The sequence below is a fragment of the Prevotella veroralis DSM 19559 = JCM 6290 genome, assembly GCF_000377625.1.
Lineage (GTDB): Bacteria > Bacteroidota > Bacteroidia > Bacteroidales > Bacteroidaceae > Prevotella > Prevotella veroralis.
On sequence record NZ_KB898326.1, the window covers coordinates 1 to 57671 of the forward strand.

The following is a 57671-nucleotide window of genomic DNA, read 5'->3' on the forward strand; positions in this document are numbered from 1 at the left end:
CTTATAACCAAATTGAAAAGTAACATGAAAGGATGTTTAATGAGTGTTTCAGACAGACTTTTACTCAGAAAAAGAGCCATTATAGAAACGGTGAATGATGAACTTAAGAACATTGCACAAGTAGAGCACTCCAGACATAGATGCTTTGACAATTTCATCGTCAACTTATTAGGAGCCATTGCCGCCTATTGTCTGTTTCCAAAGAAGCCTTGTATTAATAATGTACAAAGGACTATGGACACACAGCTTGCATTGTTCTGAATTCGTCGAACTCACGTTATTTACTCCCCTCTCCATTCGAAGAGGGGGCGGGGGAGAGGCTTTTCTTAACACGGAATACACGGATGGCACGAAGCCTGAAGGCGACACAGAGTTCCTTACGGAACATGGGAATCCACAGAAGCTGACGCCCTTGTCTAATTCAAAATTCATAATTCACAATTCAAAATTATGATTAGTTCTGTTTGAAATAAGGGTTTGCTGTAATGCTCGTGTAATATAGTTTCAGTGTATCGAGGCTATACCTTGTTAGCTGAAATCGCAGAACTAAAAACAAAGAAACGCCTTCTTCGCTTTGAAGAGGGCGTTTCTTCGTATTGAAGAGAGGCTCTCCTTACATCAAGGAAACGCCTCCTTTGTCTTAAGGAAATCTTTTTCTAACCAGCTTCCATTAGGCACTCCTCCCCTTGGGGGAGGCTGGGTGGGGTTATTCCATTCGGAGAGGGGGCGGGGGTGAGGCTGGTTGTTGACGGGGGTGAGGCTTTTCCTCTTTATAACTTTACCCTCGCTATCAACTCTTCTGGCGTTACAAGCGTTTGTTCACCAGTAGTCATATTCTTCAAAGTAACCTTTCCCTCTTTCATTTCCGACTCTCCAGCAAGAGCCACGAAGCCGATGTTCTTTGCATTCGCATAACTCATCTGCTTCTTCATCTTTGCTTTATCGGGGAACATCTCAGTGCGAATACCCGCACGACGAGCGGCTGCTACGATTGGAAGACAGTATGCTGTCTCCTGCTCACCGAAGTTGATAAAGAGTAATTGAGTGCCTTGTACACTCTCTTTTGGATAAAGGTCTAAGGTGTTCAAAACGTCATATATGCGGTCAGCACCAAAGCTGATACCAACGCCAGAGAGCCCTGGCATACCGAAGATTCCCGTGAGATTGTCATATCGACCACCACCAGTAATAGAGCCAATCTGCACATCTAACGCCTTAACCTCAAATATGGCGCCAGTGTAATAATTAAGTCCTCGTGCCAAGGTAAGGTCGAGTTGTATCTCATTCTTTAGTCCGGACGTCTTCAACATATCAAGGATAAAGCGTGTTTCCTCAACTCCCTTTAGTCCAGTCTCACTCTCCTTCAAGGCTTCCGCAATCACTGCTAACTTCTCTTCATTGGTTCCTTCTAACTTAATGATAGGTTGCAACTTAGCAATAGCATCCTCTGATATACCATCCGCACGCAACTCTTCGTTTACATTCTCAAGTCCTATCTTATCGAGCTTATCAATGGCAACAGTGATATCAACAATCTTATCCTTCTCACCAATCACCTCGGCAATACCCGTGAGAATCTTTCTATTGTTGATCTTTATCTGTACTCTCACCCCTAACTTGGTGAAGACTGTGTCCACAATCTGCATTAGTTCCACCTCATTTAATAGTGAGTCAGAACCTACAACATCGGCATCACACTGGTAAAACTCACGATAACGACCCTTTTGTGGGCGGTCGGCACGCCATACCGGTTGTATTTGATAACGCTTGAAAGGTAACTGTAATTCTTCACGATGCATGACTACATAGCGTGCGAAGGGGACAGTAAGATCGTAACGAAGTCCCTTCTCGCATAGTTTCGTTTGCATCTTCAACGTGTTACGCCCCTTTAATTCATCGTTACTAACCGACTTCAGATAGTCACCAGAGTTCAACACCTTGAAGAGGAGTTTGTCTCCTTCATCGCCATACTTGCCCATTAAGGTGTGTAAAGTCTCCATGGCAGGTGTCTCAATCTGCTGAAATCCATACAAAGCATAGACACTTTTGATAGTATCGAATATGTAGTTACGTTTTGCCATCTCCTCTGGTCCGAAGTCACGGGTGCCCTTTGGGATGGAAGGTTTATTTGCCATTGTCTGTTATTGTTATTCTTCTTAATATAAAAAAGGAGTTAAGAGCGTCAAAAGAGATAGAGAAGTGAAAGAAACGATATTGTCAGTAATAGAGGAGAGAACCATCTAATGACCTTATATCCTTGTTCTTTTACTTCCCTAACAACCTTATTCTCTTAACTATTCAAAATTCTTTTGTTCCTATATTGATTATAAAACGATTGTCTGCTCGCGGTCAGGACCGATAGAGATAATACCGATTTTTGTCTCAAGATACTCCTCCAAGAAAGCAACATAATCGCGGAACTCCTGTGGAAACTCTGCTGCTGAGCGACATTGAGTCATATCCTTCTTCCAGCCACGGAACTCCTTATAGACAGGCTTAACATCGTCTATCTCGTATGGGAAATTCTGTGTTTGTGTACCGTCAGGAAGCTCGTATGCAACACAAGCCTTGATGGTTTCGAAGGTATCAAGTACGTCACTCTTCATCATAATAAGCTCTGTCACACCATCAACCATTACTGAGTAACGAAGCTGAACAAGGTCTATCCAACCGCAACGACGCTCTCTTCCAGTTACAGCACCATACTCATGACCAAGGTCACGGATCTTCTTTCCAGTCTCATCAAACAACTCAGTAGGGAATGGACCAGCACCAACTCGAGTGCAGTAAGCCTTCATAATGCCATAGACATTACCTATCTTATTAGGTCCAATACCTAATCCCGTGCAAGCTCCGGCACATATAGTATTGGATGAAGTAACAAATGGATAAGAACCGAAGTCGACGTCAAGCATCGTTCCTTGAGCACCTTCGCAAAGAATGTTCTTACCGTCACGCAATAGGTGATTGATTACATGTTCTGAGTCGATGAACTCAAACTCTTTCATGTACTCAATACCTTCCATCCACAGCTTCTCGGTCTCTTCAAAACCCTCAAAGTCAGTCCAGCCCAATGCTGCCAACATCTTCATGTGACGTTCCTTGTGCTCCGTATATTTGCGCTCAAAGTCACATAAGATATCACCAACACGCAATCCATTACGGCTAACCTTATCTGTGTAGGTAGGACCAATACCTTTTCCAGTTGTGCCAACCTTATCCTTTCCCTTTGCAGCCTCGTATGCTCTATCAAGGATGCGATGGGTAGGCATGATGAGATGAGCCTTCTTTGAGATGCGCAAGCGTTGCTTAAGTGGGTGCCCACTAAGCTCTAAGTCCTTTGCTTCTCCCATAAAGAGATCTGGAGCCAATACCACTCCATTGCCAATGATGTTGACCTTTCCTCCCTGGAAGATACCCGATGGAATGGAACGCAAAACATACTTCTCTCCCTCGAATTCAAGCGTATGTCCAGCATTAGGACCACCCTGAAAACGGGCTATAACATCATAATGTGGTGTGAGCACATCTACGACCTTTCCCTTACCTTCATCACCCCATTGGAGACCCAACAGGACATCAACTTTACCTGTGTTCATTTGCTTTTATGTGAGTTTTTACCTTGCTTTTGGGTTAAGAACTTGCTCTTCTGACGTGACAGAACAGCCTGGCAACGAGAGCATATACCATATATATATAAGGAGAAACCATCTCTGCGGAACCGATGAAACTTAGTGTTCTTAATCGCCTCAGTGATCTCTGGAGATTCAACTTCAGTCACTGTTCCACAGACAGTACATATCTGGTGGATATGATCTTCATTATCGTAACAAGCCTCATACTTGGTTTGTCCGATGAAACGATGTCGAACAACAAGGCGCAATTCTATGAACAGGCGCATTGTATTGTACAGTGTTGCACGGGATACACGAAAGTTCCTTGCCTCAAGTTCTGTACCCAACTCTTCTAAAGAGAAATGCCCTTTCATGTCATACACCGCATCAAGAATGGCATACCGCTCTGATGTCTTGCGATGATTATTCGCTTCGAGGTACTCATCCAGAATATCTCGAACTCTTTTCTTGACTATGTCTTTAGTCACAACTAACTGATTAAATTCGCACAAAGTTAGTATTTTTTAATGATATAACTATTATGTGGTAATAAAAAAAAGTTAAAGGGTTGCGGAATGACTATAACTCTTATGAGCACTGATATATGGTGAGTTCCTCCACGATGAGGCTTATCTATGACAGTGCCTATTATGGTTTAATATAGTTGATGGTTATTGTCTAAGCTTATTGGAATGTAAGATGGGCAGACGATAGTATTCCTTCTAAACCACTCAAAACCCTATTTTATTTTTAATTTTAGTTGCTGTCATTTTTAACATTTGCGTTAGGATGTTGGTAATCAGCGTGTTATTTGTTGTAAATGAGTGACAGAAGTGACAGCAAAATTATTTTCTGTCTTTCGTTCCTGACCTTTATCTCTTCTCTTTCTTCGCTCCTTATGTCTACTTCTGAAGAGTAGAATCCTATTCAGAACGTACTGATACTTTTTAAGTAAGATTGCTTGTTTTGTTCACCAATGATACCATTATACAACTACTTTTACTACCCTCCATATTAATAATGTAGTGTTTGAGAAAGCCGTGATAGATACGTCAGTATCGTAGTTGAGATTTTCTTCCATTTGAAAGAGGTGTTCCCTTGATGTGAAGAGAGCTTCTCCTTAATTTGAAGAAGGCGTTCCTTCGATGTGACGAAACGCCCTCTTTGCAATCACGAAACGCCTTCTTTAGATGAAGAGGATACAACATAGTAGGGACAGACGCCCTCGTCTGTCCGCCAAATCACGGCAAATAAAAGCCTCCCCAAGCCCCTCCAAAGGAGGGGATGTTGCCTAACGGGATGCCATATAAGGGTAAATGAGCAGACAGACGAGGACGTCTGTCCCTACTTTGAAGCCTCACCCCCCCTTCCCCTCTCCGAATGGAGAGGGGCGTGAATACTCCCATTTACATGTACGCCAATACCTGACAGATACAGAGGTAATAGTATTTTAAAATGAAAGAAACGCCTTCTTTCAATCGAAGAGGGCGTTTCCTTGCCATGAAAAGGGCGTCTCTTCACATCGAAGAAACGCCCTCTTTGTTTGCAAACAATGCTATCTACTCCCCTCTCCATTCGGAGAGGGGCGGGGGTGAGGCTCCTTCTTTCCCCTTGAGAGAGGCTGGGAGGAGTGTCCAGACGAAAGGCGTCTGTCCCTACTATGGTACCAACTGCAATATTTGATGTGTATGTTTTCCTGTAAAATACTTTGTTTTTCGGTTTCTTTTTTATACTTTTGACGACAGAAAAAGACTTACAAGATAAATGAGACAAATCATCAATCATTTCACTGACGATGACCTTTATAAGCTGACAATGTGCTGCGCTGTCATCGATAACTTCCCTCGTGCACATGTTTGTTACCAGTTTGTTGATCGTGATGACACGGTTTATCCCGATGGATTTGCACGTGAAGTGGAACATCAGATAGAGCTTTTAGAGTCGGTTATCATCACTCAAGAGGAGATAAACTTCCTACGTCGTAAGTGCAATTACTTGCCTGAATGGTTCTTAACTTACCTACGTGGTTTCCGCTTCTCACGCGATTGGGTGAAGGTGTGGCAGACCTCGGAAGGGCACTTACACATAGAGTTTGAAGGCTTATGGGCAGACACTATCCTACTCGAAGTGAAGGTTCTTGCCATCGTATCAGAGCTTTTCTATATGTTTAATGAGCAAGCACAAAGTTTCGATTATCAGCTCCTCTACGATAAGACTTACCATAAGGCGGAACGCTTATTAGAGGCTGGTTGTGTCTTCTCCGACTTCGGTACGCGTCGTCGTGCCAGCTTGAAAGCAGAAGAGATAGCTGTCCGCGCGATGAAAGACTGTTATGAGAGTAAGGTGTGGAAGGGCAAGTTTGTGGGTACTAGCAATATACACCTTGCGATGAAGTATGACCTCATGCCAGTGGGTACAATGGCGCATGAATTCATCTGTGCAATAGGTGGTATGTTTGGTCCGCAGATGGCTAATTACATGGCAATGGAGGCTTGGCGCAAAACATACAGGGGTGCTCTTGGTACTTATTTGTACGATTCTTTCGGTTGGGACATCTTCTCTTACAACTTCTCGGAAGACTTTGCTAATCAGTTCAAGGGACTTCGCATTGATTCAGGCGACAATCATGAGCAGTTGGATAAGATTATTGCTAAGTATAAATCGTTCGGTATCGATGCCCGTGACAAACAGATTCTTTTCTCCAATGCACTCGATACTGATCGTGCGATAGAGTTACAAAGCTACGCCGAAGGAAAGGTAAAACCTGCATTCGGGATAGGCACTCACTTCACCAATGACTTCCCACATGTAAAGCCCATGAACATCGTTATTAAGCTCGTTGCTGTTAAGATAACTGAGTCGTGGCCATACTATAATGACACCTGCAAGATATCGGAGGATAAGGGCAAGCATACGGGTAAGCCTGAGGTAATCAAGCGTTTTATGGAGGCGATACATTATAAGGAGTGAGGTGTATTAGATGGTTATTTCCAATCAAAATAGTACACCAAAGTAGGGACAGACGCCCTCGTCTGTCCGCCCATTTACCCTTTTATAACACTCCGTTAGGCAACATCCCCTCCTTTGGAGGGGCTTGGGGAGGCTTTTATTTGTCGTGATTTGGCGGACAGACGAGGGCATCTGTCCCTACTTTGTGACATGTTTTTTAATCAAAGGAACGCCCCTTTCAAAATGGCGAAGGCGTTTTCTTGATACGAAGGAGGCGTTTCCTTACAATGAAGAAGGCGTTTCTTCGTATTGAAGAAACGCCCCCTTTGTTTACTAATAATAGTATCTTCCTATTCAGCAGACTCTTCTATGCGCTTCAAACCCTTCTGGTAATAAATGTAATAAAGTATTCCTGCGGTCGTTAAACCAAATGGGAAGGCATACCAAATACCCAGAAGTTGATAATTCATAACCACTCCGAAGAGGTAACCCAATGGCAATGACACGATGAAAAAGGCGATGAATGCAATCCAAATCAGCGGTTTCACAACAGCGATTCCACGCATGGCATTGGCGTAATTACTCTGCATTCCGTCGCCAAACTGGTAGATCATAAAGGGGACAATAGTCATGGATACCATCGAGATAACATCTGTATTGTCAGTAAATAAGCCTCCAATGCTATGGCGGAAGAGGAAGACTGGGATAGAGGTCGTCATCGCAAGAAGGAAAACAAGGTGTATGCCAGCTGTCGCCGTATGCCTAACTGCAGTGTAATCACGCTGTCCCATGAAGTTACTGATGCGTACCGCTACTGCTGCCGCAAGCCCATAATAAATCATATAACCCAGTTGGGAGATGGTCAACATGACCTGATGTGCAGCTAAGGCGGTTGTTCCGAACCATCCAACCATGATACTCGATAAGCTGAAAGCGGCGGTTTCCATACCCATTTGTAAGGCTAATGGCAATCCGAGAACAGTGATTTTTCTGAAGTCAGGGCGGTTCGTGTTGCCTTGACTCCAGCCCTTTCTGTATTCTTTGTACTTCTTACTAAAGAAGAAGATACCCACCATCACGATTGCCATCGCTATACGAGAAATCATCGTAGAAAGCCCTGCACCGATCAGACCTAACTCACTCATTCCAAGGTGACCATATATGAGAACCCAGTTACCGAATATATTCATAACGTTGCCACTGATCAGTATCCACATAGCCACTCGGGTGTCTGTAATGCCATCCGTAAACTGTCGGAAGGTGTTAAACCAACATACGAAAGGCAGTGAAACAAGCTGTATGATGAAGTAAGGACGTATAAGAGGAAGAAGCTCTTTGGGCTGTCCCAAATGTTCGAGATTAGCGTATAATAACCCCATGATAGCCGATAAGAACACCGCCATACAGGTGTTAGCTGCCACCGCACTCTTCATGAGTTCGCCAATACGGTGCGTCTTTTCCTGTCCGTAAAGCGTACCGACAAGAGCCGTGATAGCGTAAGTGAAGCCTACAGCAAAGATGATTACCAACGTAAACATATTGTTGACAAATGCCGCAGCAGCCAACTCCTTGGTGCTATGATGCCCAATCATCAGGGTGTCGGCGAAGTTAAGAATGAGGTTACCTAACTGTCCGATGATGATAGGTACACCTAAATAAGTAAGGTTGCGATAGTGTGTTTCGTATCTTGAAAACTGATATGACATACTGTTGTTTCCTGCTTTTATATGATTAATGGTGCAAAGGTACGAAATAAAAGCGTATTGTTATGCGCTTTTATAATAATCTTCTCTCTTCCAATGGAATACTGTAAGTTTTCCTCCCGTTGCTTTTCTTGGTTTGAATGAACCTTTTTATTTTTGTAACAAAACCTATCCTCTCGATACCAGATAGGCTGGGGTAGGTACGAAAAAGAGGAAACCTGTAGGCTTCCTCTTTGTTATTTCATTTGTAAATAAGGGTTTACAAGTCGAATTTATAGCCCAGTGTAATCTGGAATACACTGTTCTTTGCCTTGTTACCTTCGTACACCTTTGTTAGACCCCAGTTGTAACGAGCATCCAACTGGAAGTTGTTATACTCATAAGAAAGACCTACTGGGACAGAAAGGTCAAATGACTTTGCCTTGCCAGGAACGGGTATCTGACCTCCATGTGTTGCATCTACAGAAGCCTTATCACTAACCTTGAAGCCTGGTTGGAGGCCTAACTTCACTGCAAGACCCTTAACAACATAAACGTTAGCAGTTATTGGAACGTTGATGTAATCGAGCTTTTGTGTAATAGTAGCAAGTGGAGTCTTTGCCTTTGCACCTTGCATAGAGTAGAGCAAACCAGCACTAACTGAAACGATGTCGGTTGCTTGGTACTCACCTTCAGCACCTGCAACAAGACCTATGCGAGCGTCTGGTTTGTTGTCACCAGTTAGATTTGCAATGTTCAAACCAACCTTTGGCTGGATGTTAAAAGAACCTACTGCGTGTTGTGCGAATGTAGCTACTGATGATAACATCAGGGCTGCTACTAACATAATCTTTTTCATAATCGTTATGAATTAATTGTAAGTAAAATTGTTATCTATACTTTGTTACTTTCTTATTAATTACTTGGTCTATTGGTTCTAACCGAACTTCTCTCTTTAAAAATACTACCTACTAATAGTGAGAGCAAAGTTATGTTTTATAAAGAAAACGGCAAATTATTTCCAATTAATAAGTGTTAAAGAAGGTATTTGGATAACATTTATCATAAAAAAGGCGAGTATTGGAGATCAATCAACCAGCACTCACCTTATTATATATATACTTTGAAACTTGTTTATAACGGATAGTTACAATGCTTTATGCGTTCTTTACTTCACAAGTCAAGTCTTTGCCATCAGCAAACTCCTTCACACTGTTGAGTGTAGAAATGGCTATGTTGTGCAAAGCCTCCGCTGTGAAGAAAGCCTGATGAGAGGTTAGAACCACGTTAGGAACCATCAACAAGCGAGCCAATACATCGTCATCTATCATCTTATCACTTCTATCTTCATAGAAGTAGTCACGCTCTTCTTCATATACATCAAGCCCTGCGGAACCCACTTGCTTGCTACGAAGTCCCTCAATAAGATCCTCTGTGTGGATCAGTTTTCCACGCCCGGTATTGATAATCATAACGCCTTTCTTCATCTTAGTAATGCTATCCTTATTAATCAGGAACTTTGTGTCTGGCGTCAGTGGACAGTGCAGAGAAATAATGTCACTATGGGTATATAACTCGTCAAGACCAACCACTTTCACATCATACTGTTTAGCAAACTCGTGGTCAGGATACAAGTCGTAAGCCATCACATTCATACCGAAACCATGCAGGATCTTGATGAGTTCTTTTGCAATACGCCCCATTCCGATGATACCGGCAGTTTTTCCATACATGTCAAAGCCCAACAATCCGTGTAGAGTAAAGTTACCTTCACGGGTGCGATTAACGGCTCGGTAGATCTTACGATTTAGACTTAGCATGAGCGAAACAGCATACTCAGCCACTGCATGTGGTGAATAAGCAGGAACGCGCGTAACCCTTATTCGTCCCTCAGCTGCTTTAAGGTCAACGTTGTTAAAGCCTGCACATCGCAATGCAACTAACTTGACTCCATTGTGGACCAACTCTTCTATCACCTTTGCATCACACTCTGCATTCACAAAGATACAAACGACATCTGCACCCTTAGCAAGTGGTACTGTGCTAATACTCAGGCGTTCCTGATAATAGCGAATATCGAAGTTATAGTCCTTGTTAACTGCGTTGAACGACTCTATATCGTATGACTTTGCGTCAAAGAAAGCGATTCTTAATGCCATGTATCCTAAATATTATAATTGTTATGAGTGTTTGATAAAATTCTTATCAGTCTTTTCTCTTATTGAAACAATGCAAAGGTACGCATAAATTGTAATATTTGCAAGTGTTGGACTATAATTCATTTCATTAATAGATATGGGTCAAGTGGGCTGCTCCTTATCGTGCCTTACAGCCTACTTGACCTCCCTTTCGTTACATTGTACAATCTATTCCAACTCTTTTTTACTAAGCTTTGTTGCAAGAATAAAGTAGAATATAAGCGCAATGTAAGCAACAAGTGACAGAAGTTCAGATAGATGATTTTCCCACCAAGTAGCATATTGGAACTCAATACCGCCAAACTTCAGTAGGGCAGAGATAACTCCCATCAATGCTCCACCGGCAATAAAGCCTGAAGCTATTAGTGTTCCCCTCTCGCCTCTCGCCTTGTTGATCGTTTCTTCCTTAGAACGACTTGTGACATACCAGTTAATTGCTCCACCAACTAATAATGGAATATTCAATTCAAGTGGGATGAACATACCTAAAGCGAAGGCAAGAGCAGGAACTTTGCATCGGTCTAATACTAAAGCGATGACTGCACCAATAGCATAAAGAATCCAAGGCGCACCTTGACCGCTCATCAAAGGTTTGATAACTGCTGCCATAGCATTTGCTTGAGGAGCAGCTAATTTACCCGAAGTGAAGCCATAAGTCTTATTTAATACGATCATAACACCAGCTACCGTTGCGGCTGAAATGATGGTTCCGAGGAACTTCCATGTCTCTTGTTTCTTAGGAGTCGTTCCAAGCCAATAGCCAATCTTTAAGTCAGTAATAAACGATCCAGCCATTGATAACGCGGTACAAACAACTCCGCCCATAAGTAACGCTGCCAACATACCGGCATTCCCTTTCAATCCAACGGCAACCATGACCACAGATGCTAAGATAAGCGTCATAAGTGTCATACCAGATACAGGATTACTTCCGACAATTGCAATCGCATTAGCTGCAACTGTTGTGAAAAGGAAGGCAATGATTGTTACGAGAATAATACCCACAACAGCGTGGAGTAGGTTGAAATTCATTACTCCGAAATAGAAGAATAAGAAGGTAATAATAAGCGTTGCGATACTTCCAAAGGCTATAATCTTAAAGGAAATATCTCTTTGAGTGCGTAACACTTCTGCCTGATCGCCGCCTTTGCCCTTCATTTCCCGAGCGGCTAAGCCAACTGCACTCTTAATGATACCCCAAGACTTCACAATTCCAATGATTCCTGACATTGCGATACCGCCAATACCAATTGAGCGAGCGTATGCTTTGAAGATTGCTTCAGGTGCCATTTGCCCGACGGCAGTAGTGATTGTTGGATCCCATTGGTTCAAAACCGTGTCAGGGAATAGGAGAGCCATACCAGGAACTATAAGCCACCAAACAGCAAGTGAGCCTAAGCAGATGATGAAAGCATATTTAAGTCCGATGATATAACCCAGACCTAACACAGCTGCACCCGTATTTACCTTGAAAACCAGCTTAGCTTTATCGGCAATCGTCTCGCCGATTCCAATCATTCTACTTGTTACATTCTCATTCCAGAAACCAAAAGTTGCAACAATGAAATCGTATAAACCACCAACAAGTCCTGCAAGAAGTAATGGTTTTGCCTGGCTGCCTCCTTTCTCTCCACTAACAAGAACCTGTGTCGTAGCCGTTGCTTCAGGGAAAGGATACTTGCCATGTTGGTCCTTCACAAAGTACTTTCGGAAAGGAATTAGGAATAAAATGCCCAAGACGCCACCCAAAGCTGCTGCAATAAATATCTTGAGAAAGTCGGCTTGCAGGTCCAACATATAGATAGCTGGCATAACAAATATGCCACCCGCTACTACTGCTCCCGAACAAGCACCGATACTTTGGATGATAATGTTCTCTCCAAGTGCGTTTTTTCGCTTTGTGGCTGAGGACAATCCGATAGCAATAATAGCAATAGGGATAGCTGCTTCAAAGACCTGTCCAACCTTCAAACCCAGATAAGCTGCGGCTGCAGAAAACAAGACGGTCATAAGAATACCCCAAGTTATAGACCACGGACTCACCTCTCGATAGGTTCTTTTAGGCGACATGATCGGCTCATATTCCTCGTCAGCCCTTAATTCTCTGAAAGCATTTTCAGGGATTTCAATGTTTTGTTCTGTTTTATTTTCCATTGTTTAATAGTATTATTTGGTTGCAAAGATAAATAAAAATCGTTTATTCGATACCAAATAAAAGCAAAATATTAACTTTGCATTCGTGAAAGAAATAGAACCGATAGCATTTTTCCGCTCACCGCTTACGTCTAAGTTTGGTATTCCTCGACAAAGCGGGTTAGCCAATAACCTCGTAGGGCGCATTGTCTTTGAGAAGAAATATCAGAGGGAAGAGGCGTTACGAGGCTTAGAAGACTTCGATTACTTATGGTTAATATGGGGATTTTCAGCCAATCCTCCGTCAGATGAGATTAAATTTACCGTTCGCCCACCACGCTTAGGAGGCAATAAACGCTTAGGAGTTTTCGCAACCCGCTCACCTTTCCGCCCTAACGGACTCGGTTTATCTTCGGTTTTTATAAAGCAGATAACCGAAGGCGAGATAGAAGTCGTTGGCGCCGACCTGATGGATGGTACGCCAATCTATGATATCAAACCCTATATTCCCTACGTTGATAGTCATCCAGAGGCTAAAGGAGGATTCACTGACAAGAAGGAATGGCAGAAACTTTCGGTGGTTATTCCCGATGATATTGCAATTCTGTTTAAATCAGACGAGCTGGCAGCCTTGAAAGAAGTCTTGGCACAAGACCCCCGTCCGCAATATCAACACGATGCGGAGCGCATTTACGTTATGCCTTTCGCTGGGAAGGAAGTACATTTCCGCGTATTTGATGACCAATTAAAGGTCGTTCGTGTGAGTCATTAAGATAGGATATTTACATTCAAAAAGCTAAAAATATGCACTACAAACGTATCATCTTTTGTATAATTTCATTCCTTTTACCCTCAATGATGCTTCATGCTCAGATAACTTTCCAGTCTCTCCACGTGGAAAAAGGAATAATAAAAGGATATTACGAGCTATCCTCCTGCGGATTATGCTATGATCGCAAGGGGCATACGATATCAATAAATGGTAAAACCTACCCATTTTATATGCGGATCGAAGCTAACAGTACCATCCGTAAATGGGCGAATCCATTAGATTCGTTAGGATGGAAAGAGTTTATCAATATGGATTTTGCTTTGGATGCCCAAAGAGAAATCTATAAACGAGATTTGTATTTATCGCCGCTTGAGTATGGATATGATGGAACGCTCGTTGATTCTGCTGGTGCGCTCTATTATTTGAAGCGCAATCGCCGTAAGATTGTTGCCTGTTATTACTTTTCGGGTGATGTGATCCTCTATAAAATCAACCGATTTCGTACTAAAAAAGACGATGAAAAGCTCTCGTTTATTCTAAAAAAGATGCTATCCGAACGGGAATTTGTCATATTGAAAGAGGCAAATTCGGTAAGCCACTTATCGAAAAAGGATATTTCGTTAATGGGACTTGAACCTACTGCTATTTATTCTTTTTTCTATTGTTTGGACGAATAGAAGGGCACAAATCGTTGTAATGTATTAGTAGATTGGTTAGGAATATTCTTTACATTGCGTTTTTTCAATCTAGGGTTTTCTAAGTAAGAATATTGGTGTAAAATCGTTCAAATATCATGTTTTTCAGAAACGTATATACGTTTTTACCAAAATGTATATACGTTTTTGATGAAACGTACCTCCGTTTTTAGTAAAACGTACCTCCGTTTTGGGTGAAATGTACCTCCGTTTTTAGTAAAATGTACCTCCGTTTTGCCTAAAACGGAGGTACGTTTTGCCAAAAATGATAGTACTTTTTGATGGAAACAATTATCTGATTTTATAAGATCCTGTATATCAGTTGTTTACGAAGATGGTGCAAAACTCTCTCAAAATTCGCGTATTTGAGCGAGAATAGGGGATTGGTGAATAAAAACGCAGTTACAGCGTCGGAAATGACAATATTCTATTACAAAATTCTCGCTATATCAAATGCCCTTAAACCTATTATGATATTAGATATTTGAACCATGCAAATGGCTTGCGATGTTCTAAGTAATTGAGGTTATCCATATTCTTATATGCCTCTTTTTCAAATGATAAATTCATATAAGCGCGACCGGGAAGGGGCAAACGGATAAGCCATTCGAGCAAATACCATAGATAAAACGGGATAATGAGCATTTCAATCATCTGGTGGGTATGGATGCGTTCATGATTAATAAGCTCCTTGGTGAGAATTACTTCGGGATGAACGAAAAGAAACCCAAGAATATTGATGGCTTCATAATTCTTGGGTGGGAGATATTTGGTTCTAATAATTATCATTTATTCCATTTCGATTGACTCGACATGAGGCTTGGTTGGGGCTGGTGGAGGGGTTGGACTTGGAGAATTTGAAGGAGTTTCCGGCTCGTTGCTCCCCTCATTTGTTGAGCTTGAAGCCTCGCTATGACTGCGATTGTGGCGAGTGTGACTGCGTCCGCGGATACTATTATATACCTTTTCAGCCTGCTGTTCCTCCTGTTTGTCAGTAGAATCCGTCTTGGTTGTATCTACAGGCACGGTATCAAACTTAGCCTTATTGGTCTCGGCTAAATTAGAATCTGGCTCAATCGAAGTTTGGGTATATTCCGGATCATTCTTGTGCTGACCATAATAGATGAATCCAAATGCCACAAGAAATATAGTGCCTAAGATGATAAAGATAACCATTCCGCGCCCTAAGGTCGGTTCGTCGTCATAATCTTTACGCTGATTGTTCGCACTATTCTTAGGGTTATTCTGCTCTTTATCATGCTCTTCCGTATGATTCTCTGGACTTTTCATATCTATTGTACTTCTGATTTTGGCAACAAAGGTAAGCGAAAAGGTAGAGATTCCAAAACGATTTAGGTTTTTATTCATTTGTTCTTTTCTTTTTTGTACCTTTGCAATCGAATTTAATAGATATCATTCTGAAAATAGATATGAAGAAGTATTTAATAATCATTTGTTTCCTTACTTGTTGGCTGGGTGCATCTGCTCAAAATCTTCGTGAGGTTTGGATTAATATGCCCGATACAATCTCTCCTTATTTGAATAAGAATTTGCGGACAGAGTTAGTCGATGATGTGAAAATGGGCGTTGAGCCTGCAGTAAAGAATCTATTGGATGATACGACACGGATAGACCGAATAACGAAAGATTATATGCTTGTGAGGCTGAGCGATGCGAGCTCTATGGAGATAAAGTTATTAGATAATTCGACTATTGCGCTGATTCAGACTTGGAATGCTCCTGTCGCAGAGAGTAAATTGACCTTGTTTAATCAGCAATGGCAACCACGGGGGACGGTAATTCTTCCTCAAGAAACGATTGAAAAACCAGACACAATAACTGAAACTAAGTTTAACGATATAAAATCTTTAATGACTCCTTGCTTGAGAGAATTGCATTTTAATGCAGATGATAACTCTTTAATTGTAAGCTATGACTATCCGCTTCTGTCGATAGATGAGAGAAATAGAGTGAAAGCCTATCGCAAACCAGTGATTTTGCATTGGTCGGGAAAAGATTTTCGTTAGTAAAAATGATTGAAGATTTGGTGGTTTCTTAGAAAGTTACTACTTTTGTCGGCACAAAATTAATAGCTGAAGACATGAATTTGAAGGTACGTTTGGCCTTAATGAACTTCTTGGAGTTCGCAGTTTGGGGAGCCTATTTGACTTCTATGGGGCGTTATTTGGGGAATATTGGTATTGGTTCGGAAATAGGTTGGTTCTATTCTATGCAAGGTATAGTGTCAATATTCATGCCTGCCTTGATGGGAATTGTAGCAGACCGATGGGTTCCAGCTCAAAGACTATTAGGTTTTTGTCATTTACTTGCTGGAGTATTCATGTTTGCCACCGCTGGTTATGGTTTGAGCATCGGAGGAAATGCCAATTTTGCTACGATCTTTACCTTATATTCATTGTCGGTTGCTTTCTATATGCCTACGTTGGCATTAACAAATTCCGTTGCGTATAGTGCTTTAACCAATGCGGGAATGGATACAGTGAAGGACTTTCCTCCGATTCGTGTATTCGGAACGATTGGTTTTATCCTTACAATGTGGCTGGTTGATATTATGGGATTCCAAAGCAATCAGAACCAATTTATCACATCAGGCGTTGTAAGTATCATTCTTTTCTTCTATACATTTACATTACCTAATTGCGAAGTTAGTAAAGGGACGAAACAGAAGAGTTTTATTGATGCTTTCGGGTTGCGTGCCTTCTCTCTTTTTAAGCAAAAGAAGATGGCTATTTTCTTTATTTTCTCCATGCTATTGGGTGTAAGTCTTCAGATTACGAATAGTTTTGCTAATCCATTTTTATTTAGTTTTGGCGCTCAACCGGAGTTTGTCGATAGCTTTGGCGTGCAGCATGCTAATATATTGATAAGTCTTTCGCAGATTAGTGAAACCTGTTGCATACTACTTATTCCTTTCTTTATGCGTCATTATGGTATAAAGAATGTGATGTTAATCGCAATGTTTGCTTGGGTTCTCCGATTTGGATTATTCGGAGTTGGTAATCCAGGCTTCCCTGGAATCTTATTGTTCGTACTTTCAATGATTGTTTATGGTGTGGCTTTCGACTTCTTTAATATCTCGGGGTCATTATTCGTTGATAATAGTACCGAACCTTCTATCCGTTCTTCTGCACAAGGACTATTCATGTTGATGACAAATGGCGTTGGCGCAACGATAGGAACGCTGGCAGCTCAGGCGATTGTCAATGTCTATACTCATCCACAGGCAGTTGGTTCGGATACATTGACAGTCGGTGATTGGTCATCCTGTTGGTTCATCTTTGCTGGTTATGCCTTCGTCGTAGGTGTTTGCTTTGCATTGATATTCCGTCCGAAGAAAGCTAAATGAATTGAATACTATTAGATGGGTAAAGTTCAATTAATACATGTTGGTGTTTCTCAGATTGTAGGAGGTTCAGAGTTTGGGCTTTTAGTTCTTTCTGATATGTCGGAGACTCGGCAAATAGCTATCGTCTGTGATGAACACATGGAGTATGAATTTGGACTTAGAACAGATAAAAAGGTAAATACGGAGCGATTATTACCTGAAGTGCTTTGCAGTATCAACCCATCTATGACAAGTGAGCATTATGAGATTCTCTTTAATTCAGTTGTGAATGGGCAATATAAAGCCTTACTTGTAAATAAGGATGACTTGAGTCTTACCCCTATGCGTGCTTCTGATGCTATCCTTTTAGCTCATATTGCTAAATTGAATATCTTTATGGAAGAGAACTTATTTAAACGTCAAAGCGTTGTTTGTGGTTCTACTAAGAATAAATTGGCTGTACCTATTAATACTTTGACTTTGGATATGCTGCAAAAAGCATTGGACAAAGCAATCGAAGATGAAAATTATGAGTTGGCTTCTTTATTGAGGGATGAACTAAAGCATAGAAAGACAGAAACAGAATGACAAGCATTGCCCCTTGTTATGAGGGAAATATATAGATAATGAAAGAAGTTAGATATTTCTTTGTACCTAATGCTAATGTAGAGAAAGAACTTCCAACAGAGGAAGCTATTCATGCTTTGCGTGTTCTTCGATTGAAAGAAGGGGATGAAATCTTTCTGATGGATGGTGAAGGATCTTTCTATCAAGCAGAAGTTTCATTGGCTACATCGAAAAAGTGTTTCTATACTATCAAGCAAGTATTAAAGCAGGAACCTGCTTGGTGTGGGAAAATACATTTGGCTATTGCTCCAACTAAGGATATGGGGCGTATGGAGTGGATGGTAGAGAAAGCTACAGAAATAGGTTTTGATGAGATTACCTTCTTAAATTGCAAGTTCTCTGAACGTAAGGTCTTGCGTACTGATCGTATCGAAAAGATTGTTATATCAGCTGTTAAACAGAGTCATAAGGCTTGGAAACCTGTTGTAAATGATATGACTTCATTCTGTAAGTTTATAGATAATCATAAATGCAATGGGCAGAAATATATTTGTCATTGCTACTCTGAAATAGATAGAGATGATTTCTTCACTTTGATTGATACCTTCGCTCATAATGCTCAAGACATTAAGCCTTCTATTGGAAATGATATAACCGTATTAGTTGGTCCTGAAGGTGATTTCTCTATTGATGAGGTTCGCTATGCTATTGATCATGGTTTCAAGAGTGTTACTTTGGGTAACAGCCGGTTACGTACAGAGACAGCAGGGCTTAGTGCCGTAATGATGTCACAGCTTGCACGAAGAGTATGTACTGGAGGTATATAAGACATACGATTTTGGACAGACGTGTCCAATCAATTGGACAAACGTGTCCAAGAAGCTGGACAAACGTGTCCAATCAATTGGACAGATGTGTCCAAAAGGCTGGACAAACATGTCCAACATCGTTAATACGGAATATGATGATAGGATATACTTCTCTGTGAACAAGAGCTTAGAAACATTTTCACATTGCATCATGTAGGAGTCGAATATTTTATTTATATTTGCAACATACATTTAAATAACGTTATTATTTCATTTTAATCTCTTAGCTAATTATGCAGAAAAGATTACTCTTCTTGGTTACGTTGTTACTAGCAATGACAACTTCTGTCATGGCGCAGATAACGACATCAGGAATCAGTGGCAAGGTGACGTCTCAAGGTGAAGACGTGATTGGTGCAACCGTTACAGCTACCCACTTACCATCAGGGACTATTTACAGAGCTGTGACCAACATTGATGGTCGCTACACTATTCAGGGTATGCGTGTTGGTGGACCTTACAAGATTCAAGTGGCTTATATTGGTCAAAAGACTAAGACATTTGAAAATGTAACGCTTCGTCTTGGTGAGACGGAGGATTTCTCTTGTTCGCTTCAAGATGATTCTAAGGAACTTCAAGAAGTTGTTGTAACTGGTAATGCGGGCGTCAATGGGACGAAGACGGGAGCAGCACAGAGTATCTCGTCTAAGCAAATTGCAGACATGCCAAGTATTACTCATGGTATTGCTGATGTAGCTCGTCTTAATCCTCAGCTTACGACATCAAGTAATGGTGCCATGTCATTTGCAGGTGCTAGCAATCGTTATAATTCATTTATGATTGATGGTGCAATGAATAATGACGTGTTTGGTTTAGCTGCTGATGGTTCTAATGGTGGTCAGGCTGGAACACAACCTGTATCAATGGAAACAATTGAGCAGATTCAAGTAAACGTTGCTCCATTCGATGTTCGTCAGAGTGGTTTCACAGGTGGTTCTATCAATGCTATTACTAAGTCTGGTACTAACCAGTTCCATGGTAGTGTCTATGGTTTTGGTAACAACCAAAGTCTTATTGGTCATCATTATCCCTACTCTGATGGAACAGGTTATGCGCCCAAATATCAGAAACAGGAGCAGTATCAATGGGGTGTAACATTGGGTGGCCCTATTATCAAGAACAAGTTGTTCTTCTTTGTAAACTATGAGAATGCAAATAAGACTTATCCAAATCTTAATGGCTATCGTCAGGCAGGCTCACGTGTAAATCCAGATGAAGCTGATGATGTCCTTCAGAAGGTTAAGGATATGGCTCAACGTCAAGGTTTATCGTATGATGGTACCTTCGCAAACCCTGATATCTACACGAAGAGTAATAAATTAGGTGCAAAGATTGATTGGAATATCAATGACTTCAATAAGTTCTCTTTCCGTTGGAGTTATGTTGATGCTAAGCAGTTGAATGTTGTAAGTTCATCTTCTTCTCTTAATGATGATCATTATTACTTCCCATTTACTAGTAAGACAAACTCTTTCACAGCCGAGTTACAGAGCCGTATCTCTCCTACAATAAGTAATGAGGCACGTGTAAGCTATGTACGCGTTCGCGATAAGCGCAATGTTGCTTCTGCATTCCCAATGATCTCTTTGCAAGTAACTGGTGGATCAGTAAATATTGGTAACGAACGCTCTTCAATGGCTAACTCTCTTGACCAGGATATCTATACTGTAGAAGATAACTTGACTTGGTATAAGGGTAATCACACCTTTACTTTCGGTACTCATAATGAGTTCTATAAGTTTGCTAATCTCTTTATTCAGGATGCGTATGGTTCTTATAACTTCACCGATAAGGCGCATTTCGATAAGTATTATACAGACTTTATGGCTGGTACGATTGATCCAACTTATAACTACTTCCGTCAGTATCGTTATGGTGTAGCAAATGTTGATGTTACTGGTGACCCACGTTGGAAGACACCTTTCTCTGCTGGTCAGCTTGGCTTCTATGCACAAGATAAGTGGAATATAACTCCATCATTCCAGTTGACTTATGGCTTGCGTATGGAGATTCCTCTTTTCTTCAAGACTCCAACGGCTAATGAACCTTTCAATACTTATGCTGCACAGCATAATTGGGACGTTCGTACAAACCATAAACTTTCTAGTACTCCTTTGTGGAGTCCACGCGTTGGCTTCCGTTGGGATATTAATAAGGATCGTCAGTTTATTCTCCGTGGTGGATTAGGTATCTTCACAGGACGTATACCATACGTATGGATTAGTAACAACTTCGCAAAGACTGGTTTGCAGATGCAGACCTACTCTGTAAATACCCCTAAGGGACTGGAGCTTATTCTTAATCCTAATGGACAGGAAGCTAATGCTGCTCGATTGAGAGCTGCAGGTAGTCAGGAAGTGAATGTGTTTGAAGATAAGTTCAAGTTTGCCCAGACCCTGAAAGCTAACTTAGGTTTTGACTTCCATCTCCTTGGTATTGATTGGACAGCAGAAGCCATTTACTCAAAGACTTTGAACGATATCTATTATAAGAATCTTGCAGTTGATAAGACAGGACAAACATTTGCGCAGGTTACAGGTTACGAATGGGATAATCGTCCAATGTATGAGCGTACAACCAACGGCACTCCTTATTCTTATGTCTATGCACTCTACAACACAAGCAAGGGATACACAACGAGTCTTTCGTTAAAGGGTGAGAAGCACTTTAACTTCGGCCTCGACCTTATGGCAAGTTACACATGGACTCGTTCTATGAGTGTTAATAGCGGAACTTCATCTGTTGCTGGTAGTAACTGGATGTATAATGCAACTTATCGTGATGTTAATGATCCAGAGCTCAGTCTTAGTGCATATAACGTTCCTCATCGTCTTCAAGCAAGTGCTTATTATCATGTAAAGTATGGTGCAAGGAAGCAATGGGAATCAACAATTGGAGTGATTTATCAAGGTCGTAGTGGTTCCCCTTACGTAATCGAAGTTTATGGTGACATGAATGGCGATGGTGCAAATGGTAACGACCTGATGTGGATTCCTACAGATGCACAGATCGATCGAATGAAGTTTGCAAGTGGCGTAAAGGTTAATAATAGTAAGGATATCTACCCATTGATTACGAAGGTTCTTGGCTCTGGCTTCAATGGAACTCTCACAGAAGCACAGCAGCGTGCTTTGATGAAGCAGTGGATTGCTGATGATCCTTATATGAGTCGTCATCGCGGCGAGTATTTCAAGCGTTATGCTGATAACCTTGCTTTTGAGAATCACTTTGACGTACACCTCGCACAGAAGTATAGCTTTAAGGTTGCAGGTCAAACCAATTCTCTCGAGCTTAGCTTTGATATCATAAATGTTGGAAACCTCCTAAACAAGGATTGGGGACATACATACGGTGACGGATTCGGTCGTTACTTTAGTCCTTTCAATTATGAAGGTAATGGAGTATTCAAATTTGATGGTACACACGTTGCACGAAACTATGATACATATTATAGCCGTTGGCGTGGTCAGTTAGGCTTACGTTATACCTTCTAATAACGCATATATATAAAAAGAGCAGAGACCAAGTTTGAGTCTCTGCTTTTTTAATTATCTTTGCATCATAATTAAAACTCAAACATTATGATTATTGATTTCGATAAGATTGCTGAAGAGCATATAGAAGGTTTCAAAGGCGGGAAAGGGAAACTTGATATACGTGCGTTTGTTGATGATAAGGCTCGTATCATGTATTCAACATTGCGACCAGGTGCATGTAGTGGAAAGCATCAGCATGTTGGTACTTTTGAAGCGATGTTTGTTATTAGTGGTGAGTTGACTATACACTATGATGATTGTACGGAGGTTGCAAGGGTGGGGCAGTTACATTATTGTCCAGAGGGGCACTTCCATTGGTTTGAGAATTGTACAGACCATGATGTCGTATATCTTGCTATTGTACCAACATTGGGATAGTAATTGCCAGTAGGGTATATACAGAATTAGCGGTAGACATTACTGTCTGCCGCTAATTGTGTATTATTTCCAATGGTTTATTCTATCCTTATTATCTTTCCATTACACCTTCTATATAAAGACGAGTCATTTCATTTTTACCATTCGTGCGTACAGTAATGCTTTTCTTAAAGTGCCCTGCGAACTTTCCCGTACCATTATAGGTTACCTCAATGCTACCTTTCTGACCAGGAGCAATGGGACGTTTATCGTAACGTGGGATGGTGCAACCACAACTAGCAATTACTTGATTGATTACCAATGGAGCATTACCAACGTTTGTAAAAGTGAATGTAGTCTTGTGTACTGGATCATTCTCACTGAATGTACCAAAGTCGTAACTTACCTTATCGAATTTAATTTCTGCTTGATTCTGTGCAACTGCGAAAGTTACTCCCATAACAAGTAGCAGTGTTATTAATAAGAACTTTTTCATATCGTATAACTTTTTAGTTGTTTCGTATTATTATGATGCAAAAGTAATCAGAAAGTTTATAGTTACCATGGTGTTTTACAATAATTAAGGCGGAATTATTAAATATTAGTCATCAAATTAGCATTAGAACTGAAAGTTTTGTTTGCATTCTTATATTTTTATAAGGTAACTCCTGTTTCTCATTTAAAGTTAGTATCTTTGCATAACTTTATAGTTCAGAGGATAAATATAATCAACATAATCAATTATGTATAGAACGAATACTTGTGGAGAGCTGCGCCTTTCGGATGCAGGTAAGGAAGTAACCCTAGCTGGCTGGGTACAGCGCTCGCGTAAAATGGGAGGTATGACCTTTATTGACCTCCGTGATCGCTATGGTATTACTCAGTTGGTATTTAATGAAGCTGATGATGCTAGTCTGTGTGGTGAAGCCAACAAGTTGGGACGTGAATATTGTATTCAAGTAAAAGGTATTGTTAGCGAGCGACAGAGTAAGAATAACAAGATTCCTACAGGTGATATTGAGATAATAGCAAAGGAACTGAATGTTCTTAGTCCTTCTTTGACGCCTCCTTTCACCATTGAGGATAATACTGATGGCGGTGATGATTTGCGAATGAAGTATCGTTATCTTGATCTTCGTCGTGAAGCTGTACGTAAGAATCTTGAGTTACGTCATAGAATGACAATCCTTATCCGCAATTTCCTAGATTCACAGAAGTTTATGGAAGTGGAGACTCCTATCCTTATTGGTTCTACGCCAGAGGGTGCTCGTGACTTCGTTGTACCATCACGTATGAATCCCGGACAATTCTATGCTTTACCACAGAGTCCACAAACTTTGAAGCAATTATTGATGGTAGCAGGTTTCGATCGTTACTTCCAAATTGCAAAGTGTTTCCGTGATGAGGACTTGCGTGCCGATCGTCAGCCAGAGTTTACTCAGATTGATTGTGAGATGTCATTTGTAGATCAAGATGATGTTATCAATCTGTTTGAGGAAATGGCTCGTCATCTCTTCCGTGAGATTCGTGGTGTTGAACTTCCTAAGTTAGAACAGATGACATGGCATGAGGCTATGAAGCGTTTTGGTTCTGATAAACCAGACTTGCGCTTTGGTATGGAGTTCGTTGAATTGATAGATGAGTTGAAGGGTACTGGTTCATTCTCTGTATTCGATGAAGCTAATTATATTGGCGGTATTGTCGTTCCTGGATGTGCTGATTACAGCCGTAAACAGCTCAATGAACTTACAGATTTCGTTAAGCGTCCACAGGTTGGAGCACATGGTCTTGTATTTATCAAGTATAACACAGATGGAACAGTTAAGAGTTCTATTGATAAGTTCTACCCCCCCGAGCAATTACAGAAAGTAAAGGAAACAACGGGTGCCAAAGATGGTGATCTTGTTTTGATATTATCAGGTGATAATGCAAATAAGACACGTGTTCAGCTCTGTTCTCTACGTCTTGAGATGGGTGATCGTTTAGGTCTTCGTGATAAGAATGTATTTAAGTGTCTTTGGATTGTTGATTTCCCATTGTTTGAGTGGAGCGATGAAGAGCAACGACTTATGGCAACCCACCACCCATTTACAATGCCTAATCCTGATGATATTCCATTGCTGGACGAGCATCCAGAGCAAGTACGTGCTAAGGCTTACGACTTTGTTTGCAATGGAATTGAAGTTGGTGGTGGTTCACTCCGTATTCATGATACCCAATTACAAGAGAAGATGTTTGAGGTGCTTGGCTTTACCCCAGAACGTGCAGAAGCACAATTTGGTTTCTTGATGAATGCCTTTAAGTATGGAGCACCACCTCATGCAGGTCTTGCTTTCGGTCTTGATCGTTTCGTAAGTATCCTTGCTGGTCTTGATTCTATTCGTGATTGCATAGCATTCCCTAAGAACAATAGTGGGCGTGACGTAATGTTAGATGCACCGTCTATTATTGATCAGAAGCAATTAGATGAATTGGAACTGAAACTTGATGTCAAAGAATAGCTTAATCATTGATTTAAGTCAATAAAATAGCAATAAATGAAGTGATGTTCTCTAAGCCAACTTAGTTTATGTAAAAAGTATTTGATACTTCAAGAAATTTGATGTATTTTTGTAGGCAAATACTAATAAATTGTGATTTGGTCAATTTAATTGAGACTTTAATTTTATAAGATTATGACTGAAAAGAAAGAAGTTAAGGCTGCAACTAAGGCAGTAAAGAAAGCCACTACCAAGAAGTCTGCTACAAAGGCAACAGCCACTGTAGTTTCTATCAACGAGGTAAATGTTGGTTACAGAGCAGGTGATGTTTATAACACTCTTGCAGCAGAGGCAAAAGCTTTAAGCGTAGCAGAGATTGCAAAGGCAGCTAAGATCTCAACTGAAGAAGTTTATTTGGGAATTGGTTGGCTTTTAAAAGAAGGAAAAGTTAAGGATGAAGGGAATAAGGTTACACTAGCCTAATCCGACATATTAACAATAGAATAGAAAGGGAGCCGTATGAAAGTGTATTGACTCCCTTTTTTATATGCAATACGATAAAGAGATAATCCGAGTGCTTGTAGAAGCTGGTGACGAGGGACTTTCTGTTTGGAAAATCTCTCATCATGTTTATAATGCTTGTAACTCTCTATTTCATCCGATCGTACAGGAAGATGTCCGCAAGTATGTGCAAAGCTATCTTCTGAAGAATAGTAAATTACCAACTTCCTTAATCGAGAGAATCAGAAAAGGAACATACCGTCTCAATACAAGCAATAGCTTTTCACAGCAATTCATACTTCAATTTCGTGATGAGAAAGAGGATAATGTAGAGGAAAAGCCCCAGAAAGACCAAAGCCTTTCTCTGTTTTAAATGTTTTATATTGCTATACTTTGCGACAATAGTGTTTTTACATTTGAATAGATGCCTCCCTCGACTTGAGTAAAGCCTCCCCTTGATAGTAGATAAGCCCTCCCTCCATTTAAGGAATATTCTACCATCATCTACCAGATAAACAAGAAAAAGCCTTGATAAAGCTGGGCATTAAGTTTTTTATTTGTATATTTGCAATTATATTAATTTAAGCTGCAATCTATGGCACAATCAAATAATCATTTAGTTATTATGGCTGGCGGAGTTGGTAGTCGATTCTGGCCAATGAGTACAACGGAACATCCAAAACAGTTTATTGATGTATTGGGCGTAGGACGAACTCTATTACAATTGACTTATGATCGCTTTTCGGGTGTTGTCCCTTCTGATAATGTTTGGGTAGTAACCAATCAGAAGTATGTGGATTTAGTCCATGAACAATTGCCTGAAATGCCATTGAATCATATCCTAAGTGAGCCTTGTCGCCGTAACACAGCTCCCTGCATTGCGTATGTTAGTTGGCGTATTAAGAAGGAAAATCCCAAGGCAAACATCGTTGTTTCTCCAAGTGATCATGTTGTTATGGACAACACCGAGTTCCGAAGAGTGGTAACAAACTGTATGAAATTTACCGCGGAAACGGATGCTATAGTGACATTAGGAATGAAACCGACGCGCCCAGAAACTGGATATGGCTATATTCAGGCAGATCTTTCAACGGCTTCTGCACGTAATAAGGAGATATATCGTGTTGATCATTTCCGTGAGAAACCCGATTTAGAGACGGCAGAACGCTATATTCGGCAGAATAATTTCTTCTGGAATGCAGGTATTTTTATTTGGAGTGCATCTACAATCGTAAATGCTTTCCGCATCTATCAACCCAGCGTTGCGCGTATTTTTGAGCAGATAATGAATGTTCTTGGAACATCCGAGGAGCAACGAGTTATTGATGAGGTATATCCTGAATGCGAAAATATCTCTGTTGACTATGCAATTATGGAACGAGCAGAGGAGATTTTCGTCTGTCCTGCATCTTTTGGCTGGAGCGATCTTGGCACATGGGGCTCACTGATGGCACAAAGCCAGCGAGATTTATATGGAAATGCAATTATAGGTAATGAAATTCATCTCTTCGATAGTCGTAATTGTATTGTCCATACCACCGAAGAATGCAAGGTCGTTATTCAAGGCTTGGATGGTTATATCGTTGCGGAACAAGGGGGGAAATTGCTTATTTGTAAGCTCTCTGAAGAACAAAGGTTGAAGCAATTTACGGGAGAAGGGTAATCTCATTCCCCCTTTTGATAGCCATTGATTGTTTATATCCACATATTATCTTCACGTAATGTGTGGATATATTAGTATTTCAAAGTTCCTATGATGTTTCTTTCTAAGATAATATTTTCCATTTGTTGCGTTCATTTCCTCACTTCTTTCGCCCAAACGCCGAAGTTAGTAAGGATGAATCCCCAACATTATTTCCATCATAATCTGCCAAAGGGCAATTACAGTGGCTTGACTTCTTTAGGAAATGAAACTTATGCGGTGGTATCAGACAAGGCTCCTAAGAGTGGGTTCTTCGTGTTTCATATACAGATTGACCATCAGACGGGCGATATTCTGGACATAATTTCAGATGGTTTCCGCCCTTCTTCTGACGCAAATCAGGATGAAGAGGGGATTGCATTCTTTCCCAAAGACAGTACGATATTCATTTCCCGTGAGGGCGATAATGCCATTTTAGAGTATGCGATGGACGGACATCTGACGGGGAAAAGATTAAAAATCCCCGCTACTTTCAAAGATATTACCCATCAATATGGCTTTGAAGCATTGACTTATAACAAGCAAACGCACCTGTTCTGGACAACTTCTGAGAGTACTTTAAAGCAGGATGGTGTGCAAGCCAATGCTCAGAATCAGGTTAATAATCGCTTGCGGCTACAAAGTTTCGATGAAAATTTCATGCCTCAAGCGCAATTTGCTTACCTGATGGACAAACCAATCTCGCATAAGAGTGCTTCCAATTATGCGATGGGCGTACCAGCTTTGACCGCATTAGATGATGGAAAGCTATTAGTCTTAGAGCGCGAGTTCCTTGTAACATCGGGTAAATTAGGGTCGTTTGTGAGCAATAAGATCTATTGCGTCGATCCTCTTTCCGCCGATTCTATTCTGTCAAATGCCCCACTTCAAGCTGCTTCTCCCTATCTTCCAAAGACATTGATAGCAGAATGGAAGACCTCCTTAACGCTATTCCGACAAGATTTAGCGAACTATGAAGGGATGTGCCTCGGTCCAAAACTGTCTGACGGAAGCCAAGTCCTTATCCTTTGTGCCGATAGTCAGAATCAATATGGCGGAGTTTTGAGAGATTGGTTCCGCACGATTGTCATACGATGATAATGTATTGCATAAAAACAGAAAGCCACGGGCAAGTGCTCGTGGCTTTCGTCTTTCTGGATTGAATGGTTTTCAACCAACTTGAGGTCCTGACTCCTCATTCTCTTTCTTGTTCTCTTTTGGTTTTTTCTTGCCTTTCACCTTCTCCTGTGGAGCTACTCGGAAGAACTCAATACCCTTGAGTTGGCGGAACTCCTGTGTAGGAGTGAAGAGAATCTGCGTTCGAGAGATGCACTCCGAAGGCTTGAAATCTTCTTCTTTCAGCACAGATTTTGAGGTGAATGTGGGTCGGAACGTACCGATTGGTCCCCCGTCGACAATGTAACCTCTCGAACAAAGTTCGTTTAACACTTTGCGGAAACGATAGAATACAGCCGCAATGTCAGCTTGACCAACGGTTGAATCGTCCGCCATGCGATCACATAGTTCATCAAAAGTGATGTGATGTTTCTGACAAACAGGGTGAGCAATGAAGACATCTTTGCCTTTTAATTTACCCATGTTGACCGTTCTCTTGGTTAGTGAAAAATCCATAAGCTAAATGGTTTTTAAATGTGTTTTAAATAAATTAGAGTGGGGTATCTGCACACTTCACAGTACTTACACTCAGATTGTATGGCGCAAATATAATGAAAATATTTTATTAAAACAATAAATCGAAGCTATTTTTTTGATTGTTTTTATATCCTTATTTTCAATAAGCAATCTGACTTTTGTAAATATTGTATATTGCTTTCTAAAAAATCGTACCTCCGTTTTAGTAAAAACGTACCTCCGTTTTGATGAAAACGTACCTCCGTTTTTGGTAAAATGTACCTCCGTTTTTTTCGGATTTATTATTGGTTTTGTATCGCTCTGATAATCAATGATTTACGAAGGTGCGTAAAAGGGGCTAAAAACGGGTGATTTTCATGTGCAGAATGACAAAAAAAGAGAGTAGGAATTAAGCCTGCTATTCGCTAATAAGCCTAATTCCTACTCGGATATTGTTAGGTAAAATTAGTTTACTTTTTCCTCAATTCCTCCAAACTTGCTTTGAGAGCTGCAATCTTTTCTTCGGAATCGCTTTGCTTTTTGCGCTCACGTTCGATGACTGCCGCAGGGGCATGAGAAACAAAATTCTCGTTAGATAGTTTCTTCTTGATGCCAGCGAGGAAGCCTTCCAGATGGTTGAGTTCTTTCTCTTGCTTTTCGATTTCGGCTGCAACATCAATCAAATCGCCAACAGGTACGGCAAAACTGTCCGTTCCGACCATGAAGCCTGATGCGTCGCTGGGCTTCTCTGCCACCACTTCGATTGTCTTTAAGTTCGCCATCTTATGGATTACGCTGTTGTATGCCTCGTAGTTATTTTGCCCAATGGCATTGAGTTCGAGTTCAACCTTAGGTGCGATATTCTTCTGATTGCGCACCGTTCTGACACCACCGACGATTGCTTTCACCTGTTCTATGTCTTCGATTAACCGCTCTTCGTCCTTGGTTGGAGCTGGAAGTTTCAGTTCATCGCGCATAATGCTCTCGCTGTCTTTGCGGTCATAGATGTGCTGCCATAGCTCTTCGGTGATGAAAGGCATGAAGGGGTGGAGCATCTTTAATAAAGAATTGAAGAAACGGAGCGTTGCCTCGTAGGTCACTTTGTCGATAGGCTTGCCATATTCTGGCTTAATCATCTCAAGATACCAGCTTGAAAACTCGTCCCAGAAGAGGCGATAGACCGTCATCAATGCCTCGGAAATACGATAGCTCTTGAATTGTTCGTCCATCTCTTTGTTTACAGCTTTCAGTTTGGCATCGAACCATTCAACGGCGATTCGGCTTGCTTGTGGCTGTTCAATATCGGCAGTTTGCCAACCTTGTACGAGGCGGAAGGCATTCCAAATCTTGTTATTGAAGTTACGTCCTTGCTCACAGAGCGTCTCATCGAAGAGAATATCATTGCCGGCTGGGGCTGAAAGCATCATACCCATACGGACGCCATCGGCACCATATTTCTCAATAAGCATAATCGGGTCAGGCGAATTGCCAAGACTTTTGCTCATCTTCCGCCCGAGCTTATCGCGCACAATACCCGTGAAATAAACATGCTTGAATGGGAATTTACCACGATATTCATAGCCTGCCATGATCATTCGTGCCACCCAGAAGAAGATAATGTCTGGACCCGTCACGAGATCGCTCGTAGGGTAGTAGTAGTTTATTTCCTCATTATCGGGGTTGTTAATGCCATCAAACACAGAGATTGGCCATAACCAACTGGAGAACCATGTGTCCATGCAGTCGCTTTCCTGCTCTAAATCGGCTGCAGTTACGTTAGGATTCTTCTCTTTTGCGAGTTTCAATGCCTCGTCTGCGGTCTCTGCAACGACTGTTGCGTTCTTACCTTCTGCGTCCTTGAAATAGTAAGCAGGGATGCGATGACCCCACCAAAGTTGGCGACTGATACACCAGTCTTTGATGTTTTCAAGCCAGTGGCGATAGGTGTTTTTATATTTCTTTGGATAGAACTCTATCTCATCGTCCATCACTGGAGCGAGCGCAATGTCGGCAAAGTGCTGCATTTTGAGGAACCATTGTGTAGAGAGTTTCGGCTCGATGGGCACGTTGGTACGCTCGGAGAAGCCTACTTTATTGTCATAGTCTTCTACCTTTTCCATCAAATCAGCCGCCTCTAAGTCCTTAGATATCTGCTTGCGCACGTCCATTCTATCTTGACCTACATACAAACCAGCCGCCTCTGAGATGGTTCCGTTATCATTGAAGATGTCGATTGTCTCTAATCCATGCTTCAAACCGAGCGCATGGTCATTGACATCGTGTGCAGGAGTAACCTTCAAACAACCTGTTCCGAACTGAATATCTACGTATGAATCCTCAATAACCGGGATTACGCGGTTAACCAATGGTACGATGACATGCAAACCTTTAAGCCATGTGTTCTTCACATCTTCTGGATTAATGCACATAGCCGAATCGCCCATAATCGTTTCAGGGCGGGTTGTTGCAACCACAGCGTAGTAACCTTTCTCATCTTTGTGCATTACATTGCCCTCGTCTTTGCGCTCCACTTTAGCCTGATCGTCGGCAGCAACATAATATTTAAGGTGATAAAGTTTAGAGTGTTCATCCTTATAAATCACCTCCTCGTCCGATAGAGCAGTCTGTGCCTGTGGATCCCAATTGACCATTCGTACGCCACGATAGATATAACCTTTATTATATAAGTCGCAGAATACCTTAATAACACTCTTACTTCTGGTGTCGTCCATGGTGAAAGCAGTACGATCCCAATCGCAAGAGCAGCCCAAACGGCGCAACTGTTTCAAGATAATACCGCCATGCTCATGCGTCCAATCCCACGCATGCTCAAGGAATTGTTCACGGGTGAGGTCGGTCTTTTTGATACCTTCTTGCGCCAATTTGTTTACAACCTTTGCTTCGGTGGCAATACTTGCATGGTCAGTACCAGGAACCCAGCAAGCATTCTTACCCTCCATGCGCGCACGTCTTACAAGAATGTCCTGAATAGTGTTGTTGAGCATGTGTCCCATGTGGAGTACACCAGTAACATTTGGTGGCGGAATCACCACAGTATAAGGCTCACGCCCATCAGGTTTAGAACTAAATAGCTTATTGTCCAGCCAATACTGGTACCATTTTGATTCCACAACCTGTGGATCATACTTGCTTGCTAATTCCATTGTTTCGTATATTTTTTTATTCTTTATTATCATAAAATGCGGTGCAAAAGTACAAAAAATCCGCTTAAATAGTGTATCTTTGCAGCGATAATAGTACAGGTCAGCAAGTACTTTAACGTTTATCTTTAACTTTAAACATCAAGACATTGCATACAAAAGAAGAAAAATTAAAAGCCTTTGCACGTTTGTTGGATGTCCAGGAACGTCTTCGCAAGGAGTGCCCTTGGGATAGAAAACAAACCAATGAGAGTCTTCGTCCTAATACTATTGAAGAAACTTTCGAGTTAGCTGATGCACTTCTCAAGAACGATTCAAAGAATATCTGTAAGGAATTGGGCGATGTTATGGAGCACGTTGTGTTCTATTCAATGCTCGGTCAGGAGAAAGAAGAGTTTGATGTTGCTGATGTTTGCAATGCGCAATCAGATAAATTGATGTTCAGACATGATTTTATTGACTGGACAGGATGGGATGTTTCTCGCTCGGATATGGCTGTAAATGCTAATGGGCAGGTGGTTTACAAAGATGAATTGAAACAGCAATCAAGCGATAATCAGCAAGCAGCGCCTAATACAGCAACGCAAGTTGAATCTACTTGGGAACAGCGAAAACAGCGCGAAAGAGATGGAAATAAGTCTGTTCTCTCTGGTGTTCCAGAATCATTGCCAAGTCTTATAAAGGCTTATCGCATACAAGACAAGGCTCGTAATGTGGGTTTTGATTGGGAAGAAAAAGAGCAGGTATGGGACAAAGTCTATGAAGAGTTAGGCGAATTGAGGGCAGAACTGCAGAAAGAAGATAAAGAACGTTCAACCGAAGAGTTTGGCGACTTTATGTTCTCGCTTATCAATGCAGCCCGTCTCTATCATATTAACCCCGATAATGCACTCGAACATACGAATCAGAAGTTTATAAAACGATTTGATTACATCGAAAAGAAAGCGCGTGAGAAAGGTGTCTCTATAAAGGATTTGACGCTCGCGGAGATGGATCAATATTGGGAAGAAGCAAAGAAACTATAAGAACTAAAGATATTAAGCACATGAAAAGGAGTTTTTATTTAGTTATTTCATTGATTATCCTTGCTGCTGTTTACGCTTGTAAGGATAATAAGGCAAAGTCATCATTGGCTCAAGCAAGTAATAGTACCGATTCTTTGACGGTGGGCGATAGTACTGTTTATGGTACTATGGTTGATGGAGGTATGAATTCTTTAATCTTACTTACGGATAAAGGTGACACGGTTGAGTTCTTAGTAAATCCAGATGACACTGTCGATGTTGTGAAAGGTGGAAAGATTCACGGCGATCGCTTTGCTGTGATTGGGTATAAGGAATATGGTGATAACTTCATGCGTTCAGCCATTAACTTAACTTCTCTATTAGGAAATTGGGCAAGTCTTGATCGCAACTTCGAGATTAAAGAGGGCGGGACGGTTAGTTCCAGTCTTCAATCAGAGAAGAATCCTTGGACTTCATGGAAGATTTGGAATGGTAAGTTGATATTATCAAAAGATACCTTTGATGTTGATAACCTCGGTGCTGACTCACTATCATTAGAAAATCACAATGGTATTTTTGTCTTTACAAGAGGAAAGTAAGATTTAGCTGATAAAACATTATAATGCTCGTGTCGTGTAATAGCTCTTTGAATGAGATTTAGTTAAGCGATTCGAGCATTTTCATATTCGTTCGTATTGCTGTATGGAACCATTTACTATACGTATTTTAGGCTGTGGAAGTGCCTTACCTACATTGAGACATTATCCTTCTTCGCAGGTTGTTGAACTGAGAGAAAAGCAATTTATGATTGATTGTGGGGAAGGAACGCAGATACAATTACGTAGGTTGCACATCCATTTCTCTAGAATTATAGCTGTATTCATTAGTCATCTTCATGGCGATCATTGTTTTGGATTACCAGGAATGTTGTCTACATTTGGTATGACAGGGCGCACCGCACCTCTACATATCTATGCTCCTTCTTCTTTTGAGCCTATCCTTCAGCAAACACTCGACTTCTTTTGTCAGGGATTAGGGTTTGAGGTAATATTCCATAGCTTAGATACAACTCAACAGAAAGTAATTTATGAAGATCGTAGCCTGACAGTTGAAACGATTCCTTTGCAGCATAGAGTAGAATGTTGTGGATTCCTTTTTAGAGAGAAACAAACGCTCCCGCATATTCGTCGAGATATGATTGATTTCTATCATATCCCAATCAGTCAGATTAATAACATAAAGAATGGTGCCGATTGGATCACTCCAGATGGAGATATTATTCCGAACGACCGACTTACATCGCCTGCTACTCCTGCCCGTAGTTACGCTTATTGTTCCGATACGAGATATATCAAGTCACTTTCTAAGCAAGTTCAAGGGGTTAATACACTTTATCATGAAAGCACATATCTTGCGAAGGATGCCGATCGTGCTAAGCTCTATTGGCATAGTACGTCAGAACAAGCTGCGAAGGTAGCACATGATGCAAAGGTCGGTAAATTACTTTTAGGTCATTATTCCGCTCGATATAATAATGAGGAGTTACTATTAAAAGAATCTCAAGCTATCTTCCCGAATACTATCTTATCACAAGAGGGGATGGTCATTGATGTTTAAGACAAAGTTAACCTACAATTAAAACAGAGTGGCATTAAAATGACCATTGTGTAGTAACATAATCTTTAAGCAGAATGAAAGAAAGCTATAAAATATCTACTAAACCATGAAACAAGATAGGGCAGTATTATGGCTTGCCGAATAAAAAAGTCCCAGACGAATGGTCTGGGACTAAAGATTACCTGTCTCACGACAACTAATCTTCTAACCTTAATAATCTAATACCATGAAAAACACGTTGCAAAGATATGCTTAATTCATTATCACTCCAAACTTTTTTAGTTAAAGAAAGCAAATAGATTACTATTTAATGGATTATCCCTTAATACTATTCAACAAGCCTATCTTGCCTTCATTCACTAGTTTGATGATGAGCTCACCAAATAGTGTGTTCTGCCAAGCAAACCAATCCCTCGTGTACTTATAAGCATCATCTTTGTTAAAACTCTCGTGCATGAAGCCTGTACCAGCATCTGTGTTCATCAGCATCTCAATGCACTTTCGTATCTCATTATCGTCTTTTGAAGTGAAAGCACGCATCATAATGGACATAGGCCACACCATTTCATAACCGATGTGAGGCCCTCCAATACCCTCACCGACCTTCCCTCGGAAGAAATAAGGATTGTCTTCACTCCACACGAAACGGCGAGTATTCTGATAGATAGGGTCGTCTTGGCTTACATCTCCTAGGTAAGCCATGGCAAGCAAACTAGGTACATTGGCGTCATCCATTAGTAGATGATTGCCGAAACCATCCACTTCATAAGCGTAAATCTTGCCATACTTGGGGTGATCATACACCGCATACTTCTTCAATGCCTCGCTAACTTCATCAGCCAAAGCCGTACACTCCTTTGCAAGACCAGCCACTTTATTCACCTTCAATAGGATTTCAGCAGCCTTACGAAGCGATGACACCGCCATAAAGTTCGATGGAATGAGGAAGAGAAAGGTTGTTGCATCGTCCGACGGACGGAAGGCTGAGGCGATCAAACCCACTGGCTTCACTGGAGCACCCCATCCCGCATTGTTCATAGTGTCCAATGCTCGATCCGTAACACGCAAGAACTTATAGCTGCCGCGGCCTTCTTTCTTCTGTTGTTCACGGAATGTCTTGAGGATATTCTCTACTGCTTTGAGCCACTCGGAACCAAAGACACTGGTGTCACCAGTGGCTTTCCAGTATTCAAAAGCAAGTCGGATAGGGTAGCAAAGAGAGTCTATTTCATACTTCCGTTCGTGTAGTTCGGGCTTCATAGCCGTTTCGTCACTCATCCAAGGGCCTTTCGAATCAGGTACCTGATTGAAGGCATTGGCGTAAGGATCGATGTTTATGCACTTTATCTGGCGGTTGATAACACCTGCCAACATCCTTCGTAGCTTCTTATCTTTGCCTGCCAGTTGCACATAAGGCCATACTTGAGCCCCCGAATCACGCAACCACATGGCGGCAATGTCGCCTGTGTAGACGAAAGTATCAGGTGTTCCGTCAGCTTCTTCAGTGTAGTGTATGGTGGTATCAAGCGTGTTTGGGAAGCAATTCTCAAACATCCATGCCAGTCGTTTATTAGTTAGTTTACTCACAATAAGCCTTATCTCTCTCTCAACAGCATCCGATTTAAAGAGTCGGTTAGCCTCTTTAGGACGCTTAGAAACAAGCGTCACAGCATCAGTCGGGCATATAAGATGATTGATTGTAGCCTTTTCAGTATCCAAGGCATCGGCAGATTGTGTATGAAATGCCATGAGTGTGAGGCATACTGAGGCGATAAAGATTTTCTTATTCATACATGTTTAAATTAGGTTTCTATTGATATTCATTTATGCAAGCAATGACCTCCTGGCATTGATCATCAGTCATTGTTGGGTTACAAGGGAGGGAGAGTTCTTGTTGATGTATGCTTTCTGTAATGAGATAAGAGAGCTTATTCCATTCGGCATAAGCCTTTTGTTGATGTGGTGGGATAGGGTAGTGGATCATTGTTGATATTCCTTTATCATTCAAGTAAGACTTTAATCTTTCACGAGAGGGACATAAAACAGGGAATATATGATACACATTATCACGGTCACCATCGGTAGTCATTGTGATTAGTGGGTTCTTAATACCTTGTTGATAAGCCTTAGCTATCTTTTTTCGTTGTGCATTTTCTTGATCAAGATAACGGAGTTTTACATCTAAAACAGCTGCTTGAATCTCGTCCATACGGCTATTTACGCCCTTAAAAGAGAACTCATATTTACGTGCCGAGCCATAGTTGGCAATGCAGCGGATAGTCTCTGCCAATGTAACATCATCTGTTGTCACAGCCCCAGCATCACCTAATGCGCCGAGATTCTTACCTGGGTAGAAACTATGAGCAGCTGCATTTCCCAACGAGCCAGTGCGTTTCTTGCCATAAAAACAGCCATGCGCCTGTGCATTGTCTTCGATGAGAAGGAGATTATGAAGCGCACATAACTCGCCAATCAGCGGTGTGTAAGCACATCGCCCATAGAGGTGTACGAGCATGATAGCCCGTGTCTTCGATGTTACGGCAGCTTCGATGAGTTGGTCGTCAAGCTCCAGTGTATTAATATTAGGCTCTACTAAGATGGGAGTCAAATTGTTTTCTGTAATGGCAAGGATAGTTGCAATGTAAGTGTTAGCGGGTACGATGATTTCATCTCCAGCCTTCAACCGTCCTAACTCCATGTAGGCTCGAAGGATGAGGGATAGCGCATCAAGTCCATTCCCGCATGTTACGCAATGTTCCGAACCAATGAATTTAGCGTAATCGACTTCAAATTGCTTTGTTTCCTGCCCTTGTAAGTACCAACCAGAACGCACAACACGTTCCACAGCGTTAGTAATTTCATCACCATGAAGGGCTGTTATATCCTTGAGAGAAAGGTAGTTAATCATTTTTCTTACCAGTTAATTATATCTTTACTTACCCTTGCTTACTGGATTATTCAGCTTGTCCATGGGTATAACATCCCACTCATAGCTATCGTAACAAACACCCCGTCCACCAAAGCCTTCCTTTTGGAAAATGAGAGGAGCATTGAGTTTCTGCCCATTCTCTTCGGTGCTTTTACCAAAGTCAAAGTATCCTTGTCGGTCAGCATATACCTTATTAATAAGATAATCGAACAAAAGATCAAGTGATCCTAGGCTCTTTCCCTCTGGAGAAGCAGATATATATTGTGTGTGAATGACTTGCGGTGTCTCGAAGATGAGGGTTCCTCCAAGTGGAATACCAACCTTATTAAATGCCATGAAAAGGCGGATAGACTTAGGGAAACGGCTCTTTAGCAATTTAAGTTCAGCTAGAGAATGAACAGGATGAGTATTATATTTATTTGAAAGATTATCGTTTAATATCCCCCAAAAGGCTTCCATGTCCCCGCTTTCAGCAATGGTAAGTTCTGAGTGAGTGGCTTTTCTAATCCCACTCTTACGACTTTCCATGAACTTGAGATGCTGGAGAAGAGGAATAGTTGTGGATATATCACGAATTGTTAAACGTGCTTTGCATACATTAAGAAGTGCGTATAAGTCTTCTTCAGCAGGATATTTGTGGTAAATCCATGGTATAGACTTGTACACTACATGCTTAAATCCTTGTTTGTTAAGATATTCGTTGATGGCAAGGAATACCTCACAAATATCCTCTGCACATGCTTTAGTGTTTGTAAGAAGCCCCCCGTAGGTTAGTCCTTGGTGTGAGTAAAGCGTTGTATCAACCTTATTGGCAGGCAAAAGGGCATAGAGTCGTCCCTTCCGATAGACCATTAAAGAGCAATCAAGGAATCTATCGGCATGGTAATCCATGTAAGCACGATTGAAAAGGAATGTTCCTTGCTTCGATCTCTGCACGAAGTTATTCCATTCAAGTACCTGCTCTCTAGTATATTGCCTTACTTCAAACATGCTGTATTAGGTATGCCATTCTTGGAATAAAAGCATTATTTCTAAACTACTTATGGCTTAAATAGTTTATAAACTCATCATAGTTACGGATATAATCGGCCTCATCAAAAGGGTCTTCAGCCAACACAAGGCACACAGCCCCCGATGAGAAATCATCGAGTGTGCGCCATATATCAGTATCAACAAGCAGTCCTTGATAAGGATGATTCAGTAGGAAAGACTCCTTTCTGTGCCCATTATCAAGTGTAACAGTGAATGCTCCACTTACCGCAATAATGAATTCGCGACAGTGTTTATGTGCATGTCCACCTCGAGAAGTGCCCGATGGAACATCATAAGTCCAATAAGCACGAGCCATCCGAAAGGGGATATCTTTCATACCTTGGGCTACAGTCAGGTTTCCACGAGGGTCAACAACCTTCTGCAATGATATTATCTTTCCTAATGAAAACTCGTTGTCATTCATTACTCAATATGTCATAATCTCCTTATTAATGCTTTTTCATATAAGGATCAGTGCCCAAAATGGTTGCTGCCACACGCTTCGTTTTATCACGCAATTCGTCCATATCGGTTCCAACCTCACCATAACAGAGAGCTACTCCCATACGTCTTCCAACATGAGCAATAGGCTTTCCGAAGATACGCAAGCGTGTTCTATCTTCCTTACAAGCATCTAAAAGATTGTATGTTAGCGGTTTACCAGATTCAATTGGAGATAAGATAACAGCAGAACAACCTGCATGTTCAAGGTGAATAGCGGGTATTGGTAGTCCCATCACAGCCCGGAAGTGAAGCTCGAACTCGTTGAAATTGGTGGTATGAGCCAATGTTACCATACCAGTATCATGTGGTCTTGGGGATAACTCGGAGAAGATTACCTCTCCTTGTTTGGTTAGGAAGAACTCAACTCCCCATATACCATAACCTGTAAGAGCATTTGTTACCTTTTTAGCAATGTGTTCTGCCTGTCGTAAAGCGTCTTCGGAGATAGCGTAAGGTTGCCAACTTTCACGATAATCGCCTCCTTTCTGTATATGACCGATAGGCGGACAGAAGAGGGTGGGACCGTTCTTTTGGGTGACAGTAAGCAATGTGAACTCGCTATCAAAGTCTATGAACTCCTCGATGATTACCTCTTTTACGTCGCCACGAGCCCCTTCCATTGCGTTCTTGAAAGCTTCTTCGAGTTCTGCATCATTGTGGACATAGCTCTGACCATGCCCACTTGAACTCATCAAAGGCTTTACTACACATGGAAAACCTATCTCATCGGCAGCTGTCTTGAACTCTTCATAAGTCTTGGCATAGAAGTATCTGGCTGTTCGCAAGCCTAGTTCACGAGCTGCGAGATCACGAATAGCACGCCTATTCATCGTGAAGTTGACTGCACGAGCAGATGGGGCAATCTGTATACCTTGCTGTTCATAGTTGAACAAACGCTCTGTTCGGATTGCTTCTATCTCTGGAACGATGATATCGGGACTATGGAAGTCGACAACAGCATCAAGTGCTGTGCCATCAAGCATGTCGATTACTTCCGATTCATCGGCTACTTGCATTGCAGGGGCGTTATCGTAACTATCACAAGCCACAACATACTGTCCAGCACGCTTAGCAGCAATAGCAAACTCCTTACCCAGCTCTCCGGAACCTAATAGCAGGATCTTTTTCATGTGTAGTTTGGGGGATTGTTAATTATAAAATAGGATGTCCTTATATATAATAAGGTGTAAAGGGGAGTGCAAGAACTGCACTCTTTTATCTTCCCTTCTTAGTGTACATCATGTCATAATACTTCTGATAATCACCAGAAGTGACCTCTTGTATCCAGTTCTGATGCTCTAAGTTCCAACGAATAGTCTTCACAATACCATCAGCGAACTTAGTTTCTGGATACCAGCCAAGCTCTTCCTTGATCTTTGTTGGGTCTATGGCATAACGTGCATCATGCCCGAGACGATCTGGAACATGCGTTATCAAGTCATTATTAATCCAACTGATATCAATGTCACCATTGGCATCCTTCACTTGTTTCTTTAGTATGGTACGTAAGTTCTTATCCTCGGCCATCATGTCATGAATGGTCTTGATAGTAAGTTTCACAATGTCGATATTCTTCATCTCATTGTGTCCACCAACGTTATAGACTTCTCCCTCACGTCCTTCACGTACTACCATATCTATTGCCTTGCAATGATCTTCAACGTAAAGCCAGTCTCTTACATTCAGTCCCTCACCATAGACAGGGAGCTTCTTGCCCTCAAGTATATTGTTGATGATTAATGGGATGAGCTTCTCGGGGAAGTGATAAGGACCGTAATTGTTAGAACAACGCGTGATACTTACAGGCATGTGGTAAGTGTCTCGATATGCCATTACGAAATGGTCAGCACTTGTCTTGCTGGCAGAATAGGGGCTGTGAGGACAAAGAGGAGTTTTCTCTGTGAAATAGCCTTCAGATCCGAGCGATCCATAAACCTCATCAGTTGATACTTGATGATAGCGTTTCCCAGCCTTCCATGTAGGATAGCCCTGTTCGTCCTTACCAGTTACCCATGCCCGACGAGCTGCGTCCATGAGGTTCTGTGTACCGAGGATATTCACAGAAAGGAACAACTGGGGATCTTCAATGGAACGGTCTACATGACTCTCTGCAGCAAAGTTTACGAGGTAATCAATATCATTCTCTGCGAAGAGACGATCAACCAATTCGCGGTCGCGAATATCTCCTTTCACAAAGACACAACGCTTTTCATCGATGTCATCTTTGATTGTTCCGAGGTTTCCAGCATAAGTAAGTGCATCAAGGATAATCACCTTGATGTCCTCATTAACATACTTCTTATGAAGCAGATACTTAATGTAATTTGCACCAATAAAGCCTGCCGCACCAGTTACAAGATAGGTCTTCATCTTCAAAACTATTATTTATTATTATTTATTTCTTATCACTTAATGTTATAACTTCACAATCCGTGAATTTATTGCCATCGATAGTAAGTCTTACTAAAGTTCGTTCTTTATGCCATCCGCGCATACCTGCTGCACCGGGATTGATATGTAACATGTTAAGCGTTTTATCGAATTGCACCTTTAATATATGTGAGTGTCCATCAACGAAGAGATTAGGCGGTGAAGCGTAAAGCATGCTTTGTACCGAACGATCATATCGACCAGGATAACCACCAATATGCTTTAGTAAGACATCAACATCCTCACATTTGAAACGTAGAATATCGCGATAACGCGCCCGCATCTCATAATCATCTATATTGCCACAGACGGCTCGGAAGATAGGTTTCATTGCTTCGAACTTATCTGCAACCTCCATAGATCCAATGTCACCAGCATGCCATATCTCATCACAAGTACCTAAGTAATACTCGTACTTATCGTCCCAGTAGCCATGAGTATCAGAGATTATACCAATCTTCTTCACGCCCTTCTCCTTATAAAATCGGCTATTAGATCCTTCGTACCTTCCAATCCTAAAATGCTTGCATCTATACAAAGATCATAGCTTTCTGCGTGCCCCCATGTCTTAGCGGTGTAATAGTTGTAATACTTTGCACGCTCACTTTCACCATTTTCAATGAGTTTTCGTGCTTCATCCTCCGTACATCCACGACGCGCACAGACGTTAGCAATGCGAGTTTGCATCGGTGAGGTGATAAAGACATTCACGCAGTTTGGATTGTCACGAAGTATGTAATCTGCCGTTCTACCTACAAAAACACAACGATCATTCTGCTTAGCTACATCACGTATAGCATCACTTTGGAATTGATAAAGGCTCTCTTGCGAGAAGTTACTCTTATAGAAATCGCTATCAGCTAATAGTGGGAGGCGGATGTTAAAATGGGTCTTCAAGAAACCTTTCTGTTCATCATTCTGTTCAAAGAACTTCTCTGAAAAGCCGCTCTCTTTGGCTGCCAGATTAAGAATCTCACGGTCATAAAACTTGCAATCGAACTCCTCTGCCAATAGTTTGGCTATAATTCGTCCACCGCTTCCAATCTGTCTACCGATGTTTATGATTAGCTTTTTTCTCATATTTTAGATTGTTATTTATAACGCAAAATATTATGCTGTCTTTGTCTGTCGTTTAATCCGACGAACAAAGATAAACATGATAATGGCAGCAATGAAAGATGCTGTAAAGTCACTCGAAGGCAATGCTGCCCACACGCCATCCAGTCCGAAGAAGTGGGGGAGGGCTGCAAGTAGAGGTAAGAGGAACAACAGCTGGCGTGAAAGAGATAAGAAGATACTAACCTTCACCTTGCCAATACACTGGAAGAAGTTGGTCACTACCATCTGATAACCTATGAAAGGATACATCATCATATTGATTTGTATGGCTTTGATAGCCTGTTTTATCAATTCCGGGTCATTAGTGAACATACGCGCACAATAGTATGGTGCCAAGTGAGCGATGAGCCATCCTGTTACCATAATTCCCGTTGCTGCAAAGGCTGCATACTTCACTACGCGCATGAGTCGATCGGTCTGCTGTGAGCCATAGTTGTAGCCCGCAATAGGCTGCATACCCTGATTTAAACCGATAACAAACATCACGAAGATCATGGCAATGCTATTGGCAATACCATAGGCACCCACTGCAATGTCACCACCATATCGAACTAATTGGTTGTTGATGAATATGACCACGACACAAGCACATACATTCATTAAGAACGGAGAGATGCCAATAGAGATAATATTGTTTACCAAGTTACGCTTCAATCTATAGATTCCCTTTTTCAGATGTAATAGTTCCTTCTGATTGGAAAAGAGCCTCATTTGCCAACAAAGAGCCAATGCTTGTGAGATAACAGTAGCAAAAGCTGCACCCCTAATACCCCAATGCCACCACCATATAAAGATGATGTCTAGGAGTATATTCATTAACACCGTGAAGATGGTTGCAGCCATTGCTTGACGTGGCTTAGACGCTGCACGTAACACAGCATTCATCCCGAAGTACATGTGAGAGATAACATTTCCTGCCAAGATAACTTGCATAAAGCTCCGAGCATAGGGTATTGTTGCATCGCTTGCACCGAAGAATCGCAAGATAGGATCTAGGAAGATGAGGCAGATAACACTAAACCCTATACCTATAATTAGGTTCAGTGTCACCGTGTTCCCCAAGATGTTCTCGGCTGCAGCATAGTCTCTTTGACCTAGCTTCACACTAATAGCTGTGGATGATCCTATTCCAACGCCAGCACCAAAGGCGGCACCTAAGTTCATAAAAGGAAATGTAATAGCAAGTCCGGAAATAGCCATCGGACCTACCACTTGACCTATAAAGACTCGGTCAATGATGTTATACAAAGAGGCTGCCGTCATAGCTACTATTGCTGGCAAGGCATACTGTGCCAACAATCTACCAATAGGCTTTGTGCCCAACTCTAATGTAGCTTTCTTATTATCCATCAGGGGGGTATTACATACCTTTAAACCATTTCTATTGAAAGAAATAGGTAATTTTTACTTCTGAAATAGTCGACTTCCATGTATAGGAAAAGCAATTACCAATGATTAAACAAGCAATGCTAATCTTACTAATACATCCTCTTTACTATGTTGCAAAAGTACGAAAAAAAAACTGATATTTGCCTTTTATCCCAAGTAAATATCAGTTTTATAATCCTTATTGATAATGTTTTGCACTATTAAAGATGAGCTCTTAAACCAGTTCCACCTTATCCATCTCTTGTTCCTTATCACAATAATGACACTTGAGAATACCTCTCTCTTTGTCAACAACATGGAAGATGGTGTCCATTGGTTCGTTGTTTGTGATACATTTAGGGTTGTTACATCTTACAATGCTCCGAAGCTCATCTGGTGTTACTACCTTCTTCTTCTCTACCACTTCATAGTCATTAATGATGTTCAACACCACGTTCGGTGCTACAACCGACAGACGGGAGATCTCATCATCAGTGAAGAATTTATCACTAACTTTGATGATTCCCTTTGTGCCTACCATCTTCGATGAGAAGTTATAACCGATAGTAACAGGCGTAGAGAGCTTCTGGAGCTGTAAGAGGTTGACCACCTGAAAGGTCTTCTCAGATGGTATATGATCAATAACAGTACCGTTTTCAATAGCGGCAACTAAGCGTTCTTTCTTTGACATAATAGATTCCTTATTATTTTGCTTGCGTTACTTCAATATGGTCGAAGACATCACCAGCTGTCACTTCTATCCTGAGTTTGCGAGCTTTCCCTGTTTTATTTGCTTTGATAAGGATATGATATGTATTTTCAACTACCTTGATGTCAAACCAATCATGTGATATCTGACGGAAGTTCTGGGGCTTTACACCAGCATAAATAATTTTTTCACCAGTTGAAGCATGTGACAACCATGGTCGCTGATAGTTCTTACATGTCAAAGTATAGGTGCCACCTTCAGCAGGAGCAGTAATACTCTTTGGATCACCAGAATAGTTCGCTTCCCATTTCATAGGTTCCCAACTGCCTTCTATTTCTTCGTTGCTACAACTAACCAGAGTCGTGAAAATAACTAAGAACAATGCTGCCAACGTAATTCTATTTACCCATTTCATAAGCTTTATATGTTAGATTTCATTTGATATAGGTCTATTATAATATCGTCTTATCGGCTTTCACCTCCTCTAACGATATACCCAGACAATGGCAGAAGATGGCTTCTCGAGCGAAAAGACCATTGCGTGCTTGCTGAATGTAATAAGCATGTTCGCTATCATCAACATCGTATGCAATCTCATTCACACGTGGGAGAGGATGTAAAATCTTCATGTTTGGACGTGCTTGTGAGAGCATATCACGATGGAGAATATAGACATTCTTCACCCGTTCATACTCCATCAAGTCAGAGAAGCGTTCCTTTTGTACGCGTGTCATATATAATATGTCTGCATGAGCTATTACATCCGGAGTAAACTCCTCATGCTCTTCAAAGCGGATACCATGCTCTTTGCAATAGAGCTTATATTCGTCCGGCATAGCCAGTTCCTTTGGTGCAATGAAGTGGAAAGTAGGGTTAAAATGGCGCATAGCCATGATAAGCGAATGTACAGTACGCCCATACTTCAAGTCTCCAACGAGGTAGATATTGAGGTTCTCAAGCGTTCCCTGCGTCTGATAGATGGTGTATAAGTCCAGCAAACACTGTGAGGGATGTTGGTGTGCGCCATCTCCTGCATTAATGATAGGTACAGGTGCTACTTCTGAAGCATATTGCGCAGCCCCTTCAATATAGTGTCGCATGACGATAGCATCCGCATAATTAGAAACCATGAGGATGGTATCTTTCAGTGTCTCTCCCTTACTTACGCTTGAAACTTTCGCATCGGTAAAGCCAATAACACGTGCTCCAAGGCGATTAGCAGCCGTCTCAAAACTTAGTCGGGTACGTGTAGAAGGTTCATAAAAAAGGGTTGCAACTACCTTACCTTTTAGTAATTCACGATTAGGATGAGCCTCAAACTCCTTCGCCATATCAATGAGGTAAAGCAGTTGTTGACGATCCAATCCTTCGATATTCACAAAGTTCTGTCTTCCCATCTCTATCCTGTGATGATTTGATTGATTTCTGTTTGTAAAGGTAATCATTATTTTCTTTTCTGTCAAAGGGTATGAATAGAAATATAGACAGACGCTAAAAAAAGTTTTAATTATTTTGCTTATCCATTGATTTACATTATCTTTGCACAATATTTTCACGGTATATGAGAAGACACTTTGTACATTTCCTCTGGGGAACATTGATAGCTATTTTAGGATTCACAAGCCTTTTCTTCATCGCTGTATGGAATGGTTGGGTAGGCTATATGCCTAATATGGAAGAGCTATCAAACCCTATTGATAAGTTTGCTTCACAGGTTTATTCTTCCGATCAAAAGCTTATCGGCACATGGAATCAAGATAATAATAACCGTATAGCGATCGACTATAACGGGCTTTCTCCACATCTTGTTCATGCACTGGTTGCCACTGAAGACGAACGCTTCTATGAGCATTCTGGAATTGACTTCATTGCTTTGGGGCGTGCAATCGTCAAACGCGGCGTGATGAGACAGGCTAGTGCTGGAGGTGGATCAACCATCACTCAACAGTTAGCCAAACAGCTTTTTTCAGAGAAAGCACATAGTACCATGGAACGCTTGCTACAAAAGCCTATCGAGTGGATCATCGCTGTTAAGCTAGAACGACACTTCACTAAGGAGGAGATTCTAGCAATGTATTTCAATTACTTCGACTTCTTGCACAATGCTGTGGGTATAAAACGAGCAGCCAACGTGTACTTTAATAAGGAACCGCGTAACCTCAACGTCACCGAGGCGGCATTGTTAGTTGGATTGTGCAAGAACCCTTCCATGTTTAATCCTCTTCGTTATCCAGAGCGTTGCCGACAGCGTCGTAACGTCGTACTCATGCAGATGGTGAAGTCTGGTTATGTAACGAAAGATGAATACGAAGAGCTTTCTCAACGTCCATTAGGCATTCATTTCACAAAGGCGAAACCGGTTGATGGAGCCGCAGACTACTTCCAGGCATTCCTCAGACAGTATATGATGGCGAATAAACCAGAGCGTGAGAACTATCAGACATGGCAGAATCGTCAATTCGTTCTCGACTCTATTGCATGGGAACAAGACCCTCTCTATGGATGGTGTAACAAGAACCTCAAGCGTAATGGTGAGCCTTATAATGTAAACACCGATGGTTTGCGTATTTACACAACGATTGACACCCGCATGCAAACCTATGCTGAAGAAGCTATCCGTAAACATGTGGGTGGCTACTTGCAAGCGCAGTTTAACGCTGCAAGTAAGTACAAGAAGAATGCCCCTTTCTCATCTAATATCTCTCGAAAGACCATCAAAGAGATCATTAATAGGTCTTGTCGCCTTAGCATGCGTTACCGTAAATTGAAAGAGCAAGGTGCTACTCCAGAAGAAATAAAGCGTAGTTTCCGCACACCGCATGAGATGACTATCTTCACTTATCATGGTGATGTAGACACGGTAATGACGCCTATCGACTCTATTAGATACTACAAGTCGTTCCTCCGTTCAGCCTTTATGAGCATGGATCCACACACCGGAGCCGTGAAAGCCTACGTGGGTGGGATTGATTATCAGCACTTCAAATACGATGTCGTAATGGGTGGTCGACGACAGGTTGGTTCGACTATCAAGCCTTTCCTCTACGCCCTTGCAATGCAAAATGGTATGACTCCTTGCTCGCTCGCGCCTAATGTTCAGCGCACTTATGGAGGCTGGACTCCCCGCAACGGATCGCATGCACGCTATGGTCAAGAGGTTACTTTGAAATGGGGATTGCAGCAGTCTAACAACTGGATATCAGCTTATCTCATCAATCTCTTAGGCCCTACTCAATTCGTGAATATCCTCCATGACTTCGGTTTAAACAACCCAGACATTGAGAGAACAGCAAGTCCCGTACTCTGCTTAGGTCCTTGTGAGGTGTCAGTGGGTGAGATGACAAGTGCCTACACAACCTTTGCCAATGGTGGTATTCGTTGTGCACCACTCTTCGTAACAAAGATAGAAGACAGCCATGGAAACGTCATTGCGAAATTCCAACCACTGATGACTGAAGTTATATCAGAGGTTAGCTCTTATCAAATGATAGATATGTTGCGTGCCGTTGTACAAGGTGGTACAGCCAATCGGTTACGTTTTGCGTATAATATTAATGTTGACATGGGAGGCAAAACAGGTACAACTAATAACAACGCAGATGGTTGGTTTATGGCTGTAACGCCTAACCTCGTAAGCGGTTGTTGGGTAGGTGGCGAAGATAGAGACATCCACTTCGATAATACCAGCATGGGGCAAGGGGCTTCAATGGCGCTTCCTGTATGGGCATACTTCATGCAGAGCGTTTATGCCGATAAGCGTCTTGGATACAGCAAGGACGCTAAATTCCCTATTCCGGCGCACTTCAATCCATGTCAAGCTACTGATACTATCAATGTAAATGGCATACAGGAGGAATATTTCTAAGGGTTGTTGGAATCTTTCCCTGCCTCCCCGATAACCCCATCCAGCCTCCCAGAGGGGGAGGAGTACCTAACGGGAGTCAGCTAAGGTATGGTCGGTTGGTGTGTAATGAGGCAGTGCCTCGTTAGCTGGAACAGTAGGACTAAAAACAAAGAGACGCTTTCTTCAATATGAAGAGGGCGTTTCTTCATATCGAAGAAAGCCTCTCTTGGCAATGAAGAAACGCCCCCGTCGTTTTCAGATGACACTATCTACTCCCCTTCCCATTCGGAGAGAGGTTAGGGAATAAGGTACTAAAGTAGGGACAGACGCCCTCGTCTGGAAACCCCACCCAGCCTCCCCTTGGGGGAGGCTGGGTGGGGTTATTCCATTCGAAGAGGGGCTGGGAGTGAGGCTTCTTCTCTAATATAGAAAAATATATTCTTGCTACTTTCCTTTAGGTGTCCCTCTCCTTAAGAGAGGCTTTACATAAACAAATTAGCACCCCAGATGAGTAAGGAATAACGCATTACCTTCCCCAAGGTAATACTGAACACTGATAAAGGAAGGTTCGCACGGGTAAGTCCGAGAACTACTGTTATGGCACTACCGAGGATGGGGAGGAAGGCAAAAAAGCCCATCCATGCACTATGACCGCCCATGAATTGATAGGCACGATCTATGGAACTCTGTTTGAGATGGAAGTATTTTTTAAGCCATTCGAGCTTTCCTAATCGTCCTAACCCATAGTTGACCATACCGCCCATGACGTTTCCTATGCTGCCATAAATAAGTAATGGCACTGGATCAACACCTGCTGCAAGGAGCCCAAGCATCACTGCTTCACTACTAAAAGGGAGTACACTACCAGCGAGAAAGGCTGAGATAAACATGCCCCAATAGCCGTAGTCGATTAGAAAGTGGGTGATAGCGTCCATAAGTTGAGGATAGTTATGATGAGTGCAGCAGCCGACAAGAGGATAAACACCCAGTTAGTTATACGTGTGTGGGTCAATGCAAAGAAGTGAGCAATGAGCGGTGATGTGGTCACAATGAGCACACTTAGCAATGCTTCGAAGTGTTGCGGCTGTAAGAAGAGGAATACGATTGTTGCAATATCAATGGTGATAAAGACTTGAAAAAACAATCGTATGCGGATGCTGTCATTGCGTTTTTGATTCGTAAAGTGTATGATTCCAATGATAGCACATAACAAGACATAAGCCAAGACGGCTATGTTACTTGTGGTTAAGGACGTGAAATCGAGTGGTTTCTCAAATACACCTAATTGCAAGAAATGCTTAGCTAGCAAAGAGATCTCGCCCTTTGCAGCAAGATAAGGCGCATAGAACCAATAGGGGAGAGTGATACCAAGCAGAGAAGAAACGAAACTTTTTCCGCTTAAAGAGAGTAGGTTGGTGCGTGAGATAACCCAAAGTATGGGCAAGAAGTAGAGCATCTGTACCCATACCACGCTTGCCATACCAATACAGAAGTACGCATAAAAGGTCCATCCAGGCGCATTTGTGTCTTGATAACAGCGGAAAGACAGGCTGTAAAAGCCCACCATTCCTAGCATGACAATCGATGAACGGATAGATGGAAACATAAAGACAGCCATGGTTGCAAGTACGATGAACGAGCAAGACACCATTCTGCTATAGATGCGAATGAGTGCATTTGCATTGTTAAGTTCCATCATTAAATAGGTAGCTAATAGCAAACAAATACCCGGCGCAACCACTGTTAGGTTGTGTAAACCAGCCACTATCCATACAAGCATAGCCGCTGAAACCACCCACGCTTGGGTCCAGCGGCTCTCTGCTATTCGGTTTTGAATACGCTTCTTCTGCATAGGTTACAAGTCCTGTCCTATATCTCTTCTAAAGTATTTATCCTTAAATTCAATCTTATTAGCCTCTTCGAAGCTCTTTTGTAACGCCTCTTCCTTGTTCTTACCATACGATGATACGGCAATGACGCGCCCTCCGTTCGTTACAATCTGTCCGTCTTTGAGAGCCGTTCCACTATGGAATACAACAGAATCAGCCACTTTGTCGAGTCCAGTAATTGGATAACCCTTCACGTACTCTTCGGGGTATCCACCGCTAACAAGCATTACACAGACAGCTGAACGGCTGTCGAACTCTACCTTGTATTGGTCAAGATTCCCCTCGGCAACGCCTTTGAAGAGGTCGACAATATCCGTCTTCAATCGTAGCATGACGCTTTCAGTCTCTGGATCACCCATTCGGCAGTTGTATTCAATTACCATTGGCTCACCATCAACATTGATAAGTCCGAAGAAGATAAAGCCCTTGTAATCTATATTTTCAGCCTTCAAGCCCTCAACAGTAGGGCGAATAATACGTGTTTCAACCTTTTCCATCCACTCTTTCGTTGCGAAAGGAACAGGCGAAACACTACCCATACCACCCGTATTGAGCCCTGTGTCGTGTTCACCAATACGTTTGTAATCCTTCGCTTCAGGTAGTATTTGATAGTGAGAACCATCTGTTAAGACAAATACAGAGCATTCGATACCAGAGAGGAACTCCTCAATAACAACCTTAGCGGAGGCATTTCCGAACATACCATCAAGCATTTTGCGCAGTTCCTCCTTTGCTTCTGCAAGTGTAGGAATGATCAGTACGCCTTTACCAGCTGCCAGTCCGTCAGCTTTCAGTACGTAAGGTGGCTTGAGCGTATCGAGGAATTGCAATCCTTCCTCAATACTTGTACCATCGAAAGTGGCGTAAGCTGCGGTTGGAATGTTGTGCCGCTTCATGAAAGCCTTTGCAAAGTCTTTAGAGCCTTCAAGCACTGCTCCAGCTTTAGAAGGGCCTATGACAGGGATATGGACAGTACGTTTATCATCTTTGAAAGCGTCATAAATGCCATTAACCAGTGGGTCTTCTGGTCCAACAACGACCATATCAACCTTTTGTTCGATGGTAAACTCCTTGAGACGTTCAAAGTCGTTTACACCGATGGAGACGTTTTCTCCAACTGCGCCAGTGCCTGCGTTGCCTGGAGCAATAAATAGTTTGCTACATTGCTTACTATGCGCAATCTTCCAAGCTAAGGCGTGTTCACGCCCTCCACTGCCTAATAGTAATATCCTCATAAAGCCTTTTACTTTTGCTTGAGATTATCCTCAAAGTATTGTGTAATACGTTCGTGTAAGTGTACACTCTGGTGTCCTCGCATATTGTGAGGCTCTCCTGGATAGACAAAGAAGTCTGGTTGAGTACCTGCAGCGATACATGCTTTCAAGAAAGAATATGCGTGTTGAGGGACAACGACAGGGTCATTTAGACCGATGATGATCTGTAGTTTGCCCTTGAGATCCTTAGCTTTCTGCAGGAGAGAAGTCTGTTCGTAACCCTCTGGATTAGCCTGTGGTGTGTCCATATAACGCTCTCCGTACATCACTTCATACCATTTCCAATCAATGACAGGACCACCGGCAACACCCACTTTAAACACCTCCGGATAGTTAGTAAGCAGTGAGATCGTCATGAAACCACCGAATGACCAACCATGAACTCCTATGCGGTTCTTATCGACATAAGGTAATGATTGAAGATACTTAACGCCCTCCATTTGGTCTTTCATCTCTTCTTGACCAAGGTGACGAAATGTTGCTTGCTCGAAGTCTTTGCCTCGGTGCTCACTACCACGGTTGTCTAATATAAAGAGGAGATAGCCTTTTTGAGCCATGTAAGTCTCCCATCCTCGTGAACCCCAGTTCCATGAAGCATCCACGTTGTGCGCATGTGGACCTCCATAGACGTATATCACGGTTGGATATTGCTTATTAGGATCAAAGTTAACAGGCTTTACCATACGCCAATAGAGGTCTGTCTTGCCATCCGCCGCTTTGATAGTTCCATTGGAGTATTCCGGTACATTGTATCCCTTCCAAGGGTTGGGTGCGGTGAAATAATTGGTTCGCTGTGGGTTAGCACCTACTGCGATGATGTCATACTTACGTGGAACTGTTGGCTCACTGTAGTTATCCAGCAACATACCACCATCTTTGCTTAATGTTGCGAAGTGGTAACCACGACCATTGTCAAGCAGTGTTCGTTTACCAGTAGATACGTTCACAAGCCACGTGTTACGCTGAATAGGGTTGCACTCATTCGATACGTAGACGATACTCTTTTGTTTCGTGTTAAAGCCGAGTACGTCTATTACAATCCACTTACCGCTTGTGAGTTGCTTAATCTGTTGTCCATCCTTATTAAATAGGTATATGTGGTTGTATCCATCCTTTTGACTTTGAAGGATGAACTCATTGTCATTCCAAGGCAAGAAGACGATTGGGTGCGTTGGTTCTACGTACTTCGCATCTGTCTCTCGATACAGTTCTTTGAGCTTCTTACCCGTTGTTGCGTCATAAGAAACAAGTCGGCAATCGTTCTGATCACGATTGACTTCAAACATATAGATGGTTTTCTCGTCAGGACTCCATGCTATATTCGTAAAGTAACGGTCGGTTGGATCACCTGCTTGAAGGTACAGAACCTTGCCAGTAGAGGCGTTATAGACACCGACAGTCACCTTATGTGAGGTTTCACCAGCCATAGGGTATCTAATAGGAGCAGCCTTTGCAGCACGTGATTCACCCTTTTCTGGTGTCCAATCAAGCTCTGGAATGTCAACAAGAGGATATGCACTAACCATGCTCTGATCCATGCGATAGAAGGCAAGACGATTACCTTTTGGACTCCAGAAGAGTCCCCCGTTGATTCCAAACTCATCCCTGTGAACACTCTGACCATATACTATATCGCTCGAACCATCAGTCGTTAACTGATGCTCCTTACCGCTCTTCTCGGTGACAAACAACTGATGATTGCGCACGAAAGCGGTCATATCTTGTTCGTTCCGATCGCTTGCCTGTGTGTTAGAAGGGCGTGTGATGCGCTTCTCCAGTTTATGGGTCTTGAAGTTTACATATATATCCTCTGTACCATTCTTAACCATCACCACGGGGCGATCAGGGTATGGAAATTCAGCTGAATAGAGGTGTCGTACAACCTCATTCGACTTCTCCAAGCCTGCCCAATGATTGATGTCATCGAGGCTGAAAAGGCTTGTCTCCTTACCAGTCTTACTATCAACAAGAGAGCAAGAGTTGAGGTCTTGTCTTACTAACTTGCCTCCCCACCACGTTAGATAACGTGCTTCTGGACGCATGTTACGATAATTGGTACCACCGAAGTTAAGGTCTTCTAAGGTGAACTGACGCTGTGCCATACTTGGAGTAGGACGTAAAAGTCCCGTGAGAGCAACGAGCCCCACGAGACTAAGTAATGATTTAATCTTCATGTTTATACGTGTTTTTGCCACGGTAACCACCGCGCTTGTTAGATTTATCAAAGCGTTTCCCACCAAACTTCCGATCGTCGTTCTGCTTGAAAGGACGTTTCCTATTGCGGTCTTCACCATCGAACTTTGGACGACGAGTTGGGCGTTCGTCGCGGAACTTACCACCTGCGAAACGACCCTTGTCAAGGCTGTGGAATGTGAAAGAACGTATGTCCGCCTCAGCGTTCTCATCGTTCTCTTCAAGTCTCTTCTTAAACTCTCGCTCCTTTTTGAAGCGGTGTTTCTGTGCCATCTCACGCTTTTCTTCTTCGGTTTTGATGATTCCTCCGTCATGACGGAAGGTGCTCATCTTACCATCAAAGAGCTGATAACGACGGAACTCACACTCTAACGAGCCATTATATACAGGTATCTTAATACTTGGTTTGAGCCCTATTTGACGGAAGCACTCCTCTCTGTAAGACAATATCCACGCCTCATTGCCCATAAACTGGTGCTTGAGTCGCTCTCCAATCATCTTATATGTGCCCAAAAGATTAGGTGTTGATATGCGCTCGCCATACGGGGGATTCATCACAATGATGCTCTTCTCCTTTGGTTGAGAGAAGTCCTTGAAGTCTTGCTGTTCGATAGTTATATCACGAGAGAGGCCTGCTGCAGCTACATTCATGCGTGCCGTATTGACCGCCTTCATGTCTGTATCATATCCAAAGATGTGATGTTTGAACTCACGCTCTTGTGAGTCATCGTTGTAAATCATATCGAATAGCTCCTGATCAAAGTCTGCCCACTTCTCAAAAGCGAACTCTTTTCGGAACACACCAGGCGATATGTTGCGTGCAATTAACGCTGCCTCGATAGGCAAAGTGCCTGATCCACACATTGGATCTATAAAGTCGGTCTCTCCCTTCCAACCAGTCATTAGAATCATACCAGCCGCTAACACCTCATTTAAAGGAGCCTCAACGCTCTCTTGCCGATAGCCTCGGCGGTGTAGAGACTCACCACTGGAATCAAGTGAAAGTGTGGCATTGTCTTCTGCTATATGTATGTTCAAACGAATGTCCGGATTGCTTACCGAGATGTTTGGACGTGTACCTGTACGCTCTCTAAACTGGTCTACGATGGCATCTTTCACCTTATAAGTAACGAAGCGAGAATTGGTGAACTCTTCCGAATAAACTACTGAATCGACAGAGAAAGTCTTGCCTTCTTGAATGTATTGACTCCATTCGATCTTACGCACTTCATCGTACATGTCCTCCGCACTACGTGCTTTGAAGTGTGCGATGGGCTTAAGTATTCGGATCGCAGTGTGCAACTGGAAGTTGGCACGATACATAGTTTCTTTATTGCCCGTAAACGCTACCATGCGTCGACCAATTTGTACATTGTTAGCCCCGAGATCGGTTAACTCCTGTGCTAACACTTGTTCCAAGCCCATGAAGGTCTTAGCGATAAGTTCAAATTCTTGCATTATGTGTGATATAAATTATATACAATTAAAGTGCTGATAAGGGTTCTCTCTTATATTCCTCCACCATTATCAAAGTCGGTGTTAAGGATGTCTACTTTTGTTTGTTTATACTTCTTCGACTTCGGGCGCATGTCTCTTGTCACCCAAACGTTGGCTCCTATGACGCAATCTCGCCCTATCGTGATGCGCCCAAGAACGGTTGCATTGGCATAGACAACCACATTGTCTCCGAGTATTGGATGTCTTGGAATACCCTTGATAGGCTTTCCATCCTTATCAAGAGGGAAACTTTTGGCTCCAAGTGTCACTCCTTGATACAGTTTAACATGGTTTCCTATGATACAAGTAGCCCCTATCACGACACCAGTTCCATGGTCTATCGTAAAGTAAGAACCAATGCTTGCAGCAGGATGGATGTCTATTCCCGTCTCAGAATGCGCCATTTCCGTAATCATACGAGGGATGAGTGGAACGTTCTCAAGCACTAATTCATGTGCTAAACGATAGTTGATGATAGCCTTAACGGCTGGGTAACACGAAATCACCTCGCCTTGGTTACTTGCAGCAGGGTCTCCATCAAAAGCTGCCTGAATGTCTGTTGAGAGCGTCTTACGTAGTGTTGGGAACTTCTCAATGACGCGTCCTGCGATCTTGTCAGCCTCCTCCTTCATACATACTCGCTTATCGGCAGCATTGGGGCAATGGCAATCTTCATTAAAGCAAAGCCCTGCCATGATCTGACGACTTAGTAGCTTATGCAGCTTTTCAACGTTCACTCCGATTTGATACTTTATAGTATCTGTGTTCACCGAAGACCTCCCGAAGAACCCAGGAAAGAGTATGGACCGAGACAGACCGATAATTTCTTCCAGTTCAGAAGCCGATGGCAAAGGGTCACCATCACGATGTTCGTGGAAGAGACCTTGCAAGGCTTGAGGCTTCGAGAGCTCATTGATGGTGAGAATGAGCTGTTGAGTGATGTCTTGACTACTCATTTGACAGATGTAACAATATGTATTTACGTTGCAAAGATAGTTATTATTATCGGATTTTTATGTGTTTGTTTGGGAAAAATATGGTAATTTTGCAGTTAATATTAGTTGTTGTTTTGGATAAAACGAATGTACTTTTAAGGCGTAGATTATCCTTTTTTAGATTAGAATCAATGGTGAACTCATCTTTTATTAGACCTTTCAGTATCATCTTCTTGTTGTCTTTTTTCCTCCTGACAAGTGTTCAATCGGCTCTTGGTAAGTCTTCTAAGCAAGAGAAACGACGCTTTGATGGTATCGACGTATCGCACCATCAGGGTAAAATCAACTGGTCGGAAGTGGCAAAAAACCGCCAGATTCAATTCGTATATATCAAGGCGACGCAAGGAACTACTATAACAGATGAATATTACAAACGCAATATTTGCGAGGCTCGTAAGCATGGGTTGCGGTGCGGCTCCTATCATTATCTATCCTCAAAGACGCCCATTCGTGCGCAATTCCGCCATTTCTATCGAACTATCAAACGCTATTCTCAAGACCTCATACCGATGATTGACGTTGAACGAGAGGGTGTTCGGGGGTGGACACGCAAGCAGGTTCAGGACAGCGTAGCCGTCTTTGCGGGGTTAATAAAGAAGTATTTTGGTAAGAGACCATTGATTTACTCGCAGGCAAACTTCTATAACTCGCACCTTGCGCCACGCTTTAATCAGAACTTCCTGTTCCTTGGTAAGTATAGTGCGGAGCGTCCTTCGATTAAGGGAGTAGGCCGACATAACATCTGGCAGTTTAGCGAACGAGGTAGAGTAAACGGCATTCGAGGCTTCGTGGACTTAGATCGTTTCATGTCAGGAACGTCCCTTAGCGATATTCGCCTTTAGTTTGATTGACATTTATTGAGCCCTTTCTAAATAAATTATAAACTATCCGAAAGTTGCTAATGGGCGTCATTTTTATTTGTAATTTTGCTTTCCAATATGATAGATAGGCACAGAAATAATTGTTTAAGATAAAATTTAATAATAGATGTATAAGTTATTTAGTAGCAAGATGATTGCTTCTTTCAAGATAGCAATGTTATCATTACCATTCCTAAGTATCGGTAGCTTGCACGCACAAGAGTTCCATGAGCA

At 42.0% G+C, this 57671-nt stretch carries 51 protein-coding genes (1 of these 51 running past the window's edge); 21 read left to right on the top strand and 30 right to left on the bottom strand.

Going from position 1 to position 57671, the window contains the following annotated elements; genetic code table 11:
- Positions 1 to 261 (top strand): transposase (locus D464_RS0102460; protein ID WP_018909992.1); only part of this gene is annotated, 261 nt, incomplete at its 5' end.
- A gap of 509 nt (positions 262 to 770) precedes the next feature.
- Here the strand turns inward: D464_RS0102460 and hisS are convergent.
- The 3 genes from hisS to D464_RS0102475 form a co-directional block, all read right to left on the bottom strand.
- Positions 771 to 2135 carry a histidine--tRNA ligase gene (gene hisS, locus D464_RS0102465; protein ID WP_018909993.1) on the bottom strand — a complete coding sequence of 455 codons (1365 nt, stop codon included), beginning with the start codon at positions 2133 to 2135 and terminating at the stop codon, positions 771 to 773.
- Between the two features lie 189 nt (positions 2136 to 2324).
- Complete coding sequence (locus tag D464_RS0102470; protein ID WP_018909994.1) at positions 2325 to 3599, bottom strand: adenylosuccinate synthase; 1275 nt, start codon at positions 3597 to 3599, stop codon at positions 2325 to 2327.
- Positions 3596 to 4102 (bottom strand): Fur family transcriptional regulator, encoded by a 507-nt coding sequence (locus tag D464_RS0102475; RefSeq protein WP_004382005.1) that lies wholly within the window; start codon positions 4100 to 4102, stop codon positions 3596 to 3598. The genes D464_RS0102470 and D464_RS0102475 overlap by 4 nt, the downstream gene beginning before the upstream one ends.
- A 1276-nt stretch (positions 4103 to 5378) precedes the next feature.
- Here D464_RS0102475 and pncB point away from each other — a divergent pair.
- Entirely contained in the window at positions 5379 to 6584 is a 1206-nt protein-coding gene (pncB, locus tag D464_RS0102485) for a nicotinate phosphoribosyltransferase (protein WP_024985715.1), read from the top strand.
- A gap of 329 nt (positions 6585 to 6913) precedes the next feature.
- On the opposite strand, the gene D464_RS0102490 is transcribed toward pncB, so the two are convergent.
- The 4 genes from D464_RS0102490 to D464_RS0102505 form a co-directional block, all read right to left on the bottom strand.
- Positions 6914 to 8269, bottom strand: a complete 1356-nt coding sequence (locus tag D464_RS0102490; protein ID WP_018909997.1) for an MATE family efflux transporter — start codon at positions 8267 to 8269, stop codon at positions 6914 to 6916.
- A gap of 256 nt (positions 8270 to 8525) precedes the next feature.
- A complete protein-coding gene (locus D464_RS0102495) occupies positions 8526 to 9104 on the bottom strand; it encodes a porin family protein (RefSeq protein ID WP_018909998.1) in 579 nt (192 codons plus the stop codon).
- Positions 9105 to 9402: 298 nt separating this feature from the next.
- Positions 9403 to 10404 carry a 2-hydroxyacid dehydrogenase gene (locus tag D464_RS0102500; protein ID WP_018909999.1) on the bottom strand — a complete coding sequence of 334 codons (1002 nt, stop codon included), beginning with the start codon at positions 10402 to 10404 and terminating at the stop codon, positions 9403 to 9405.
- Between the two features lie 207 nt (positions 10405 to 10611).
- Positions 10612 to 12597: an OPT family oligopeptide transporter gene (locus D464_RS0102505; RefSeq protein WP_018910000.1), complete on the bottom strand. Its 1986-nt coding sequence runs from the start codon at positions 12595 to 12597 to the stop codon at positions 10612 to 10614.
- Between the two features lie 85 nt (positions 12598 to 12682).
- On the opposite strand from D464_RS0102505, the gene tsaA reads away from it, so the two are divergent.
- The gene (gene tsaA / locus D464_RS0102510; RefSeq protein ID WP_004382022.1) at positions 12683 to 13348 is read left to right on the top strand and encodes a tRNA (N6-threonylcarbamoyladenosine(37)-N6)-methyltransferase TrmO; all 666 of its coding nucleotides are present in this window, start codon (positions 12683 to 12685) and stop codon (positions 13346 to 13348) included.
- A 32-nt stretch (positions 13349 to 13380) separates the two neighbouring features.
- The gene (locus tag D464_RS0102515; RefSeq protein WP_244264084.1) at positions 13381 to 14025 is read left to right on the top strand and encodes a hypothetical protein; all 645 of its coding nucleotides are present in this window, start codon (positions 13381 to 13383) and stop codon (positions 14023 to 14025) included.
- 486 nt (positions 14026 to 14511) lie between these two features.
- Here D464_RS0102515 and D464_RS0102520 read toward each other — a convergent pair whose 3' ends face one another.
- Positions 14512 to 14832, bottom strand: coding sequence for a hypothetical protein (locus D464_RS0102520; protein ID WP_018910002.1), 321 nt, complete (start codon positions 14830 to 14832; stop codon positions 14512 to 14514).
- Positions 14833 to 15411: a zinc ribbon domain-containing protein gene (locus D464_RS0102525; protein WP_154649577.1), complete on the bottom strand. Its 579-nt coding sequence runs from the start codon at positions 15409 to 15411 to the stop codon at positions 14833 to 14835.
- Between the two features lie 62 nt (positions 15412 to 15473).
- On the opposite strand from D464_RS0102525, the gene D464_RS0102530 reads away from it, so the two are divergent.
- The 6 genes from D464_RS0102530 (at position 15474) to D464_RS0102555 (ending at position 22739) form a co-directional block, all read left to right on the top strand.
- Complete coding sequence (locus D464_RS0102530; RefSeq protein ID WP_026284613.1) at positions 15474 to 16070, top strand: DUF3256 family protein; 597 nt, start codon at positions 15474 to 15476, stop codon at positions 16068 to 16070.
- A gap of 74 nt (positions 16071 to 16144) precedes the next feature.
- On the top strand, positions 16145 to 17410 hold the full coding sequence (locus tag D464_RS0102535) for an MFS transporter (RefSeq protein WP_018910004.1): 1266 nt from the start codon (positions 16145 to 16147) through the stop codon (positions 17408 to 17410).
- 15 nt (positions 17411 to 17425) lie between these two features.
- Complete coding sequence (locus tag D464_RS0102540; RefSeq protein WP_018910005.1) at positions 17426 to 17977, top strand: UvrB/UvrC motif-containing protein; 552 nt, start codon at positions 17426 to 17428, stop codon at positions 17975 to 17977.
- 38 nt (positions 17978 to 18015) lie between these two features.
- Positions 18016 to 18783: an RsmE family RNA methyltransferase gene (locus D464_RS0102545; protein WP_018910006.1), complete on the top strand. Its 768-nt coding sequence runs from the start codon at positions 18016 to 18018 to the stop codon at positions 18781 to 18783.
- Positions 18784 to 19058: 275 nt separating this feature from the next.
- Complete coding sequence (locus D464_RS0102550) at positions 19059 to 22319, top strand: TonB-dependent receptor (RefSeq protein ID WP_018910007.1); 3261 nt, start codon at positions 19059 to 19061, stop codon at positions 22317 to 22319.
- An 87-nt stretch (positions 22320 to 22406) separates the two neighbouring features.
- Positions 22407 to 22739 (top strand): cupin domain-containing protein, encoded by a 333-nt coding sequence (locus D464_RS0102555; RefSeq protein ID WP_018910008.1) that lies wholly within the window; start codon positions 22407 to 22409, stop codon positions 22737 to 22739.
- A gap of 91 nt (positions 22740 to 22830) precedes the next feature.
- Here the strand turns inward: D464_RS0102555 and D464_RS0102560 are convergent, their stop codons facing one another.
- Positions 22831 to 23214 carry a DUF1573 domain-containing protein gene (locus D464_RS0102560; RefSeq protein ID WP_004382032.1) on the bottom strand — a complete coding sequence of 128 codons (384 nt, stop codon included), beginning with the start codon at positions 23212 to 23214 and terminating at the stop codon, positions 22831 to 22833.
- A gap of 247 nt (positions 23215 to 23461) precedes the next feature.
- Between D464_RS0102560 and aspS the strand changes: the two genes are divergently transcribed.
- The 5 genes from aspS to D464_RS0102585 all read left to right on the top strand — a co-directional run bounded on the left by aspS (position 23462) and on the right by D464_RS0102585 (position 28478).
- Positions 23462 to 25219: an aspartate--tRNA ligase gene (gene aspS, locus D464_RS0102565; protein ID WP_018910009.1), complete on the top strand. Its 1758-nt coding sequence runs from the start codon at positions 23462 to 23464 to the stop codon at positions 25217 to 25219.
- A gap of 174 nt (positions 25220 to 25393) precedes the next feature.
- On the top strand, positions 25394 to 25681 hold the full coding sequence (locus D464_RS0102570; RefSeq protein ID WP_004382034.1) for a winged helix-turn-helix domain-containing protein: 288 nt from the start codon (positions 25394 to 25396) through the stop codon (positions 25679 to 25681).
- A 64-nt stretch (positions 25682 to 25745) separates the two neighbouring features.
- Positions 25746 to 26072, top strand: a complete 327-nt coding sequence (locus D464_RS0102575; protein WP_018910010.1) for a hypothetical protein — start codon at positions 25746 to 25748, stop codon at positions 26070 to 26072.
- Positions 26073 to 26294: 222 nt separating this feature from the next.
- Entirely contained in the window at positions 26295 to 27362 is a 1068-nt protein-coding gene (locus D464_RS0102580; RefSeq protein ID WP_018910011.1) for a mannose-1-phosphate guanylyltransferase, read from the top strand.
- Between the two features lie 90 nt (positions 27363 to 27452).
- Complete coding sequence (locus tag D464_RS0102585; protein ID WP_018910012.1) at positions 27453 to 28478, top strand: esterase-like activity of phytase family protein; 1026 nt, start codon at positions 27453 to 27455, stop codon at positions 28476 to 28478.
- Positions 28479 to 28550: 72 nt separating this feature from the next.
- On the opposite strand, the gene D464_RS0102590 is transcribed toward D464_RS0102585, so the two are convergent.
- Both D464_RS0102590 and D464_RS0102595 read right to left on the bottom strand, forming a co-directional pair.
- Positions 28551 to 29012, bottom strand: coding sequence for an HU family DNA-binding protein (locus D464_RS0102590; protein ID WP_004382039.1), 462 nt, complete (start codon positions 29010 to 29012; stop codon positions 28551 to 28553).
- 470 nt (positions 29013 to 29482) lie between these two features.
- Entirely contained in the window at positions 29483 to 32176 is a 2694-nt protein-coding gene (locus tag D464_RS0102595) for a valine--tRNA ligase (RefSeq protein WP_018910014.1), read from the bottom strand.
- Positions 32177 to 32322: 146 nt separating this feature from the next.
- On the opposite strand from D464_RS0102595, the gene mazG reads away from it, so the two are divergent.
- The 3 genes from mazG (at position 32323) to D464_RS0102610 (ending at position 34794) form a co-directional block, all read left to right on the top strand.
- Positions 32323 to 33198 carry a nucleoside triphosphate pyrophosphohydrolase gene (mazG, locus tag D464_RS0102600; RefSeq protein WP_018910015.1) on the top strand — a complete coding sequence of 292 codons (876 nt, stop codon included), beginning with the start codon at positions 32323 to 32325 and terminating at the stop codon, positions 33196 to 33198.
- A gap of 20 nt (positions 33199 to 33218) precedes the next feature.
- Positions 33219 to 33776, top strand: coding sequence for a lipocalin-like domain-containing protein (locus D464_RS0102605; protein ID WP_024985716.1), 558 nt, complete (start codon positions 33219 to 33221; stop codon positions 33774 to 33776).
- Positions 33777 to 33879: 103 nt separating this feature from the next.
- Positions 33880 to 34794 carry a ribonuclease Z gene (locus D464_RS0102610; protein WP_018910017.1) on the top strand — a complete coding sequence of 305 codons (915 nt, stop codon included), beginning with the start codon at positions 33880 to 33882 and terminating at the stop codon, positions 34792 to 34794.
- Between the two features lie 315 nt (positions 34795 to 35109).
- Here the strand turns inward: D464_RS0102610 and D464_RS0102615 are convergent, their stop codons facing one another.
- The 12 genes from D464_RS0102615 to pyrB all read right to left on the bottom strand — a co-directional run bounded on the left by D464_RS0102615 (position 35110) and on the right by pyrB (position 46282).
- Positions 35110 to 36585, bottom strand: coding sequence for a glycoside hydrolase family 125 protein (locus D464_RS0102615; protein WP_024985717.1), 1476 nt, complete (start codon positions 36583 to 36585; stop codon positions 35110 to 35112).
- A 19-nt stretch (positions 36586 to 36604) separates the two neighbouring features.
- On the bottom strand, positions 36605 to 37702 hold the full coding sequence (locus D464_RS0102620; protein WP_018910019.1) for a DegT/DnrJ/EryC1/StrS family aminotransferase: 1098 nt from the start codon (positions 37700 to 37702) through the stop codon (positions 36605 to 36607).
- Positions 37703 to 37726: 24 nt separating this feature from the next.
- Complete coding sequence (locus tag D464_RS0102625) at positions 37727 to 38713, bottom strand: GNAT family N-acetyltransferase (protein WP_018910020.1); 987 nt, start codon at positions 38711 to 38713, stop codon at positions 37727 to 37729.
- A gap of 46 nt (positions 38714 to 38759) precedes the next feature.
- A complete protein-coding gene (locus tag D464_RS0102630; RefSeq protein WP_018910021.1) occupies positions 38760 to 39179 on the bottom strand; it encodes a sugar 3,4-ketoisomerase in 420 nt (139 codons plus the stop codon).
- A 25-nt stretch (positions 39180 to 39204) separates the two neighbouring features.
- Positions 39205 to 40389 (bottom strand): formate-dependent phosphoribosylglycinamide formyltransferase, encoded by a 1185-nt coding sequence (gene purT / locus D464_RS0102635; protein WP_018910022.1) that lies wholly within the window; start codon positions 40387 to 40389, stop codon positions 39205 to 39207.
- An 85-nt stretch (positions 40390 to 40474) separates the two neighbouring features.
- Entirely contained in the window at positions 40475 to 41629 is a 1155-nt protein-coding gene (rfbB, locus tag D464_RS0102640) for a dTDP-glucose 4,6-dehydratase (RefSeq protein WP_018910023.1), read from the bottom strand.
- Between the two features lie 25 nt (positions 41630 to 41654).
- The gene (locus D464_RS0102645; protein ID WP_018910024.1) at positions 41655 to 42155 is read right to left on the bottom strand and encodes a metallophosphoesterase family protein; all 501 of its coding nucleotides are present in this window, start codon (positions 42153 to 42155) and stop codon (positions 41655 to 41657) included.
- Positions 42152 to 42769: a cytidylate kinase-like family protein gene (locus tag D464_RS0102650; protein WP_018910025.1), complete on the bottom strand. Its 618-nt coding sequence runs from the start codon at positions 42767 to 42769 to the stop codon at positions 42152 to 42154. Before D464_RS0102650 ends, D464_RS0102645 begins: the two co-directional genes overlap by 4 nt.
- Before the next feature lie 30 nt (positions 42770 to 42799).
- Positions 42800 to 44158 (bottom strand): MATE family efflux transporter, encoded by a 1359-nt coding sequence (locus tag D464_RS0102655; protein WP_018910026.1) that lies wholly within the window; start codon positions 44156 to 44158, stop codon positions 42800 to 42802.
- Between the two features lie 253 nt (positions 44159 to 44411).
- A complete protein-coding gene (gene pyrI, locus D464_RS0102660; protein ID WP_018910027.1) occupies positions 44412 to 44867 on the bottom strand; it encodes an aspartate carbamoyltransferase regulatory subunit in 456 nt (151 codons plus the stop codon).
- 13 nt (positions 44868 to 44880) lie between these two features.
- Complete coding sequence (locus D464_RS12450; RefSeq protein ID WP_018910028.1) at positions 44881 to 45300, bottom strand: hypothetical protein; 420 nt, start codon at positions 45298 to 45300, stop codon at positions 44881 to 44883.
- A 37-nt stretch (positions 45301 to 45337) separates the two neighbouring features.
- Positions 45338 to 46282: an aspartate carbamoyltransferase gene (gene pyrB / locus D464_RS0102670; RefSeq protein ID WP_018910029.1), complete on the bottom strand. Its 945-nt coding sequence runs from the start codon at positions 46280 to 46282 to the stop codon at positions 45338 to 45340.
- Between the two features lie 164 nt (positions 46283 to 46446).
- Here pyrB and D464_RS0102675 point away from each other — a divergent pair, with 164 nt between their 5' ends.
- Positions 46447 to 48750 carry a transglycosylase domain-containing protein gene (locus D464_RS0102675; RefSeq protein WP_018910030.1) on the top strand — a complete coding sequence of 768 codons (2304 nt, stop codon included), beginning with the start codon at positions 46447 to 46449 and terminating at the stop codon, positions 48748 to 48750.
- 461 nt (positions 48751 to 49211) lie between these two features.
- On the opposite strand, the gene D464_RS0102680 is transcribed toward D464_RS0102675, so the two are convergent.
- The 6 genes from D464_RS0102680 to D464_RS0102705 are packed head-to-tail and all read right to left on the bottom strand — an operon-like array spanning position 49212 to position 56538.
- Positions 49212 to 49664: a YqaA family protein gene (locus tag D464_RS0102680; RefSeq protein ID WP_018910031.1), complete on the bottom strand. Its 453-nt coding sequence runs from the start codon at positions 49662 to 49664 to the stop codon at positions 49212 to 49214.
- The gene (locus D464_RS0102685) at positions 49640 to 50581 is read right to left on the bottom strand and encodes a hypothetical protein (RefSeq protein ID WP_018910032.1); all 942 of its coding nucleotides are present in this window, start codon (positions 50579 to 50581) and stop codon (positions 49640 to 49642) included. Before D464_RS0102685 ends, D464_RS0102680 begins: the two co-directional genes overlap by 25 nt.
- A 3-nt stretch (positions 50582 to 50584) precedes the next feature.
- Positions 50585 to 51853, bottom strand: a complete 1269-nt coding sequence (gene purD, locus D464_RS0102690; protein ID WP_018910033.1) for a phosphoribosylamine--glycine ligase — start codon at positions 51851 to 51853, stop codon at positions 50585 to 50587.
- Positions 51854 to 51861: 8 nt separating this feature from the next.
- The gene (locus D464_RS0102695) at positions 51862 to 54066 is read right to left on the bottom strand and encodes a S9 family peptidase (protein WP_026284614.1); all 2205 of its coding nucleotides are present in this window, start codon (positions 54064 to 54066) and stop codon (positions 51862 to 51864) included.
- Positions 54056 to 55543: a THUMP domain-containing class I SAM-dependent RNA methyltransferase gene (locus D464_RS0102700; RefSeq protein ID WP_018910035.1), complete on the bottom strand. Its 1488-nt coding sequence runs from the start codon at positions 55541 to 55543 to the stop codon at positions 54056 to 54058. The genes D464_RS0102695 and D464_RS0102700 overlap by 11 nt, the downstream gene beginning before the upstream one ends.
- Positions 55544 to 55593: 50 nt before the next feature.
- Positions 55594 to 56538 carry a serine O-acetyltransferase gene (locus D464_RS0102705; RefSeq protein ID WP_018910036.1) on the bottom strand — a complete coding sequence of 315 codons (945 nt, stop codon included), beginning with the start codon at positions 56536 to 56538 and terminating at the stop codon, positions 55594 to 55596.
- Positions 56539 to 56708: 170 nt separating this feature from the next.
- Between D464_RS0102705 and D464_RS0102710 the strand changes: the two genes are divergently transcribed.
- Together D464_RS0102710 and D464_RS0102715 are read left to right on the top strand one after the other, a co-directional pair.
- Entirely contained in the window at positions 56709 to 57419 is a 711-nt protein-coding gene (locus D464_RS0102710; RefSeq protein ID WP_018910037.1) for a glycoside hydrolase family 25 protein, read from the top strand.
- Positions 57420 to 57564: 145 nt separating this feature from the next.
- Positions 57565 to 57671: the start of a penicillin-binding transpeptidase domain-containing protein gene (locus D464_RS0102715; RefSeq protein ID WP_026284615.1), read on the top strand. The gene runs 1057 nt beyond the window's last position; 107 of the gene's 1164 nt are visible here — the first part of the coding sequence; its start codon is at positions 57565 to 57567; its stop codon lies beyond the right edge, outside the window.

Excerpts from the sequence above, each read along its gene's own strand:
- D464_RS0102695 (WP_026284614.1), bottom strand. The coding sequence starts at position 54,066 with ATGAAGATTAAATCATTACTTAGTCTCGTGGGGCTCGTTGCTCTCACG.
- hisS (WP_018909993.1), bottom strand. The coding sequence starts at position 2,135 with ATGGCAAATAAACCTTCCATCCCAAAGGGCACCCGTGACTTCGGACCA.
- D464_RS0102520 (WP_018910002.1), bottom strand. The coding sequence starts at position 14,832 with ATGATAATTATTAGAACCAAATATCTCCCACCCAAGAATTATGAAGCC.
- D464_RS0102610 (WP_018910017.1), top strand. The coding sequence starts at position 33,880 with ATGGAACCATTTACTATACGTATTTTAGGCTGTGGAAGTGCCTTACCT.
- pncB (WP_024985715.1), top strand. The coding sequence starts at position 5,379 with ATGAGACAAATCATCAATCATTTCACTGACGATGACCTTTATAAGCTG.
- D464_RS0102525 (WP_154649577.1), bottom strand. The coding sequence starts at position 15,411 with ATGAATAAAAACCTAAATCGTTTTGGAATCTCTACCTTTTCGCTTACC.
- pyrI (WP_018910027.1), bottom strand. The coding sequence starts at position 44,867 with ATGTCAAAGAAAGAACGCTTAGTTGCCGCTATTGAAAACGGTACTGTT.
- D464_RS0102620 (WP_018910019.1), bottom strand. The coding sequence starts at position 37,702 with ATGATTAACTACCTTTCTCTCAAGGATATAACAGCCCTTCATGGTGAT.
- D464_RS0102490 (WP_018909997.1), bottom strand. The coding sequence starts at position 8,269 with ATGTCATATCAGTTTTCAAGATACGAAACACACTATCGCAACCTTACT.
- purT (WP_018910022.1), bottom strand. The coding sequence starts at position 40,389 with ATGAAAAAGATCCTGCTATTAGGTTCCGGAGAGCTGGGTAAGGAGTTT.
- D464_RS0102540 (WP_018910005.1), top strand. The coding sequence starts at position 17,426 with ATGGGTAAAGTTCAATTAATACATGTTGGTGTTTCTCAGATTGTAGGA.
- D464_RS0102505 (WP_018910000.1), bottom strand. The coding sequence starts at position 12,597 with ATGGAAAATAAAACAGAACAAAACATTGAAATCCCTGAAAATGCTTTC.
- D464_RS0102495 (WP_018909998.1), bottom strand. The coding sequence starts at position 9,104 with ATGAAAAAGATTATGTTAGTAGCAGCCCTGATGTTATCATCAGTAGCT.
- D464_RS0102535 (WP_018910004.1), top strand. The coding sequence starts at position 16,145 with ATGAATTTGAAGGTACGTTTGGCCTTAATGAACTTCTTGGAGTTCGCA.
- D464_RS0102530 (WP_026284613.1), top strand. The coding sequence starts at position 15,474 with ATGAAGAAGTATTTAATAATCATTTGTTTCCTTACTTGTTGGCTGGGT.
- purD (WP_018910033.1), bottom strand. The coding sequence starts at position 51,853 with ATGAGGATATTACTATTAGGCAGTGGAGGGCGTGAACACGCCTTAGCT.
- D464_RS0102575 (WP_018910010.1), top strand. The coding sequence starts at position 25,746 with ATGCAATACGATAAAGAGATAATCCGAGTGCTTGTAGAAGCTGGTGAC.
- D464_RS0102570 (WP_004382034.1), top strand. The coding sequence starts at position 25,394 with ATGACTGAAAAGAAAGAAGTTAAGGCTGCAACTAAGGCAGTAAAGAAA.
- D464_RS0102675 (WP_018910030.1), top strand. The coding sequence starts at position 46,447 with ATGAGAAGACACTTTGTACATTTCCTCTGGGGAACATTGATAGCTATT.
- D464_RS0102550 (WP_018910007.1), top strand. The coding sequence starts at position 19,059 with ATGCAGAAAAGATTACTCTTCTTGGTTACGTTGTTACTAGCAATGACA.
- rfbB (WP_018910023.1), bottom strand. The coding sequence starts at position 41,629 with ATGAAGACCTATCTTGTAACTGGTGCGGCAGGCTTTATTGGTGCAAAT.
- D464_RS0102710 (WP_018910037.1), top strand. The coding sequence starts at position 56,709 with ATGGTGAACTCATCTTTTATTAGACCTTTCAGTATCATCTTCTTGTTG.
- pyrB (WP_018910029.1), bottom strand. The coding sequence starts at position 46,282 with ATGGGAAGACAGAACTTTGTGAATATCGAAGGATTGGATCGTCAACAA.
- D464_RS0102605 (WP_024985716.1), top strand. The coding sequence starts at position 33,219 with ATGAAAAGGAGTTTTTATTTAGTTATTTCATTGATTATCCTTGCTGCT.
- D464_RS0102700 (WP_018910035.1), bottom strand. The coding sequence starts at position 55,543 with ATGCAAGAATTTGAACTTATCGCTAAGACCTTCATGGGCTTGGAACAA.
- D464_RS0102515 (WP_244264084.1), top strand. The coding sequence starts at position 13,381 with ATGCACTACAAACGTATCATCTTTTGTATAATTTCATTCCTTTTACCC.
- D464_RS0102500 (WP_018909999.1), bottom strand. The coding sequence starts at position 10,404 with ATGGCATTAAGAATCGCTTTCTTTGACGCAAAGTCATACGATATAGAG.
- D464_RS0102615 (WP_024985717.1), bottom strand. The coding sequence starts at position 36,585 with ATGAATAAGAAAATCTTTATCGCCTCAGTATGCCTCACACTCATGGCA.
- D464_RS12450 (WP_018910028.1), bottom strand. The coding sequence starts at position 45,300 with ATGAAATGGGTAAATAGAATTACGTTGGCAGCATTGTTCTTAGTTATT.
- D464_RS0102470 (WP_018909994.1), bottom strand. The coding sequence starts at position 3,599 with ATGAACACAGGTAAAGTTGATGTCCTGTTGGGTCTCCAATGGGGTGAT.
- D464_RS0102625 (WP_018910020.1), bottom strand. The coding sequence starts at position 38,713 with ATGTTTGAAGTAAGGCAATATACTAGAGAGCAGGTACTTGAATGGAAT.
- D464_RS0102555 (WP_018910008.1), top strand. The coding sequence starts at position 22,407 with ATGATTATTGATTTCGATAAGATTGCTGAAGAGCATATAGAAGGTTTC.
- D464_RS0102585 (WP_018910012.1), top strand. The coding sequence starts at position 27,453 with ATGATGTTTCTTTCTAAGATAATATTTTCCATTTGTTGCGTTCATTTC.
- D464_RS0102650 (WP_018910025.1), bottom strand. The coding sequence starts at position 42,769 with ATGAGAAAAAAGCTAATCATAAACATCGGTAGACAGATTGGAAGCGGT.
- D464_RS0102595 (WP_018910014.1), bottom strand. The coding sequence starts at position 32,176 with ATGGAATTAGCAAGCAAGTATGATCCACAGGTTGTGGAATCAAAATGG.
- D464_RS0102685 (WP_018910032.1), bottom strand. The coding sequence starts at position 50,581 with ATGCAGAAGAAGCGTATTCAAAACCGAATAGCAGAGAGCCGCTGGACC.
- D464_RS0102630 (WP_018910021.1), bottom strand. The coding sequence starts at position 39,179 with ATGAATGACAACGAGTTTTCATTAGGAAAGATAATATCATTGCAGAAG.
- D464_RS0102680 (WP_018910031.1), bottom strand. The coding sequence starts at position 49,664 with ATGGACGCTATCACCCACTTTCTAATCGACTACGGCTATTGGGGCATG.
- D464_RS0102590 (WP_004382039.1), bottom strand. The coding sequence starts at position 29,012 with ATGGATTTTTCACTAACCAAGAGAACGGTCAACATGGGTAAATTAAAA.
- D464_RS0102655 (WP_018910026.1), bottom strand. The coding sequence starts at position 44,158 with ATGGATAATAAGAAAGCTACATTAGAGTTGGGCACAAAGCCTATTGGT.
- D464_RS0102580 (WP_018910011.1), top strand. The coding sequence starts at position 26,295 with ATGGCACAATCAAATAATCATTTAGTTATTATGGCTGGCGGAGTTGGT.
- D464_RS0102560 (WP_004382032.1), bottom strand. The coding sequence starts at position 23,214 with ATGAAAAAGTTCTTATTAATAACACTGCTACTTGTTATGGGAGTAACT.
- aspS (WP_018910009.1), top strand. The coding sequence starts at position 23,462 with ATGTATAGAACGAATACTTGTGGAGAGCTGCGCCTTTCGGATGCAGGT.
- D464_RS0102705 (WP_018910036.1), bottom strand. The coding sequence starts at position 56,538 with ATGAGTAGTCAAGACATCACTCAACAGCTCATTCTCACCATCAATGAG.
- D464_RS0102545 (WP_018910006.1), top strand. The coding sequence starts at position 18,016 with ATGAAAGAAGTTAGATATTTCTTTGTACCTAATGCTAATGTAGAGAAA.